This is a genomic window from Microbispora sp. NPDC046973, assembly GCF_040644495.1.
Classification (GTDB): domain Bacteria; phylum Actinomycetota; class Actinomycetes; order Streptosporangiales; family Streptosporangiaceae; genus Microbispora.
On sequence record NZ_JBEYWQ010000001.1, the window covers coordinates 201,020 to 256,129 of the forward strand.

Consider the following 55,110-nt stretch of genomic DNA (forward strand, 5'->3'; position numbering starts at 1 on the left):
CAACAGCAACTACGGCGGCAGCGTCTACCAGGACTTCGCGCCCGGCGCCAAGGGCAACCTCAAACCCGGCCTCAAGAACCAGAACGCCTCCCACCAGTTCGGCCCGTCGTCATCGGCGCGCGTCAACATGTCGTACGCGCTGTACAACACGGGCGGCGGCTACGTCAGCTGCGGCTTCGACGGTTACGTCCACACCTCCGGCCGGCATGAGGGTATCGACATCAAGCGCAGCGTGGGTTCGGCTGTCCATGCCCTGGTCAGTGGTCAGATCATCAACGTCGTACACGGACGTAACGGCGGCTCCGGGCTCTCCACGATCGCCGTCTACAACGCCTCGCTGAACAAGACGATCATCTACCTGCACTCCGCTCCGCTGTCCTCGCTGCGTGTGGGCCAGCAGATCGCGCGCGGCCAGATCATCGCGAACGAGGCGTGGCACGGAGTGTCGTCCAGCGGTGCCGCGCACACCCACGTCGAGATGCGCCCCGGACGGCAGAAGCTCGCCGCCAAGAGTGTCGGCGACCCGCATCTGAGCAACCCGAACCCGAACTCGTTCTGGATCTCCCAGGGCTACAACGTCCGCTAGCGCAGCGCGGCCCCTGACGAAGAGGAAGGCACCTGTGTCTCCACGAACTGCACGGCTGATCTCGCCCCTGGCCGCGGCGGTGCTCGGCGGGGCGGTGCTCGCCACCGCCTCGCCCGCCTCGGCGGCCACCCGCAACGGCGTGTGCGAGACCGGCGAGTTCTGTTACTACTTCAACAGCGACAACCAGGGATCGGTCTCCGACTTCACCGGATCGGTCGGCGACTACGGCACCCGGCAGCCCTCCTGCTTCGACTTCAAGGGGCCCGGCGCCGGCAAGGGCAAGTGCGTCAAGAACGCCGCCGCCTCGGTCTGGAACCGCAGCGCCAAGACCGTCCGCGTCTACTACAACAGCAACTACGGCGGCAGCGTCTACCAGGACTTCGCGCCCGGCGCCAAGGGCAACCTCAAACCCGGCCTCAAGAACCAGAACGCCTCCCACCGGTTCCTGAGCTCCGCACCGCCGACCGGCTGCAAGACCGACGGCACGCACAGCAAGCTGCCCACGACGATCCTCGTCTACCGGGAGTCCCTCAATCGCGTGGACCGGGTGGAGTTCAAGACCTACGTGAAGAACGTCCTGCCCAACGAGTGGCGGTCGCACTGGCCGAGGGAATCCCTCAAGGCCGGGGCGATCGCGGTCAAGAACTTCGGCTGGTACTGGGCGCTGAGGTCGGCGAGCAAGACGCCGAGCGGCCAGTGCTACGACGTCACCGACCACACGTCCAGCCAGATGTACAAGCCCGGCTCCGCGACTGCGGCGACGAACGCCGCGGTGGATGCGACGTGGGGCATCCGGATGACGCGCAGCGGGAAGATCTTCAAGGCCCAGTACTGTTCAACGACGACGGCGTGCCGCCACTGGGTCACCGGCGACTGGATGTCGCAGAACGGTTCTCGCGACAAGGCCGAGGCGGGCTGGAGCTACTCCAGGATCCTCAAGTACTACTACAAGGGGATCGCTCTCACATCCTGAACCCGCTGAGACCGTCCGCTCCTGGTTCCCCGCCGTGCCGTGCACGGCGGGGAACAGGCGTCAGCCGATGATGATCTGAAAGTTGAGCGGCCGGCCTCCGGGGAATGCGACCCGTCCCGAACCCTCCATCATCTTGAACCGCACGTAGCACAAGCCCGGCTTGCTCGGCGTGGTGATGTCGGTCCTGATGTCGACCATCTCTCCCGGTCGCGTGTCCTTGATCGGTACGTCGGGGACGGTCTGGCACTGGTCGGGCTGCTGCGGGAGGTCGAGGCGATGCAGCGAATATCCCTTCCACGGCACGGTCCCGGCGTTCTTGAGCCGCCATACCTTGGTCACGGTCTGGCGGGGGCCGACGCGCGTGCAGTCGGGGAGCGTGATGTCCCCGATGAACTTCGCCGAATCACCCTCGTGGGCGGGCGGGCTCCACGGCGGGTTGGTGGGGCGCACCGGGCAGTCGGCCGCCGACAGCCCGGTCTGCGATGGGCTCTCGGACGGGTTCACGCTGTGCCCGTCGGTCCCGGAGCCGCGATTGACGGCGACCGCGATGACGACCACTGTCGCCACACCGACGGCCGCCACTGCGAGCGCGGCCGCAGCCGGACGGGCCGGCCGGAGTCGCCCCCGGCCCCCCGGCGCAGCGGGGACCGGCCGGACGCCACCCGCGATCTCGTCGGGCGGTGGCGGCGTGAGCAGAGATGCCGGGGTCTCACCAGCCGGCCGCGAGGCGTGCGAACCGGTGGCGCCGTGCACGGTAGGACCTTCCGCGACGTCCGCGACGTCCGCGACGGAGGCGTCGAGTCCATCGGGCGGACGGGCCGCCAAGGTGCCCGCGCGGTTCGAAGGATCTGCGGCGCTCGCCGATCTGACCGCCAGGTTCGCTCTCTCCCAGCGTTCGCGGTACGCGGCCGGGTCCGCGCCGCACGCCTTGACGAACTCGACGGTGGTCTCCCAACTGGGGAGCCGGTTACCCTTCGTGGCCTCGTGCAACGTGGTGTGGGAAATCGCCCCCGACCGGCCAGACATTTCTCGAAAAGGTGGGTTGCCGACCGATTTGCGAAGTTCTCGCAGTGCCGCCGCGAAGTGCTCGATGGCCTCCGCCCGTGCACGCATGTCGTCCACCCGGGTGAAGCTAACAGCGCCCACGGTGTCCGCTCAAGCTTACGGAACATCTCGCATACGTCCTCCTGCGCCTCGCCATGTGCCCCGAGCCGACGTGGACGTGGTCGACGGGGCACGCCTCGATCCGCTTCCCGCGCCGGCCGCGGACGGAAGGAGCCGGGGTCCCATAGGAATTCCCTATGACCCCTGCTGACATTTCTTCTTTGATTCTCGTTGTTTTCCGGCCGTACGGTGAAACAGCTCGACGGGGCGCCCGCCGCGATTTTCGGAATGTGCGCGTCGTCGGCTTGTTTTCGACAACTGTTCACGAGCACAGGAGGACGCGATGCCGCTCACCCTCGACACCTACCGGCTGCTGGGCCGCTCCGGGCTGCGGGTCTCGCCGCTGGCGCTGGGTGCGGCGACCTTCGGCACCGAGTGGGGCTGGGGCGCCGAGCAGGACGAGGCGCGGAAGCTGTTCGACCTCTACGTGGAGCGAGGCGGCAACTTCATCGACACCGCCAACACCTACACGAATGGCAGCTCCGAGCGCCTGCTGGGGGAATTCACCCGCGACAACCGCGAAAGCCTGGTGCTGGCGACGAAATACTCGACGCTGCGCCGGCCCGGTGATCCCAATTCCGGAGGCAGTCACCGCAAAAGCCTGTTCGCGTCGGTGGAAGCCAGTCTGCGGCAGCTGAACACGGACTACATCGATCTGCTCTACCTGCACGTGTGGGATTTCACGACGCCGGTCGAGGAAATCCTGCGCGGCATGGACGATCTGGTCCGGCAGGGCAAGGTCCTATACGTGGCGATCTCCAACGCACCGGCCTGGCAGGTGTCGCGCATGCAGGCGATCGCCGACCTGCGCGGCTGGTCACCGCTGGTCGCGCTGCAGATCGAATACAACCTGATCGACCGTGCCGGGGAACGTGACCTGATCCCCATGGCACGCGAGATGGGGCTGGGCGTGATCCCCTATTCGCCGCTGGCCGGCGGGGTGCTCACCGGCAAGTACAGCCGCGACGACCTGATCGCGGCGAACGTCGCGTCCGGCGACGGGACCCGCAAGGACTTCAACGTCGCCCTGGGTTCGGTCACCGGACGCAACCTCGCCATCGCCGATGTCGTGAAGGAGGTCGCCGCGGAGATGGGCCGCACACCCGCCCAGGTCGGGCTGGCCTGGGTCCTGCGGAACCCGGGCGTGACGGCACCGATCATCGGCGCACGCACTTCCGCACAGCTGGAGGAGAATCTGGGCGCCCTTGAGGTCGACTTCACCGCCTCCCAGCTGGCCCGCCTCGACGAGGCCGGCGCGATCGAACTCGGTGCTCCGCACGACATGCTCGCCAGTGACCACATCCGTACGGTGACCATGGGCGACCTGAAGATCGAAACCCGCCGCTGACACCCCGCTCGGCCGTCAGGACACCGGTGAGAAGGAACTGGATTCGTACCAGGTCTCTTGACGCAGAAGTTCGAGCAGGGCCGTCTCCGCCGGGCCCGCGCCGGGCCGGACCGCGGCGACCACGGGCTGGGACACGACCGGGAACACCGGGCGCGCGAGGTGCTCGTAGCCGTGGGGCACCGCCGAGGCCGGGACGAGCGTGACCCCCAGCCCGTGGGCGGCCCAGTGCACGGCCGTCGCCGTCTGGGATACGCGGGCCACCGTGGTCGGGGTCAGCTCGTTGTCTCTCAGCACGTCCCGCAGCACGCCGTCGAGCGCGCTGTTGTGGTCGAACCTCACCCACGGCTCCCGCTCCAGGTCGCGCAGCTCCACCCGGTCGGCGGCGAGCTGCCGGTGCCCGGCGCCCAGCACCACGACGAACTCCTCGTCACCGAGGTGGTGGCCCTCGTACAGCTCTTCCCCGCAGGGCCCGGCCACCAGGGCGAGGTCCAGCACGCCCCGGCGCGCCAGCCGCTCCAGCTCGGCGAGGTTCGGCTCCTCGAAGACGGTGACCTCCAGCCGCGGGAAGCGGCGGCGCAGCGCGCCCAGCGCGCCCGGCAGCTGCCGCGTGCCCAGGCCCATCTGCGCCGCGACCACCAGCTCGCCCACCAGCTCGTCGGCGCCGGCCCGCGCCGTCGCCCTCGCCCGCCGCGCCGCGCTCACCGCCGCCTCCGCCTCTCGCAGGAACGCACGGCCGACCACGGTGGGCACCAGCCCGGTCGGCGTACGGGCGAACAGTTGCACGCCGAGTTCCCGCTCCAGGCCGCGGATCTGCTGGGACACCGACGGCTGAGCGACGTGCAGCACCTCCGCCGCCGCCGTCACCGAGCCCTCCTGGGCGACGGCCAGGGCGTACTCGAACTGACGAAGGCTCATCGGCTCTCGTCCCTTCCCTGCTGTGGACCGCCGTCCATCCCGATGTTTCTCTGTAATCACAGTAATCGCTGTAACAGGGGATGAATATCAACCACCGTATTCGCTCTACGCTTGTTGACCCAGCCGCCTCCTTCGATCTACGTTTGTCGAGCCGAAATCCGCGCCGATCGAGGAGGCGGGATGCCCGCGACTCCACGCGACCTGCTCGACCGCTTCCACCAGGCGATGCTGGACTTCTCACCGGATGCGCTTGCCGATCTGTTCGCCGCTGAGGCGATCTACGAGTTCGTGTTCTGGACGCCGCATCGCGGTCCGTCGCAGCGGTACGACGGGCGCGAGGAGATCCGCGCGGGCTTCAGAGCGGCATGGGGGACAGTGTCCAAGCCGCCGCTGACCGGATTACGCGAGGTGTGCGTTCACGAGACGGCCGACGCCGAAGTGATCATCTGTGAGGGTGAGATGGACGCTGTCAACCACGCGACCGGGCGGCCGTTCACTTCCCGATTCGTGCTCGTTCTGCGCGCCCGCGACGGCCGCATCGTCCACGTGCGCGACTACTCTGACGTGTTGCGGACCGCGGCGGGGCTCGGGCGTCTGACGCAGCTCTTCGATCAGGTGCACGCCGAGTCGGCGCCTTGAAGGGCTCCGGGCCAGACCGTTCGCCATCGTCTGCCGGTGGGGCCGGCAGCGAGGATGCTCGATCCGTGGCCGGCTCTTCGCGAGCAACTTCCCTAGCCGCCGACCTGGTGGCCTTCGCCGGCACCCGCGCCGGCGTACGCCGCGGCCGGTGGGGCCACGGCGTACGCCGGATGTTCGTCAGCTGGTGCCGCCGGTCACCGTGGTGCCGGACTTGGTGATGTAGTACGTGACCTGCGCTCCGCTCCAGAAGTGGAAGGTGAGGGTGACGCGGCCGTCGTTGACCTCAGCGAAGAAGTCGGGTTTGAGAATGATCGTGTTGGCGCTGTAGTCGGGCTGGAAGTGGTCCCAGAAACCCTTGTAGGGGGTCCAGTTGGCCGGTCCGGCGGGGCTGCCGTCGGCGTACTTGGCCTCCATGGTGGCGAGCTGGTCGCCGCGGAACTGGGTGGGGATGGCGAATGAGGAGGTCGTGCCGGTGGCGGCGGCCTGGGTCGGCGGGTCGGAGGTGATGATGCTGATCTGCCACGGCGCGCCCTGGGAGAAGCGGGCCTCGATGGTGGCGTTCACGCCGTAGGCCCGGTTTCCGGCCAGCCGGGTGAGGGCCGCCGCGGTGAGGGTCAGGGTGTTGCCGGACACGGTGTAGTCGGCGCCCTCGGCGAGGGTGGCACCGCCCTGCCGCAGGCCCTGGAACGCGGTGCCGTTGAGGTTGAGTGTGAGCGTCTTGCTGGTGATCGCGCCGCTGCGGGGCACGTACACCTGGTCGGACGAGGCCGTGCCGGAGCGCGTGGTCCAGCCGGCCTTCATCAGGTCGTATATGCCCTGGTCGCGCCATCGCAGCTCGTTGCGGTTCAGGAACTGGCCCGCGTCCCAGAGCATGGTGGTGAGCTTCCGGATGCGGGCGTGGTAGCCGACGGCCTCGATGAACTTCAGGAATTCGCCGCGTTCGATGATCCCCGGCCGGGTGTGGTCGTAGTTGAGCAGCGCCCATTCTCCGACGATCACGGGGATCCCGTGGGACACGAACGTGTTGTACACCCGGTCGAAGGTGCCGACGAGGTCCTGCTCGACGTTGCTGTCGTACCGGGTGCCGCCGGCGATGTTGACGCTGAACGGCCACCACCCGTAGAAGTGCACCGTCGCGGCGAGGTTGGGGTCGTGGAGCTGGTTGAAGGTGGCCGTCAACGCGTCCAGCCGGGCCTGTTCGGCGTTGGTGTTCAGGGTGGGCAGCACGAGCAGCCGGGTGGCGTTGCCGCCCCCGGACCCGCGCACCAGGTGGACGAACGCGGTGTTGAGCTCGTTCAGCACCTGATCGCTCTCGCTGTCGCCCGAGGTGCCGGTGAACTGCGGCTCGTTGATGCTCTCGAACACCAGCTTGGGCGAATAGTCGCGGAACGCGCCGGCGATCTGCCTCCACAGCGCGGTGTACCTGTTCATCACGGTCGTACGGTCGCCGGGGTAGGTGTTGATCCACTGCCAGGAGTCGTGATGCAGGTTGATCATCACGTAGAAGCCCTCGGCCAGGGACCAGTCGACGACCTGGCGGATGCGGTTCAGCCAGGCGGCGTCGATGGTGTAGTCAGGCGCGGGGCCGTGGTGGTTGCTCCAGGTCACCGGGATCCGGATGCTGTTGAACCCCTGGGACCGCACGTGGTGGAGCAGAGCCTGGGTCGTCGGCGGATTGCCCCACGCCGTCTCGTCGGGGATCGCGTCGAAGGTGTTGCCCAGGTTCCAGCCGGGTTGCATCGCGGCGACCATGGCCATCGCGTCGCCCGGCTGCGGCGACGGCGAGGGCGACGCGGACGGCGACGGGCTGGGCGACGGCGAGGGGGACGAAGACGGGCTGGCGGACGGTGATGGTGACGGCGACCGCGACGGGCCGGCGGAGGGTGACGGGCTGGGCGACGGCGAGGCGCCGGTGTCTCCGGTGCAGGTGACGCCGTTGAGCGTGAACGCGGCCGGCGCGGTGTTGCTGCCCGACCACGACCCGTTGAAGCCGAAGGAGACCGTCCCGTTGGTCGCGACGGCCGCGTTGTAGCTCGCGTTGACGGCGGTGACCTGGGCGCCCGACGAGGTGACCGTCGCGTTCCACGCCTGGGTGACCTGCTGCCCCGAGGGGAACGTCCAGGCCAGTTTCCACCCGTCGACCGGGTCGCCGAGGTTGGTGACGCTCACGTCGGCGGTGAAACCGCCCGGCCACTGCGCCGAGACCGCGTACGCCACGCGGCAGCCCGCGGCCGCTTGGGCGTTGACGGCCGTCACCGTCCCCACCGCGAGCAGCGTGATCAAGGCCCCGATGACCGCGCTGACGCGCAGACGGGCTCTTCGTACGTCGAACAGATCCACGGTCACTCTCCCTTGTGCGCGCCAGCCTTGGACGGCACCGATCGGCACCTGAGAAACTTTCTCAAAAAATCGCTGGAAACATAGCAGTGGGATCTATCCAGGACCACAGTCCGTCGCCGTGGACGCGAATGGACGTAGGGGAATGCCGACAGCGCAGGTGCCCGCAATCGCTTGAGTCCGTCTTCGGCGAGGTCACCGACATGATCGCTTTCTCTCGTTCGTCGCCCAGAAACTCGCTTTAGAAAGTTTCTCGGCATCGATTCTGAAAATTTCAGGTACACGCGGCGTCGCCGGAGCGGCTAGCGGAATGTGCGCCGCCGATTCGACCGTTCGGCGACACGAGCAGCGCGACGTTCATGCGAGGCCCGACGGGTTATCCTTGCGCCGTGAAACGGCCCGCGGCGGCTGACCGGGTGGGGGACGGCACGGCGCGATCCCGGCGCCGGGCCGGCGAGGAAGGGGGCCAGTTGTCGTACGCCGAGCCGCACGGACCGGCTGCCGACCACGAGCGCCCGAAAGGCGACCCGGCCCGACCCGTGACGATTTCCTACATCGCGGAGACCGCCGGGGTGTCGGTCCCCACGGTGTCCAAGGTGATCAACGGCCGGGCCGGCGTGTCCCCGGATACCCGCGCCCGCGTCGAAGCGCTGATCAGCGAGTACGGATACCGCAAGATCAACCGCAGGAACATGATGGAACTCGTCTTCGGCGAGCTCGAGGACATGTGGGGAATCGAGATCATCCGCGGGGTCGAGCGGGTGGCCCGCGAGCACCGCGTGGGGGTCGTCCTGACGGAGTTCGGCCCGCGACGCGACACGGGGGAACATCCGATCGACGAGACGCTGGCCCGTCGCCCTGCCTGCGTCGTCACGGTGGCCCAGCTGTCGGAGGAGCAGCGCGACCAGCTGCGCGCCAAGGACATTCCGTTCGTGGTCTTCGATCCCACCACCGAACTGCCGGACGGCGTCCCCTTCGTCGGCGCGACGAACTGGGCGGGTGGCCGGTCGGCCACTCGCCACCTGATCGAGCTCGGACACCGCCGGATCGCGATGATCGCCGGGCCGGACCGGGTTCTGTGCTGCCGGGCCAGGCTGGACGGGTATCGCTCCGCACTGGAGGCCGCCGGCCTTTCCGTCGACCCCGGCCTCGTCGTCCGCGCCGACCTCACCAAGGAGGACGGGCGGACGGCTGCGATCGGTCTGCTGAGCCGCGCGGAACGCCCCACGGCGATCTTCGCCTGCAACGATCTCCAGGCGCTCGGCGTCTACCAGGCGGCCCGCGAGCTGGGAGTGCGGATTCCGGTGGACCTGAGCGTGGTCGGCTTCGACGACCTGCCCATCACCGCCCTCGTCGATCCGCCGTTGACCACCGTCCACCAGCCGCTCATCGAGATGGCCGCGGCCGCCACCGAGCTGGCACTCGCCCTGGGGCGGGGAGAGGAGACACCGCAGGTGGGTCTCGAGCTGGCCACCACCCTCACGGTTCGGGAGAGCACCTCCCCGCCGGCCCGTTCGTCTGAGTGACGTTCCGTCTGGGCGGTGGAAGATCGGCCGGCGCTACCGGCCGGCCAGGGACGACGCGAGCTTGAGCCAGCTGTCGAGGGTGCCGGCGGCGGCACCGCTGTCGACGGCGCGGCGCGCGTCCTCGAGGCAGGCCGCGAAGGCGTCGCGCAGACTCCCGCCGAAGCCGCGGTGAGCGGCGAGGGCCCCGGCCGCGTTGGCGAGGACGGCGTCGCGTGCGGCACCCGCTTCACCGGCCAGGACCCGGTGGACGACCGAGGCGTTGTAGGCCGCGTCACCGCCCCGGAGCGCGTCCTGCGCGCTGCGCGCCAGCCCGAAGTCGGCCGCGTCCAGCGTCTCCTGCCGGACGTCGCCGTTCTCGGTGATCCAGACGCTCGTGGGCGCGGCGGTGGTGATCTCGTCGAGGCCGTCCTGCCCGCACACGACCAGGGCGCTCGCGCCCCGTTCCGCGAGGACGTTCGCCAGGGCCGGGGCGAGGGCGGGGTTGGAGCAGCCGACGAGGGCGGCACGGGGACTGGCGGGGTTGGTCAGCGGCGCCAGGTAGTTGACGGCGGTGGGGACGCCGAGCGCCTTGCGCACCGGACCGGCGTAACGCAGCCCCTGGTGGAAGCGCGGGGCGAAGGTGAAGCCGATGCCGACCTCGCGCACGCACCGGGCGATGTCGTCAGGCGCGAGATCGAGTGGCAGCCCCAGGGTTTCCAGGACGTCGGCGGCGCCGGCCTTGCTGGACGCCGATCGGCCGCCGTGCTTGACCACCGGGGAGCCGGCGGCGGCCACGACGATCGCCGCCATGGTGCTCACGTTCACCGTGTGGGCGCCGTCGCCGCCGGTGCCGACGATGTCGACGACCTGCGCGCCGTCGACGGGCAGGGGCACGACCCGTTCCATGAGGGCGTCGAGCATGCCCCTGAGCTCCGCGGCGCTCTCGCCCTTGGCCCGCAGGGCGACCAGGAACCCGGCGAGCTGGGCGGGATCGGCCGCGTCGTCCATGACCTGCCGCATGGCCCATCGCGTGTCGTCCGCGTCGAGGTCCTGCCCCCGCAGGAGCGTCGCGAGCAGGCGGGGCCAGGATCGGGACGGCTGGGTCATGAAGGTCCTCTCGACGTGGGCACGGCGGTCGGGCGGCGCGCGCTCCCAGCGTAGCGACCGGCATCGTGATTCATCGGCATGAAGCCGCCTGACCTGGCCGAACTCCACGAATTCGCGCGAGCGGCGGCCCTTTCCGGGTAGCGGTGACACGAACGGGAGAAATGGAAGGCTGTCATGCGAGCGACCTTGATTTACGGCGCCGGCGACGTGCGCGTGGAGAACGTGCCCGACCCGGTGATCGAGCAGCCCACGGACGCCGTGGTGCGGGTGCTGCGCGCCTGTGTCTGCGGCAGCGACCTGTGGCCCTATGGGTCGCGGGCCGCCACGCAGCACGGCGACCGCATCGGACACGAGTTCCTCGGGGTGGTCGAGGAGACCGGCGCCGAGGTGCGCGGGCTGAAACGGGGCGACGTGGTGGTCGCGCCGTTCGTCTGGTCCGACAACACCTGCGACTTCTGCTCCGAGGGCCTGCAGACGTCGTGCCGGCACGGCGGGATGTGGGCCAGGGACGGCGTCGACGGCGGCCAGGGCGAGGCCGTGCGCGTGCCGCAGGCACAGGGCACGCTGGTGAGACTGCCGGTGGCCGAGGACTCGGTTCTCCTGCCGTCGCTGCTCACCCTGTCGGACGTGTTCCCCACCGGCTACCACTGCGCGGTCAGAGCCGGCGTGAACGCGCGTACGACGGTGACCGTGATCGGTGACGGCGCGGTCGGCCTGTCGGCGGTGCTGTCGGCCAGGCGGCTGGGCGCCGAGCGGATCATCCTGATGGGGCGGCACGAGGACCGCACCGACCTCGGCCGCGAGTTCGGCGCCACCGACGTGGTCGCCGAACGCGGCGAGGAGGGCGTCGAGAGGGTCAGGGAACTGACCGGCGGCGACGGCACCCACGCCGTGCTGGAGTGCGTCGGGCTGGAAGAGGCCGTGGAGACCGCCTTCGGCGTGGTCCGCGACGGCGGCGTGGTCAGCCGGGTCGGCGTCCCCCAGTACGAGAAGGTGCCGATGGGGTCCCGGGAGTTCATGAGGAACATCACCCTGACCGGCGGTGTCGCACCGGCCCGCGCCTACATCGAGGAACTCCTGCCCGACGTGCTCGACGGCACGATCGAGCCGGGCCGCGTGTTCGACCGCACCGTGAGCCTCGGCGAGGTGCCCGACGGCTACCGCGCCATGGCCGCCCGTCAGGCGCTGAAGGTGCTCATCACGCCCTGACCCGTCCGGCTCCGCGGGCGGCGGTTCCGGCGGGGTAGCCTGGCTCGAAGATCGAGACGAGGGGGAGCGGGCCGGTGCTGCCGATCGCCGAGATGCTACGGGTGCTGAACGCGCTGGACGAGGCCGGATGCGAGGTCTGGGTCGCCGGCGGATGGGGGATCGACGTCCTGGTCGGACGCGTCACCCGGGAGCACCACGACCTCGACCTGCTCCACCGCGCCGAACAGGAGCGGCTGGTGGTCGGTGCGCTGGAGTCGCTCGGGTACGCCGAGCGGCCCGGTGCGGTGCCCGGGCGGCCGGCCAGGTTCGTCATGACCGACGGTGAAGGGCATGAGCTCGATCTCCATCCGCTGCACGTCGCGGAGGACGGCTCGGCCGTGCAGCACCTCGACGACCGCGGCGCGGCGCTCCACTATCCGGCCGCGGTCTTCGTCACGGGCACGATCGAGGGCGTGCGGGTGCGCTGCCTGTCCGTCGGTCAGCAGGTCGCCTTCCACCAGGGTTACGAGCCCCGCGACCGCGACCTGCACGACATGGCGAGCCTGCGTTCGGTGTTCGGCGTCACGACGCACTTCTGACCGGCCCACGGGATGAGCCGGGGGGCGAGCGGTCAGGTCGCGTACAGGAGCGACAGCGGCTGCGACGGCTTCCGATCGCCCAACTGCGTGGCGGTCCTCCCGATGTAACGGCTCAGGGAGCGTGCCAGGTGCGGCTGGTCGAAGTATCCGAGCCGGTGGATCACGTCGTGGACCGGCACGCCCTCCTGGATCAGGACCGCCGCCCGCCTGGCGCGATCGATCTGCCGGACGGCGCCGCGGGTGAGCCCGGTCGCCGCCAGGAAGCGCCGCTGCACGGTGCGTTCTGACACGTCCGGCGGCGCGCCGCGGAGCACCGCGGCGACGAGCGGGTCGCGCTCCACGACGCCCTCACGCACCAGCCGGTTCACGAACGACTCGGCGTTGTCGTAGTCGGGCAGGTGCCAGGCGGAACCCTTCAGCCAGAAGGACCTGCGCGTCGTGTCGGGGATCTCGGCGGACCCGTCGACGAGCCGGTCGAGGGGAAGATGGGGCATCGCGGTGCCGAGGGAGAAGCTGATCCCGAAGAACGTGGCGTCCTCGGGAACGGGGGCCTGGCTCGCCCTCGTCTCCGGCCCCTGGACGGAGGCGCTGACCTGGCCGCGGTGCTCCCAGAAGACAAGATCCCAGTGGGCTGTCGCGACCGCCGTCATCTGCTCCACGTCACGGCTGCTGCTGCGCCACACCCGCTCGATGTACGGCGAGTCGGACGATCGACTCTCGATGTCCAGGCCCATCCGGGCAACTCCTCCTGACGCGCGGAAAATGGTCATGCGGGCCGGTCCAGGCCGTTCTCCCGACAATGGTAGGTCCCCGATCCGACGCCGGCCCGGTGTCGGAAGGCAGGGCCGATTCCGCCCTCACATGGGGCTGATCCGGGTGTTGCGGATGTGCTCGTAGACGATCGACGTGCGGACGTCGGCGACTTCGGGCCGTTCGGTGAGCCTGTCGATCACGAACGCGTACAGGCTGGCGTTGTCCGGCACCGCCACGTGCACGATGAAGTCCTCCGTGCCGGTCGTCACGTAGACGCCCAGGGTGTCGGGGAGCGCGCTGACCCAGTTGCGGAAGCCCTCGATGTTGCGCCGCGAGGGGGGACGCACGCGGATGGCGATGAGGGCCTGGACCGGGCGCCCGATCTCCGCCAGATCGACGTCGAGGATCGCTCCCCTGATGACGCCACGCTGACGGAGCGCCCGCGTGCGGTCGAGTGCCGTGGTCGGCGAGACCCCGACCGCGGCGGCGACGTCACGGTTGGTCTTCCGTGCATCCGACTGCAGTTCCGCAAGGATCGCCTTATCAAGTTCGTCCATGCCCGCCCGCACACCCCTGATTCCGATACAAATACGGATTCCTTGCAGCTCAATCGTACGGGTGCCTAGCATCAACGGCATACGTCCGAATGCATGGATAGGAGGCCGGGATGACGGCCGACGAACAGACGATCCCGGGTGTCGGGTTCGCCCCCGAGGAGATCGACCCGGCCCTCCCGACCCGGGCGGCCCGCCTGAAGTGGGTGATCGTGGTCGACCGCGACCTTCCCGCGGGCCGTGCCGTGAACGCCGCCGTCTGCGTGGCCGCGGCGACCTCGGCGGCGGTGACCGGGCTCCTCGGCGACGACGCGGTGGACGCCGGCGGCGGCACCCACCCCGGCCTGCCGTGGGCGGGCTGCTCGGTGCTGGCCGCGGACGCCGCGACGCTGCGTGCCGTCCGTGCCAAGGCCGCGGCGAACGCCGGGTGCTTCGTGGCGGACATGCCCGCCGCGGCCCAGCAGACGCGGGTCTACGCCGACTACCTCGCCACGATGAAGGAGACCGCTGCCGACGACGTCGAGTACTACGCGGTCAGCGTGGTCGGGCCGCGTAACCGGGTGGACAAGATCGTGGGGAAGCTGCCCCTGATGCCGTGACCCGGCATCCCGGGGTCAGGAGCCGGGCGCGCGCAGGTGGCGGGTGTCCACACGGTGTCCCGCCTCCTCCAGGACGGTGATCGCCTCCTCGATCCTCGGCTCGGGCACGAGGACCAGGTCGGCGTGGAACGTCGAGACGACGAACACCGAGATGGCCGCCTCGGCCAAGGGATCCACGATCGCCGCGAGCATGCCCGGGACGTCCAGTTCGTGTCCCGTGCCCCCGCCGTACAGGCCGATCCAGCGGTCGCCGGACCCCGTCGGCCAGGTCTCGCGGACCACGGTGAGGCCCTCCGGGGCGCGGACGAGCGCGATCCAGTCGTCGTCTTCGGGGAACGTCGCCTGCGGCAGATGCTGGACGGCGAACACGGACGGCACGATGCCGAGCTGCTGGGCGGCGGGTGAGGTCATGAAACGTGTGTAGCAGAGCCCTCCGACAAGACAGCGGCACGACGCCTAGACCTGGGACCACTCGATGATCGAGGCGACCAGCAGCGGCCCGTCGAAGGAGTCGGGGGTGAGGGTCACCCCGGTGATCCTGGCGGCGAGCGCGAACGCCTTCGGGAGCGCGTCGTCCCACCGCGTGTCCCAGGCCGCCTTGCCTGTCGTGGCGGTCAAGGGCAGCCCGACCCTGCGCATCGGCTCCTTCAGCCGATCGGGGTCGCTGCCCCGGCGGTTGACCGACGCGTGCGGCGTGAAGGCGGTGACGATCTCGCCGTCCACGGCGTACAGGAAGCTGTGCTCGGCGTAGTCGTGGCGTCCGACGGCCACCGCCTCGCATCCCTGCGAGAGGCGCGCCAGGTTCTCGCCCAGCGTCGTGTGCCAGCCGCACGGTTCGACCGCCACGCTCCACTCGCCGATCCGGGTGATGCCGACGTATCCGCCGCCGTCGCCGCCGTCGGTCTCCTCGATGAACTCGGCGACCTCGTCGTCGAGTTCGTCCAGGCTCATCGAGCGGACCGCCGCTCCGGCGGGTTCGAAACGGGCCGCGACATCGGCGGGCTCCATCCCATGGAAGAACGACACGCTGAAGATGTCGCCCAGCGGGTTGCGCACGTTGTCCGTCGCCGGGGCCGTCAGCCACCGAAAGGGGGCAAGACGATCGGGCACCTGGGCTCCCTTGGTCGTTTCGCGACATCGTGGCAGCCGCCGCCGACAAAACCGGGGGCCGAGGCCGTTCGCCGCGTTGCTGTCCTCCGGCGGCGGAACGCCGCCGATGTCAGGAGGATCGCGACGTGCTCCTGGAACCGGCTTGGATCTTGCTGCAACCAGGCCGTCACCGCGCGGGCACGACGGCCTTCGAGACGAGCCGGTCGCGGGCGAAGCACAGGCGGTAGGCGCGGGCGGAATCGGCCTTCACGGTGTAGTAGACGCAGTCCTGGGCCGGAGGGGGAGCCGGAGCGCCGTCCGGCGGGCCGTCCCTGGTGAACGCGGGAAGCCGGGACCGCAGGTCGTCGCGCGGCTCGCCCGCCTTCAGCCCCTCGTACGTCGCCGGGTCGAGGACGGACAGCGACGAGCTGACGAAGCCGAGGGGGATCAGGAGCGCGAAGATCCCGGTCAGCACGGCCACGGGAATCCCGACCGCCTGCGCCAGCCGCCGCCGCACCCGCCGCCGGGCGAGGTCCAGCTCCCGGGCCGCCGTGGTCTCGGGCGTGCCGGGGCCGGCTGTGGTCCGCGCGTGCTCGTGATCCGCCGGGCCGGCGACGGGCAGTTCGGCGGCGACCTCGAAACCCCCGCCGGGAAGCGGACCGGCCCGCAGGACGCCGCCCGCAAGCCGCACGCGTTCCGCCAGCCCGACGAGCCCGGACCCGCCCGAGGCCAGGCCCGGTGAGGCCGCCGCCGGGGCGCGGTCGTTGACCACCTCGAGAGTGACGACGTCGTCGTCGGACGCGAGCCGGACGCGCACCGTCGCGCCGGGAGCGTGTTTGGCGGCGTTCGTCAGGGCCTCCTGGAGCACGCGGCGCACGGCGAGCGCGGTCATCGGAGGCAGGCCGTCGGTGTCGCCCAGGTGGCCGCCCGGGTGGTCGCTCAGCCGGTCGTCCGGGTGGCCGCTCACGTGCTCGACGACGATCGGCACGCCGGAGTCGCGGGCGCGCTCGACGAGCGTCTCGACGCTCTCCTCACGCGGGGGTGCGGCGGCGTCCTCGTCGTCCGCGCGCAACACGCCGATGATCTCGCGGAGCCGCTCGGTCGCGGCCCCGGCGGCCTCACGCAGCTCGCGTACGGCCGCCTGCTGCCGCGGGTCCAGGCCGGGATCGAGTTCCAGGGCCCCGGCGCGCACCGCGAGGAGCGTCAGGTCGTGGCCGAGCGAGTCGTGCATGTCGCCCGCGATGCGCGCCCTCTCCCGCAGGCGGGCGCGGTCGGCGACGGCCCGCTGCTCGCGCTCCAGCCGCTCGGCGAGCAGCCAGCCCGTGCGGACCAGTTCGGCGTGCTGGCGGCGCCAGCGGCCGAGCAGCCAGGGCACCACCACCGCGAGCAGCAGCGTGATGAGCTGCGTGGGCCAGCCCCACAGGTCGCGCAGGACGAGCGCGGACAGCGGCAGCCCGGCGAGGGCGACGGCCGCGAAGAACCACAGCGCCGGCCGGGCGCTCGCCATCCGGTGCCCGGTCAGGTAGCCGAAGACCACCAGCGCCGCCCACGTCCACGACAGGGGCCCGAACATCTGCACGTCCAGGGCCAGGCTCACCGCGACCGGTACGGCGAGCGCCGCCAGTGGCCACCTCCGGCTCATCGCCGTGGCGGCCCCGAACAGCGGCACGGCCACGGCCGCCGTCGCGACCCCTCGGGCGTCGCCGTCGTCGAGGGCCAGTGCGACGGGCGGTGCACAGATCACCAGCCACAGCCCGAGGTCGAGCAGACGGGACGGCCGCACCACCTCACGCCCTCCGGTCGAGCGGAACCTCGGGCACGAGCCCCGCCTCGTACGCCAGGATCGCGGCCTGGACGCGGTTGCGGAGGCCGAGGCGGGTGAGGATCTGGCTGACGTACCCCTTGACCGTGCCCTCGACAAGATGCAGGCGCCGGGCGATCTCGGCGTTGGACAGGGCGGCCCCGACCAGCGCGAGGACCTCGCGTTCGCGGTCGCCGAGCTCGTCCACGAGGGCGCGGGCGGCGGCCTCCGAGCCGAGCGGGCGTGCCCGGAGGCGGGTGATGACCCGCCGCGTGACGGCGGGGGACAGATAGGCGCCGCCGGCGGCGACGGCGCGGACCCCCGCGATCAGCTCGCGTGGATCGCCCGACTTGAGGAGGAAACCGGACGCGCCGGAGCCGAGCGCACTGGTCACGTAGTCGTCCTCGTTGAACGTCGTGAGCATCACGACGGCGACCTCGGGGAGGACCCGGCGCAGCTCGGCGGCGGCCTTGAGCCCGTCGAGCCGCGGCATCCTGATGTCGAGCAGGCAGATGGCGGGACGGTGCCGCAGCGCGAGGTCGACGGCCTCGTGCCCGTCGGCCGCCTCCGCGACGACCTCGATGTCGCCGGCCGTGGCCAGGATGCTCGAGATGCCGGCGCGGATCAGCGCCTCGTCGTCCACCAGCAGGACACGGATCATCGCATCTTGCACGGAATCCGGCCTATAACTCATGCGGGGACGTTACCAACGGCCCGTCGCCGGAGGCGTACGGCGTGGACGAGACGGGCGGCCACGACGGCGACGGCGGCCAGCGCCCCGGTGGCGGCCCAGACGTACAGCGCGAGCCAGACGTAGGTGAGCTGGTCCAGCGTGCCCACCCGGTTCAGCAGCACCCCGGCCAGCTCCGCCAGCCCCAGGTAGAACGCGACCGGCAGCGCGTACGGGACCAGGCGAGCGATCATCCGCCAGGCGGGCCGGTGCGCGCGACGCCGGGCCCAGCGGCGGGAGCGCAGCACCCCGGCCACGCCGAGGCCCAGGGTGAGCAGCGACAGGCCGCCCAGCCAGGGGTCCGCCTCCGTGGTGAAGGGCACGGCGCCCGCGTCGGGCCGTCCCTCGATCATGTCGACCAGGCCGTCGCTGATGATCAGCGCATCGTCGCCGGAGATCATCCCGGTGTTGGTCACGACCGCGATGCCGTACCCGCTGGCGGGTAGCAGGGTCTGCGCGGAGTTGTGCGTGAGCAGCCAGCCGGTGTGCCGCAGCATCGGCGACCCTCCGGCGGTGCGCTCGGCCGACCATCCCATGCCGTACGTGCTGCCGCCCACGCCGGACGGCGTCTGGGTGGCTTTGACGAGGTCTCCGGGGAGGGCGTCGCCGTGGCCGTTCTGTGTGATCAGCCATTCGGCCAGGTCGTGGGCGGTGCTGACGACCCCGTAGGAGCCGTTGACGAACCACTTCGGGTGCGCGCGCTCGATCACTTGGCCGTACGCGCGGATGTATCCGGCGCCCGCGCCGGGCAGTTCCTCCGTGGTGTCCACCGTCCGGGTGGACGTCATGCCGAGCGGCGTGAACACCGTGGCGGCCATGAGGTCGGCGAACGGCGTCCCCGACACCACCTCGGCCAGCCGCGCCGCGATCGCGTAGTTGGGGTTGTGATACATCATCCTGGTGCCCGGCGCCGCGGCGAGCGGCGCGGTCCTGAGCATCGCGACGGCGCCCTTGAGGTCGTCCGGCGCGGGGAGCGTCAGCTCGGGGAAGGTCCTGTCGCTCATGCCCGAGGTCTGCTGGAGAAGCTGCCGCACGGTGATCTTCCCGGCCCGGGGATCGGCCATGGTGAACTCCGGCAGGTAACGCCGGACCGGCGCGTCGAGGTCGATCCTGCCCTCGTCGGCCAGGCGCAGCACCGCCAGGGCCGTGAACGACTTCGACAGCGAGGCGAGCGGCACGGGGGTGTCCGCGGTGATCGCCTCGCCGCCGGCCGTGTGACCATGCCCGGCGGCGTAGACGACCCGGTCGTCCTTGACGACCGTCACCACGGCGCCGGGCAGGTCGGTGCGCCGGATGTAGTCGCGGACGTAGCGGTCGACGGACTGCGCGGTCAGGCCGGGCCGTCCGTCCGGGGGCGCCGCCCGCGTCGCGGCGTCCACCGCCGCCGTTCCCATCGTGAGCAGCAACACACCGGCCAGACCGGCGGTCGCGGCGATTCTGCGCATGCGCACCGTGTTTTCCCTCCGAGCTCTTTCCGTTCGCAGGTCACGTACGGTATGAGCGGCCGGAGGGCCGGCACAGCGGGCGATCGGAAGGTCCTCACCTGACTTTCGTCAGGTCGCGGGCCGGGCGGGTCAGCGGCGGCCGAACCACCGGAGGAAGGAGCGCTTCGGGCGCTTCCGGTCTTTCCGGTCTTTCGGGTTTTCCGGGTCTTCCGGAGGGGCGGGCTTCTTCTCCGCGACCGGATGAAGGGCGCGCCACTCGGCGGCGACCTCGTCCACGTCGATGAGCGGCTGCACGACGGGCGGACCCGACAGGGGCCTGCGGTAGCTGTCGCGGATCTTGTCGTTCATCTCCTCGACGATCCTGCGCGCCTCGGGCTCGGTGCGCGCGCCCAGCGCCTCCGCTCTCGCCTCCTCGGCCTCCTTGCGCAGCGCCAGCGTCCCCGGCAGCGGGAACGACAGGTTCTCCGCGCGCATCTTCTGCTTGATCCACCACATCTCGTCGTACGGCTTGCCCTGGCCGGGGATGGGCTTGCCGGCGCCCGGCAGGTCGTCGAACTCGCCACGCTCGGCGGCCTCGCGGATCTGCCGGTCGATCCACGACTCGAAGCTCACTCCGAGAGGCTTGCGTTCGGTCACGGCCTCACCTCGCAACGACGCGGTCGGCATCCTCCAGCGAGGATAACTTTCCGGCGCCGGCGCCCCAGGGCGGGGGACGGGTCAGGGCGCTCGCAGGAGGTCGACCACTCCGGTGGTGCCCTCGTCGGCGTGGCCGTCCGCGAGCCGCCGCTCCATCAGAGTCGTGAACGGCGTGAGCAGCTCCGGGCTGACCTTCTGCTCCTCGGCCGTACGCAGCAGGGTCGCGTTGCCCCGGACCATCATCGCGAGGTTGGACGTGACGTTCTTCGTGTAGTCGCCGCTGTCCAGATGCTCGGCGATCCCGTACGCGTACGGGGACATCGCCCTCAGCCAGCCCACGACGAGATCGGCGAAGCCCTTCAGCGGGATCTCCTCCCGCACGAGCGCGAAGGCGTGCGCCACCCCCGCGAACATGCCCGTCATCGCGCTCAGCAGCGCCACGTCGTGGAGGGCGGCGAGCCCGGGGTCCTCGCCGGTGTAGACGGTGTCGGCGGGTGCGGCCAGCGTGTCCGCGTGGGCCTCGAACACCGCCCGGGAGCCGCTGTAGAAGACGTACGCCCCGGAGCCCGGCACCCCGATCATGGGCGGGACCGCCATGACGCCGCCGTCGAGGAACCGGGCGCCGCGCTCCTCGGCCCACCGGGCACGGGCGCGGGCCTCCTCCGGGGTGCCGGTGGTGAGGTCGACCAGGTCCTTGCCGGCCAGGTCGGCGCCGGCGAGGGCGTCGTCCACCGAGGCGTGGTCCAGCAGGCAGACGACCACCAGGTCGCTCGCGGCCACGGCCTCGGCGGCGGTCGCGGCCACGCGCGCGCCCTCGCGGGCCAGGGCCTCGGCCCGGCCGGCGGTGCGGTTCCATACGGTCAGCGGGTGTCCGGCGGCGAGCCAGGCGCGGGCGAGGGCGCCGCCCATCGCGCCCAGCCCGAGCAGGGACAGCGGAGACTTCTCAGCGTTGTCGGTCATGCCGATTAGGCTGGTCACGAGCCCCGATCCGATCAAGTACGCACTTCGAAGTGGGTGCTTACCCGGGGGTGAGCGAGCAGCCAGGAGGGGTGGACCATGCGGACCGCGCGGCGTCCGGGAGCGGCCGAATGCGGGATCGACGCGGCGATGGAGGTGATCGGCGGCAAGTGGAAGAGCTCGATCCTCTGGGCGCTGAACGAACGCCCATGCCGTTTCGGCGAGCTGCGCAGGATGCTTCCCGGCGTGACCGAGAAGGTGCTCGCCTCGCACCTGCGCGAGATGGAGGCCGACGGCATCGTGCACCGCGAGGTGTACGACGAGGTGCCGCCGCACGTCGAATACTCGCTGACCCCGCTCGGCGTCACGCTGAACGAGGCGCTGGCGCCGCTCGGCGTGTGGGGGCGGGAACACCTCCTCGGCGGACGCGACGATCATTGACCGGTGGCATGTCCACGGGTCTTGGCCGGGTCGGTCGCCGTGCCGGAAGGAACCTCTCCGATCCTCGCGAAGCCCCGCTCCGCCGCTCCCTTCCGCTCCGCTCCACCCGCGGAGCACCTCGCGAGCTCGGAACTTCCCAGGGGCCCGATCCGGGCCTTCGCTCCGCTCCCGCGCCGCTGGTGAACGCTCGAGGGACTGCTGGACGGGAATCCGGGTTTCAGGGGGTGGCCTCGTGGCCGGGCTGCCCAGGCGTGCGCCGCTGCTGCTTCAGTTCGGCCTCGTACAGGTGGCGGCGCCCTCCGGCCAGTTCGTTGCAGGCCTGGCGTTCCAGCTCCTGGAAGGTCGCGTAGTAGCCGTCGTCGTACTCCTCGACGATCTGGAAGGTCCAGCGGCCCTGGATGACGTTGCGGCCGATCAGCTCGCGTTCGATCCGGTCGGCCCACTTGTCGTGCCCGGCCTGCCGCAGCAGCCGTACGGCGTTGTCCAGCTCGAAGTCCGCCGTGCCGGTGAGCTGGTGGAAGGCGTACAGGTGGCCTCTGACCCTGTGGATGGTCTCCAGCGCCTTGCTGAGCCTGCCCAGCGCGTCGACCGTGACGTCGTCCAGCCCCTCGGGGCGGCGGTGGTCGGGATCGGGCAGGCCGGCCGGTTCCTCGCGTTCGGTCATGTCTCACCGCTACCCCTCGCGACGGCACCTCTATCCGTGTGAGCAGCGGTGAGGACGGTCAACCGGCGGGCGTCCCCGAGGCGGACGGTTCGGTGGACGTGTGGATGGCCGCCAGGGCGCGGTTCAGGTCCCGCGACGACAGCAGGAGCTTGTACATGATGAGGGCCTCGAAGAGGAGCAGCAGGGCGGCCGCGCCGATCGTGACCGGGATGACCGCGTCGAGCAGCGGGCCGACGATGAACACCGCCATCTGGAACTCGATGCCGCTGACCAGGTGCGTGCGGATCCGGTGCTCGCGCAGCCACTCGCGCATTCCCGGATACCAGGAGAAGCGGCTGCGGAACTCCTTCTGCAGGTCCACGGCCTCCGTCAGGCGGACCCTGATCTCGTCGGGGTCGGTCTCGAGGTCCTCGCCCAGCAGGGACGCCGGCAGCGCGGCAGAACCGCCGGACATCGACTGTTCGTAGGCGTGCCGCAGCGTGCGGCGCATCTGCCGCCGGACCTTCGCGATCTGCAGGGCGTCGACGTAGCGCAGCATGTCGAGGAACACCACGGCGATGCCGAGGAGCAGGTAGACGGTCTGCCCGGTCGCGTGGTACTGCCCCCACATGAGCGCGGCGGTGCAGGCCAGCACCCGGATCCGGTCGAAGACGTAGTCGAGCCAGCCGCCGAGGACCGTGCCCGTCCCCTTGAGCCGTGCGATCTTCCCGTCCATGCAGTCGAGGACGAAGCTCACGTGGTAGACGGCGGCCCCGGCGACCAGCCACGGCCACTCGGCCCGCAGGAAGCACCAGGCCGAGCCCAGGCCGAGCAGGAAGGCGCCCCAGGTGATCTGGTTCGGGGTGACGGACGTGCGGTTGGCGGTCGTCACCACCAGCCGGCCCGCCAGGGGATCCACCAGGAAAACGGTCCACCAGGCGTCGCGCGCCTTATATGTCCGAGAGCGTACGTCATGGAGCGTGAACGTCATTTGGGGGCTTTCTAGATTGTGGAGGGATTTCGGGGGAAACGTCAGAAGTCGCCGTCCAGATCTTCCGTTTCGTCCGCGTCGTCATCCTGGTCAAGGGCATGCGCGTCGTCGCCCAGGTGGAGCTCGTCGACGTCGAGCAGTGCCGCCATTTGCTGGAGAAGCATCTTAAGCATGTTTTTGCCCTTTGACCGGCGTTTGTTTCGCTACTGCTCATCAAAGCATCGCCGGGCATTACTCGTCGACGTTTTCCATAGGCCCTCTGGGCGTGTGAAATAACCCGAAAAACCGAATTCTGGCTTTTTGCGGATATCTGCGCTCCGTTCGCGGGACGGTCCGGGGCTCCTGCGGTGGATGCCGGGGTGGGACGGCTCAGGCGGCGGCGCGAGCGAGATCCGCGAGCCACCGCTCGTGGTTGGCCCGGAGCATGGGCTCGCGGTAGAAGAGCGGCAGCAGCGGACCGGCGAGCGACTCCTCGACGGTGATCCTCGTGCGCCCGTCCTCCAGCGGTTCCAGGAGGTGCCGGTCCACCGCCCGGTAGCGGCCGAGGAAGGTGCCCGTCCAGGTGAGTTCCCGCTGGGGATCGACCACGGCGAACCGTGACCGCAGGGGCACGCCGTTCAACCTCCACCGGAAGGACGCGCCGGGACGTACGTCGCCGAGTGCGAGGATCCGGATGCGGGAGGCCCATGACGGCCACGCCCGCAGGTCGGCCATGACCGACCAGACCCGGTCCACGGGCGCGTCCACGACCAGCCGGGACGAGGAGGTCAGCTGGGCGCCGGGGTCGATGCGTCCCCGTGCGGCGTACTCCTCGTGCAGGACGGCCAGGGACGGACCCGAATAAAGCAGTGACATGGGCTCCTCCGCGAGACTGATGCTCATTGACGAGAGCAATGCTCTCGTCTCGTGTGAGACGCGTCAAGAGCAGTGCTCTCTCTTGTCTTGTTTCGAACATGTGATCGAGAGTGAGGCATATCCGGGTTACGATCATGCGGTCGCCGGCCATTGGTGGCCGGCCGGCTCTCCGCGCTGACGGGGCGCGAAGACGCCCCACGAATGGAGGAGATCGACCGTGAGACGTGCACTGATCGCGTTGGGCATCGGCCTGGGCGTGTTCGGTTCCGTTGTCGTCACTGAACCGGCGCAGGCCGCGAACGTGCTGGTGGTCCCGCTGGCTCGCACGGTGACGGCGGCTCAGGAGGTGGCGAGGTTCTGGCTCGCCGACGGAGCCGCCAACCTGAAGAACGCCACGCCGTACGCCGTGCGGACCACGGTCGGCGGGGAGCGCCTGTCCACGGACATCGTTCCGGACGGTCCCCCGGCGCTCGTCGCGCCCGGGCAGGGGCCGGCCTCGCCGGAGGGAAGCATGCCCACGACCTCCGGCAAGGTGTTCTTCATCGGCAGCGACCTCCAGCCGCACTGGTGCACCGGCACTGCCGTGCAGTCGCCCTACCGGAACATCGTCGCGACGGCCGGTCACTGCCTGCTGGACATCGAGGCGCCGGCCGGGGCGCTCGCCAAGTGGGTCTTCGTCCCCGGCTACTCCGAAGGCGCGACCCCGTTCGGCCTGTACGTCGGCAAGCAGGCCGAAACCCACTACGACTTCGACGACATCCGGGACAACGACCGCGACTACGCCTTCGTCAACGTCTACAACGGAGTCGTCTTCTCCGCTCCGGACGTGCTGACCAACGTCGGGAGGATGGGCGACAACGTCGGCGGCCAGGGGCTCGCCATCAACCAGCCGCTCGCGCCCACGGCCGACGTCTTCGGTCACCCCGCCGGCCCCAACCCCGACGGCAGCGTGCCCTACACCGGCGAGACCCTCGAACGGTCGACCGGATCGACGTTCGCGAGGAAGGTCACGAGTCTCCGCATGGACCGTCCCGTCGGCGTGGACTCCCCGTTCACCGGCGCAGGCTCCCTCGGATCCTCGTGGCTGATCGACTACGCGGACGGCAGCCGCACCGGCTATCTCAACGGCATCACGATCAGTGTCGCCGACACCGACGGCGACGGCCGCTACGACACCGGCGTCTCGCCGTACTTCGACAGCGAGTTGTACGAGGTCTACCGGAATGCCGCCCACCAATGGACCGGCACCATCGCCTAGAGCCCCCTTGCTCGTGCGGGAAATGCCGTCGACACGGGTGTCGCCGGCTGCCTATGGTGGCGGGCCATGACGGACGGTTCCGGTGCGGGCCGGTGTGAGTGCGGCGCGACCGCCGGTCCGCTGGGCGAGTGCGTGGACTACTACCACGCGATCCTGGCCGAAGAGCAGGCCGATCCCGAGATGTACAGGTGGCACACGGTCGTGGTCTGCGCCTATCTCCTGCAGCACCCCGCCAAGGGTCACGAGAAGTACCTCGACGGTCAGTTCCGCCTGCTGCAGCTCTACCTGGACAAGGGCCTCGACGCGATGCTCCGGGTGGCCGCCCATCAGGTGGCGCGGAACAGGCGCGGGGCGCGGTCGGGCTACGACATGGCCCCGCTCGAGGAGTACGCGCCGCTCCCGCGGGGCGGATCCCCCGGGCCCTTCCGCGCCGGCTTCTGCGGGTTGCCGTCCAGGGACGGCAGCTTCGTCTCCGACGGGCACCCGGCGTACGGCCGCCGCATGGAGATCATCGCCGAGGCGACCGTGGAGTCCTGGAGGGCGCTCACGACCTGACGTCCGATTCACCGGCCGTCAGAAGGCGCCGGGAAGCTGTCAGGAGAGGCGCCGAAGCAGGCGGCGCTCCCGCCCGGGTCGTACGGACCCGGGGCGGGAGCGCCGTGCAGGCAGACGGCCTACTGTCCCTGCAGGGTGTCCTGGCCGACGGACGGGGAGGCCGAGGGCGAGGGCGAAGCCGAGGCCGACGCCGAGCCGGCGGGCAGCGCGCTGCCGCGCTTCCACTGGTTCCAGCTCAGCTGCCAGTAGCTCCAGCCGTTGCGCCAGTCGAGCTTGCGCTTGGTGCCGGTGACCTCGATGACGTCACCGCGCTGGCTGATGCCGTAGAACCACTTGGCCCCCGCGGGCGTGGCGCGCACGCACCCGTGGCTCTGGTTCGACTTGCCCAGGAACTGGTAGTCGCCCGCGCTCTGGTGGACGTACTCGCCGCTGTCGGAGATCCGGACCGCCCAGGGGATCTCCAGCTTGTAGTAGAGCGGATCCTTGGGGTCGGTGACGCCGAGCCAGGACGAGGTCATCGTCTCGACCCGCTTCTTGCCCATCGCGAGGTGCACGCCGGTGGTCGTGAGGTAGACGTCGACGCCGTTGCGCGGCAGGCCGCCGCGGCCCGCGCTGATCGGGATGGTCTTGGCGAGCTTCCCCTCGCGGCGCACCTTCATCACGTGCTTCCTGGTGTCGACCACCGAGATGTTGGCGGTGCCGACGGCGAAGCGGCGCGAGACGTCCTTGGCGGCCTCGTTGCCGGGGATCTGGCTCAGCCTGGCGGTGAACAGGACCTTCTGGTGCGGCTTCCAGTAGGTCTTGGTGCGATAGACGACCTTGCGGTCGGAGACCCAGCGCCAGGCGCCCTCGACGGGCTTTTCCGCCTGGACCTGCAGCGCCGCTTCCGCGGCCGCCCTGTTGCGTACCGCGCGGTCGAAGGTGACGATGATCGGGAACCCGACGCCGACCCGCTCGACCCTCTCGCCCATGGGCGTGATGTCGGCGATGCCGAGCTTCGGCTTTCCCGCCTTGCGTGCCGTCTGGGACGCCGCGCGCGGGGCGAGTGCCGCCGCCTTGACGTCCGGGGCCTGAGTGGCCGGAGCCTGAGCGGCCGTACCGGCCGCACCAGTGACTGATGCGGCGGGAGTGGTCGCGCCTCCCGCCGAGCAGGCCGTAGCGACGGCGATGGCGGCGACGGTCAGTGAGACGTGGGCCGCCCGCCGGAGGGTATTCACGGTCTACTCCTCATAGGGGGTGTTTCATAGCGGTTTGCACTGACTTGGAACGTGCGAAACCCCTGTTTTGTGCGGCCGATTCCGTAACGATCAAGTAACGCTGGCCTGGCGGTACTGTCGGCGCGTACGTCCCCATCGAGGCCGCGACCTGTCCGCGCTCCACCCCGCACACGGCCGAGGTCGCGGGCGCGATCATCGACATGCGGCAGGCCGTCACGATCGCCACCGCGCTCGGCCTCGACGTGCGATAGCGGTCCCGCCGGGCCCGCGGACCCCGTCGCACCGCCCTGCCGTACGATCGGCCGCGTGCTGCTGATGACGCTGGACGCCTATCCCGGTGGCCCCGGGCTGTCCGCCCGCGACGACGAGGAGGCGCTGCGGATCGCCGCCGCGGCCTTCCCCGGCACGGACCCCGTCGTGGCGGTGGACGAGGACGACCTGGGCGCATCCCTCCGCTTCCTGCGCCGGGACGTCACCGGGGCGTTCGTGGCGATCCAGGCGCGTCCCCCGGTCGCCGAGGCCCTCGGCCTGCTGCCGCATCCCGAGGGCGGGTGGTATCGCGAGACCTGGCGGGCGGCGGCCTCCGTCGAGCCTCCGGGGTACGGCGGCACGCGGGCGACGGCGACGGGCATCTACTTCCTGCTCGAGCCGGGAGAGGAGTCGGTCTGGCACGCCGTGCGGTCCGACGAGGTGTGGCTGTGGCATCGGGGCGGGCCGTTGACGCTCGTGCTCGGCGGCGCGGGCGAGCGGCCCGGCCGGGAGGACGTCGTCGTCCTGGGTCCTGATGTGGAGAACGGGCAGGTTCCGCAGGCGGTGGTGCCGGCGGGCACCTGGCAGGCGGCCCGTCCGGCGGGGGCCGAGGGCGTGCTGGTGAGCTGCGTCGTGTCACCCGGCTTCGACTTCGCCGACTTCACCGCCCTCTGAGCCGCCCGCGCGCACCGCTCTGCACCGCTTGCCAAGCCGCCCGCGCGTGCGCCGCTCTTCGAGCCGGCCGTGCGGCGACCGGCCCGCCACGCGCTCAGGCGGTCGCGGCGGGGAGGCCGACCCGGTCGGGGACCTGGCGGGGCAGGCCGCGTAGCCACCCCTCCACATCGGCGGGCCACCAGCGGCCCGCGGACAGCCCGCGCAGCGTCTCCTTGACGGCGCCGGCCGACGCCGGGCTCGGCACCACCCGGGTCGGCGCGGCCCCGGCGAGCACGCCGAGCCACCAGTGCCGCCGAGTGGGCGTCAGGCCGTCGGGGTCGAGGACGATGTAGTAGTCGGGCAGCACCAGCCGGTCGGCGCGCAGCGCGCCGGCCGCCGCCTCGATGGCGACCTCCAGGCCGCCCACCGGTGTCGTCCCGTCGAAGAAGCCGGCCCACGCCTCGCCGACCTCGGCCAGGGGGTCGGCGTCGTGCAGCACGTACGTCGCGCTCGCGCGCGTGACCACGTCGGTCATCTGGGCGGGAGTCCGCTCTCCCCGGGTGATCGCCCGCACGTTGTGCAGGCCGTCCAGCCCCGAGATGACCTCGGCGGCCCGCTCCCCGGCCACCACGACCACTGTGCTGCTCAGCCGTCGCATACGGGGAAGTCTAAGAAGCCGGGTGATAACCGTACGCGCCGGGGGGTAGAGCGAGCACGGGTAGAGCGAGCACGCGGGCAGAGCGAGCACGTCTGTGTGAGCAACGGGAGGAGAACCGGGGTGCGGGACAGGGATCGCTGGGTGCTGACCGACGGCGAGTGGACGGCGAGCGCGAGCGAGCGGGACCGTACGGTCGCCGACCCGGCGACCGGGGAGCCGGTGGGCGACTTCCCCGCCGGGTGCGCCGAGGACGTGGAGCGGGCGGTCGACTCGGCCCGCCGCGCCCAGCCCGGCTGGGCCCGTACGGCTCCCGCCGAGCGGGCCGCGTGCCTGCACCGGATGGCCGACCGGATCGAGGCCCGCGCGGACGAGCTGGCCGAGCTGGTCACCAGGGAGATGGGCAAGCCGATCGGCGACAGCCGCGGCGGCGTGGCGGCGGGGGCCGGCACGCTCCGGCAGTACGCCGAGCTGGGGCCGCTGCACCGGGGACGGAGCCTGCAGGGGGGCTGGGACGCCACCGACCTGATGGTCAACGAGCCGCGCGGCGTGGTCGCGGTGATCACGCCGTGGAACGACCCGGTGGCCATCGCCTGCGGGCTCGTCGGCGCGGCCGTGGTGACCGGCAACACGGTCGTGCACAAGCCGTCGGAGCGCACGCCGCACACCGGGGCGCTGCTCGCCGAACTGATGGCGGCGGAGCTGCCGCCGGGCGTGCTGACCATGGTGCCGGGCGACCGGCACCCGGGCGAGGCCCTGGCCGCGCACCCGGGCGTCGATCTCGTCGCGCACGTCGGCTCGACCGCCGCGGGCCGGGCCATCGCCGCCGTGGCCGCGCGCACCGGCGCCAAGACCCTGCTGGAGAACGGTGGCAAGGACCCGCTGATCGTGGACGCGGGCGTGGACGTGAAGTGGGCCGCGGGCCAGGCGGCGACCGGCTGCTTCGCCAACGCCGGGCAGATCTGCACCTCCGCCGAGCGCGTCTACGTCCACCGCGACGTCGCCGAGGAGTTCCTCGCCGCGCTCGTGCAGCGGGCCGAGGAGCTGCGCATGGGGCCCGGCCTGGAGGAGGAGACGACGCTCGGGCCGCTCGTCGACCGGGCCCAGCGCGACGTCGTCGACCGGCACGTACGCGGCGCGATCGAGGCGGGGGCGCGGCTGCTGACCGGCGGATACGTGCCCGAGGGGCCGGGAGCGTTCTACCCGCCGACCGTCCTGGCCGACTGCATGGAGAACATGGACGTCATGCGCGAGGAGACGTTCGGTCCTGTCGCGGCGGTGCGGGTGGTCGAGTCGTTCGACGAGGCGCTGGAGCTGGCCCGGGAGTCGCGGTACGGCCTGGCGGCCACCGTCCTCACCCCGTCGATGGCCAACGCCCAGCGGGCCTGGCGCGAGCTGCCGGTGGGCACGGTGAAGGTCAACGCCGTCTTCGGCGGGGCGCCAGGCGGCGCGGCCCAGCCGCTGCGCGCCAGCGGGCACGGTTTCGGGTACGGCCCCGAGCTGCTCGACGAGATGACCCACACCAAGGTCGTCCACCTGAGCCCGCTCCCCTGAGGTGAACGCCGGGGGCCGGCCGCGAAGAGATTCCGAGCTTTGACCCGACACTGAGCACGGGCCGCGCGATCGGCGGTGCCGCGCTGCCTACCGTCTTCCTCGTACGATCCGTGACCTCGGGGGAGACTAATGATCATCTGCTCGGCCGCCGCCGCCCTCGCCGCGACCCTGTTCGCAGGACCGGTCGCGTCCGCGGACCCCGCGCCGCCCGCGGGCCCTTCCGCGGGCGGCACGGCGCCGATCGCGGCGCCGCCCGACACGGCGGTCTACAACCCCTACTACGGCCCTTCCGGCCCTGACGACGGCCCGGTGGGATACGCGCCCGTCACCAGGCCCGTCGCCATGCCCGTCACCAGGCCCGTCACGATGCCCGCCGCCGCCGCCGCCGGCTCCGCTCCGCTCATGGGGCAGGCCGGCGAGCCGAAGCAGGCCGTCTATCACACGAAGAGCAAGGACGGCGTCCGGAAGGACGTGTTCATCGTCCCGATCTCGGACGACCCCTCCAAGCCGATCACGCTGCCCGACTTCGGCTTCCAGAAGTTCCAGGTGACGGACAAGCCGCGCACCCACACCCCGCGCGCGCACAAGTCCCACGACCGCACGGCGCGGCAGCACCGCGCCGTCCGGGGAGAGGGGAAGAAGCACCGCCACGGCGGCAAGGGCCTGCGCCGCCACCGCTGACGGTACGCGCCGGCGACGCAAGCAAAACCCGGGTGGCCGACCTCCGCGGAGTCCGGCCGCCGTCAGCCTGCAGGCGTCGGCATACCTCGACGACGAGAAAGCCGCCGGGTCATGACCATGCGGTCAGGCCGGGACGGGCAGGTGGGCCGCGGTTCTGCGGCGTTCGGCTTCGGCGCGGGTCGTCGCCTCCCTGACCGGGCGCTGCACGAGCATCCCCACCAGCGTGGCGGCGGCCGCGCTGCCCAGCCCGATCACCCAGCCCGCCGGGCCGAGCGGCCGGCATCCGAAGACGGCACTGACTCCCGGCACCGTGACGATGAGCCACAGGACGGCCAGCGACGACAGCGACGCGAGCACGACGATCCTGTCCCGCCCGCCGCCCGCGAGCGTCTGCAGGAGCTGTGCGGACACGAGCGCGACCAGGCCGATGGTGTCCGCGCGCCTGCGGGTGCCGGTCACGCGTCCCAGGATCCACGCGGCCGTGGCCGCCGCCGTCGTGACCGCCGCGCGCAGGTAGATGTCGCGGGTCAGCGACGCGCCCAGCGACGCCTCGGGGCCCTCGGCGAGCAGCTTGTCCGGATCGGTCGAGGCGGGCGGCCGTACGGCGACCGCCATGGCCGGCACCATGTCGGTGAGGAGGTTGACCAGCAGGAGCTGCCGGGCGTTGAGCGCGCTCCCGCCGGCCAGCAGGTTGGATCCCACGGTGAACGCGATCTCGCCGATGTTGCCGCCGAGGAGGATGCTCAGCGAGTCGCGCACCGAGGTCCACATCGCCCTGCCCTCGACGATGGCGTCCACGATCGTCTCGATGCGGTCGTCGGTGACGACGAGGTCGGCGGCGGCTCGCGCCGCGGGCGTCGCGCGGGACCCCAGGGCGATGCCGACGTCGGCGGTGCGGATGGCGGGCGCGTCGTTGGCGCCGTCGCCGGTGACGGCGACGACCTCCCCCGCCCGGCGCAGGCACGTGACGATCCTGGCCTTGTGGGCGGGCGTGGTGCGGGCGAAGACCGCCACGTCGGGCAGCACCTTGGTCAGCGTCTCGTCGTCGAGCTCGTCCAGCTCGGGGCCGGTCATGACGCGCTGGCCGTTCAGCGCGTTGAGTTCGACCGCGATGGCCTCGGCGGTGCTGGGGTGGTCGCCGGTGACCATGACGATCCGCACCCCGGCCCGCGTGAGGCGCCTGACGCTCTCCGCGGCCGTCGACCTGACCGGGTCGGCCAGGCCGAGGAAGCCGAGGAAGCACAGCTCCTCGATGCGCGACTCGTCGAGGTCGCGCCGGTCGGAGGCGGGCCGCTGCGCGACGGCGAGCACGCGGTAGCCCTGCCGGGCCAGCCGCTCCACCTCGTGCTCCAGCTCCATGCGCACGGTCTCGTCGCAGGCGACCGGGCCGGTGTCGCGGTGCACGGTGGTGCAGTGGGTGAGCACGATCTCGGGGGCGCCCTTCACGCTGAGCAGGTGCCCGTGCTCGGTGCGGCCGAGCACGGCGTGGTAGCCCCGGCCCGGCTCGAACGGCATCTCGTCCACACGCTCCCAGCTCTCGAACCCTTCCTGGGGCGTGACGTCCAGCCGGTGCGCGCCGTCCAGCACGGCGCGGTCGGTCGGGTGGGCGATCACCCGTCCCCCGCCTGACCGGGGACTGGCCCGGACGGCCGCGGCGAGGACGCGCCGCAGCCCGGTGTCCGCCTCCTCGATCGGACGGCCCGACCGGCCGTCCGACAGGTGCCGCAGGCTGATGCGGCCCTCGGTCAGTGTGCCCGTCTTGTCGAAGCACAGCACGTTGACCCGGCCCAGGGCCTCGATGGTGGACGGGTTGCGCACCAGGGCGGCGCGCCTGGACAGCCGCCGTGCGGCCGCCAGCTCCGCCACGGTGGCGACGAACGGGAGCCCCTCGGGCACGGCGGCGACCGTCAGGCTGACGGCGGGCGTGAGCGCCGCGGCCAGCGGCCGTCCGCGCAGGAGGTCGGTGAGGAGCAGCACCACACCCGAGGCGATCGACAGTGGCAGGATCCGGCTGCTCAGCTCCCGCAGGCGCAGCTCGACGCCGGTCGGCGGGCTCGGCTCGCCCGCGAGCCTGGCGCTGCGCCCCGACTCGGTCATGTCGCCTGTCGCGACGACCACCGCCCGGCCGCTGCCCGCCGCGATCGACGTTCCCTGGTAGACCATCGAGCTGCGGTCGGCGATGGCCGCCGCCACGGTCGGCGCGGCCGTCTTGGTGACGAGCTGGGACTCGCCGGTGAGCGTCGACTCGTCCACCTCCAGACCCACGGCCTTGATGACACGGGCGTCCGCGGGCACGGCGTCTCCGGCGCGCAGCTCGATGACGTCGCCGGGCGCCAGCTCCTCCTTCGTCGTCTCGACGACGCCCTCGGGGCGGCGCAGCCGTACGAGGACCTCGGTGGACTCGGTCAGGCGGTGCAGCGCCCGGTCGGCCTTGAACCGCTGCACGCCGCCGAGGAACGCGTTGATGACCATGACACCGCTGATCAGCACGGCGTCGAGGGCAGAGCCGACGAGGGCCGAGATGCCCGCGCCGGTGGCGAGGGCGGGCGTGAGCGGGTTGGCCAGCTCCTCCACCGTGGCCCGGGCCAGCGAGTGCGGCCCCTCCGCCTCCTCGGGCGCGGCCTCCGCGCGGCGCCTGACCGCCTCCTGCTCGCCGATGCCCTCGGAGGAGGACCGGAGCCGGGAGAGCACCTCCTGCGCGGACATGGCGTGCCACGGCGTGGTGTCGGCGCGGGGCGGGATGGCGATGCGACCGGCGCTCTGCCCGTCCCACTCGCCCAGCACGATGGCGCTCAGCGAGACGGCGGCGCTGGCGAACTGCGCCCGGCGCAGGGCGGTGCCGGCCGGGCCGGCGACGGCCAGCAGGGTGCCGACGCACGCGCCGGCCGCGCCGAGCCGTACGGCGTTCCCGCTGTTGCCGCGCGCTCTGGGCAGGCAGCGCAGGAACAGGTGGACGCCATGGAGCTCGCCGGCGATGTCGGCGTCCCACGGCACCATGCACCCGGGCTCGGCGGCCGTGGGATCGACCACCCCGAGGCCGATGTCGGCCTGGGCGAGCGACTTCCCGGCGCCCCTGGACACGACGACCACGCAGTGGCCCGCCGCCTGCAGGTCGTGCACATGCCCGGCGAGCTCGGGGCCCGCGGGCAGTGTCCGGCCGATCGCGAGGCGCTGCGCCAGGCCCTCGTAGCCGTCCTCGTCGCCGCCCGCGAGCAGGACCGTGCCGGCCGACTTGGCCGCGCCGACGACGGGTACGGCCAGGGCGTCGATCTCCGGGGCGAGACCGGCGACGGCGACCGGGGTGCCGTCCCTGGACACCTCCACCGCACGCAGCCCGCGTGACCGCCAGAGGGCGGCGTCCGAGAGCAGGGAATCGGGGTCCGGCAGCGGGCGGACCGACCAGCCCTCCACCGTCCGGCTGCGGCCCGGGTCGGAGAAGTCGATGAGGGAGTAGAGCCGGGAGTACAGCTCGTCGGTGTCCTCCCCCGCACGCAGCGGCTCGACGCGGTCGATCGTCCACAGGCCGGTCGTCAGCGCGTCGGCGTGCAGGACGACGGTGTCGACGCGGTCCATCTTGCGCAGGCAGTCGGCGTCGAAGACGACCGTGTCGTGCTTGCCGAGCGCCCGGCTGATCGCGCCCGCGAACGCCTCCCGGCTGAGGTCGGCGACTCTCGGCGTGGTGGAGATGAGGATGGACACGGCCCGTTCGCCCCGCGTGAGCACCCGCGTCAGCGCGTACGCGGCGGCGCTGACCGGGGCGACCACGTCGGCGTAGCGCTCGATCGGCCCGTGCGGCAGGTGGGTCGGCCGCCCCCGGGCCTCGGCCCTGATGTGGTGGTAGGCCCCCGGGCGCGTCGCCAGCCGCTCCTCCAGCCTCTCCCAGGCGTACCGGCTGGCCCTGGTCTCGACGTAGCGCCCCACGTTCGCGACGGCCTGCACGAACAGCGCGACGGGGCGGAGCGTGAGGGTCTGGGTGACGAGGTTGGCGGTGGTGAACAGGGCGTCCGTGGGGCCGCGTCCCAGCCTGTGGTCGAGCTGCTCGCGGATCGCGGGCGTGGCGTTGGCCAGTTGCAGCAGCGCGGGCACGACCGCCGGGAGCTGAGGGGCCCGGATCGCCTTGCCCAGGAAGATCAGTCCGATCCCGGTGACGCCGGCCGTCAGCCGCACGGTCGCCCGCAGGTGCTCCTCCACGAGGTGGACGGGGCTCTCGTGGGCGTGCTCCTCCTGCTCGTCGAGCTCCGTTGCGACGGCCAGCAGCTTGTCCTGGTCGACCCGGTCCGGATCGCAGGCCACGAAGACGGCCCCGATGCGGCCGTTGACCTCCGCCCGCTCGACACCGGGAACGGCCTCGAGCCGCTCCTCAAGCAGACCGGCCGCCGCCTCGGAGCCGGGCCGGCCGATCCCGCGCAGGCCGATGCGCAACCCGCCGGGGCAGACGCGCACCTCACGAGGGCTGGGAAGCAGGTCTCGGAACGGCTCGGGCAGCACGCCGCGCAGCAGGGCCGCGGACGTCGTGAGCACCTGGTTCAGGAACATTCGGCTCTCCAGCAGACGGGAGCCCGGACGCCGGGTCCGGGGCGGAACGGGCGGCCGCACCGGCGGGTCAGCCGGTCGGGCCAGGTCGCCTCGTCACCGCGGCGCGAGCGCGCTGCGGTGACGGCGCCACGTCGGCGGATGGCCGCCGACATCGGTGGCGGGCTGCCGGAGTGCCCGGAAATACCTCATCACCCCTCCTCGCGAGAGTCGGGGGGAACTCACGGATGGATCCCGCCTGAACCCGTACGAAGGCTCAGGCGCTGGTCATAACGGTCGTACGACCGTCCTCGGATACCTTTCCTCCATCCGGAGCGCGAGAAACGCAGGAGTGCGAGAAACGCGGAGTACGGGTGGGATTGTGAGAAACGCGCCGCCCGCGATCGTCGCCGCCCGCGATCGTGGCGGCCGCAGGCTCGCAGCGGGCCGCGGAGTCACCCGATGGTGAAGGCGGGCCAGTCGAGCATAGTGAGGAGCTTGTGCAGGCCGGGCTTGACGTTGTGCAGCCGGATAGGCCGGCCCAGGGGGATGTCGGACAGCAGGGCCAGGGCGCGCAGGCCGTAGAGGTCGATGAACTGGAGCTCGGCGACGTCCACGGTTCCCGTCCCCGGCCTCGTCCACTCCCTGTGCAGGGCGTCGGCGATGGCGTCGCCGTTGGTGAGGTCGATCTGTCCGATCAGTCGAACGGCGCCGTCCTCCGAGGCGCGTACGGCGAGCTGCTTGTCGAGGTAGAGCAAGGTCTTCTTGTTCAGAGCGGATTCGAACGACCCATTGACGGTCATCATGTCGGTGCCGCCTTCCTGTAGAGGGGCAGCCACCTCCGAGCATCACCGTCGCTGCTCGCCGATGTCAACCGAACTGCCGTCCGGGTGACCGTACGGCCGATCACCGCTCCGACGCCGAATGACCCGCTGCCTGCGACGACGCCCTTTCAGCCCTACGGATGCGCAGTGACCTAACTCACGTTTATCGCAGGAAACGCGTTTCAGGGTTTGTGCGCGACGCCGCCGACGAAGGTGTGGTAGGTGATGCCGCGCTCGACGAAGTCGTCGGGGTCCGGCCGCCACTCGGCGAGCGGCACCAGGCCGGGTTCGAGGAGCGGCATGTCGCCGAAGAAGGCGAGGATCTCCTCGCGCGTGCGCCACCGGCCCGTGCCCAGGTTCTCGTTGAACAGCTTCTCCGCCGAGGTCGCCTGCGCCGACACCTCGGGCATGCCCGGCCCCGGGTTGTGGAAGTGGGACAGCGCCAGATAGCTGCCGGAGGGCAGGGCGTCACGGAAGCGGGCGGCGATCCCCTGGGGGTCCTCGTGGTCGTTGACGTGATGCAGGATCGCGAACAGCAGCAGGGCCACCGGCTGATCGAAGTCGATGAGCGCGCGGATCGCGGGGTGCCCCAGGATCGCCTCCGGGTCGCGGATGTCGGCCTCGACGACCGTGGTGCTCCCGTTCGTGGCGAGCAGCGCCCGGCCGTGGACGAGCACGATGGGATCGTTGTCGACGTAGACGACGCGTGCCTCCGGGGCGACCGCCTGGGCCACCTCGTGCACGTTGCCCTGCGTCGGCAGGCCCGAGCCGATGTCGAGGAACTGCCGGATGCCCGCCTCGGCCGCCAGGTGGCGGACGACGCGCCGGAGGAAGGCGCGGTTCGCCCGGCCCGCCGCGGGGGCGTCCGGCGCGATCCGCAGCGTCGCCTCGCCCACCTGCCGGTCGATGGCGAAGTTGTCCTTGCCGCCGAGGAAGAAGTCGTAGACACGGGCGATGCTCGGCTTGCTCGTGTCGATCCTGGTGTTCTCCCGGTCGTGCTCGGCCGGGGCGCCACCCGCGTGCTGGTCGTTGTCGGCCATGACCCGTCCTGTCCCTCGCTGCACCGGTTCAGATCTTGATCATGGTAAGGCCGCCGGGCGCCGGGGGAAGGATGTTTGCGATAAATGGCACGAACAGATCGGTCAACGGAGAAGAGCGGCCGTGGTGGGCGGCCGCCGGAAGCGGCCGCCCGGGAGCATCAGACGCTGACGCCGACCCCGCCGCGCGTCTGCGCGCCGTAGCGCTCCATGTCCTTGGCGAGGTCGAGCGGCTTGATCTGGGCGCGTCCTTCCAGGATCTCGCCGGTGAGCAGGTCGGCCGGCACCAGCCAGGAGACCTCGAACTCCAGCCCGTCCGGATCCTTTGCGTACAGGGCCTTGGTGGTCGAGTGGTCGGACGCGCCGACCAGGGCGTTCATCTCCGTCAGCCTGGTCGCGATCCGGTGCAGCTCGGCGAGCGTGTCGACCTCCCAGGCGAGGTGGTAGAGGCCGACCGTCGCGCGTCCGGCGGACGACGGCCCCGCCTGCGTCCCGATCTGGAACAGCCCGAGGTCGTGGTCGTTCGAGGAGCCCTCGGCCTGCAGGAACGCCGCCCCCGGGAACGCCTGCACGACGCGGAACCCGAGGGCCTCCTGGTAGAAGGCCACGCTGCGGGAGACGTCCCGCACGTACAGCACGGCGTGGTTGAGTCGCTGGACCGGCATGACGTCCTCCAAAAACTTGAACTCTCAAGTAATTGTACCTCGGTGGGTTTCCCGGAAACTGTCGGTGGCAGGTCGTACCGTGGCCACGGGCAGCCGCCAGGGGGTGGCGCAGCCGCCCACCGGCGCACCGCGCGGCGCCGGAAGTGGGCGGTCCGGTAGCGGCGCCGGCGACGAGGCCGGTGGAGGGGGACGTCATGATCGTGGACAGGGCGACGCGGGAGCACGAGGACAACCTGGTCCTGTTCCGGGCGGTGCACGAGGTCGCGGTCCGTCATGCCGGCGCGCCGTTCCAACAGGTGATCTCGGCGCTGGCCGTAGCCCTGCCCGGCTCGCCCCGGCTGGCCGCCGACGAAATGCGGCGCATCGCCGAGGAGATCAGCCTCGGCCGCGACCCCTCGGGCCTGTGAGCCGCTGAGCACGGGGCGGCGGCCCTGCACAGCCGCCGCCGGCGCCGGCCCGGACCCGGCGACGGCCTGAGCGTGACCGTCCCAGCCTCCCGGGCGCACGGCGGAAGCGGAGCAGGTCCCTGCCGAGAGGATGGGGCGGACGGCGGAGGTGTCAGGACTTCCAGCGGATCGGCATGTTCTGTCCCAAGGCGCAGGTGGTGGGCTGCGATCCGCAGAAGGCGGCCTGCAGGTCGAGCGAGCGGGTCTTGGTGATCGGTTCCTGCGACTGTCCCATGACGAAGGTGGGGGCGACGGTCCCGTTGAGGCTCTGGTTGAACCTGCCCGCGCCGGACCTGCTCTGGACGCCGCTCGCCCGTCCTCCTCTGATCACCTGACCTCCGCCTCCACCCGGCCCGTGGACGCGGAAGGCCGCGAGCCCCTCTCGTGCGGGTGGCGGGGTGACATGCGCCGTCGCCGGCTGCGCGACGCAGATCCCCGTTGCCGGGATCATGAGCGCGGCCAGGGCCAGCCGCCGGGCCGTGAGGACCACGGTGTCGACGGGGGGCCGCGTCCAGTAGCGGGACATCTCGGTATACGCCTTCCTGCTGGACGGTGGGCGGTGAGCGCCGCCCGTCCGGTTCTGCGGAACGGCGGCCTCATACCCCGCCGGAGCAGGGCCGTGACCCGAGCTGGGCAAGATCGGCGCAGGTCCTTACGGGTTCTTGGCGCCCGGCCGGGCGCTCGCGTCGCGTTTTCGAAGGTCATGCCGACACCGCCGGTGCGTACGCGGAGCCGCTGGATCGGGACCCGGTGCGCCGGCCCCCGCGATGGCGCGGCCGGCATGCCGGCCGCGGCAGAGGGCCGATATCACCAGGTCTCGGTCGACATCAGGCCTTCGACATCGGCTGCTGGATCGCTGGGGCGGCGTCGGCCGGACCGGCGGCGATGACTGCGTCGAGAATGCCTTGTGACGCCTGCAGGTCTTTGATCGCCTGGGTGATGCGCTCGCGCTCTTTGCGCAGGTGCGCTACCAGGTCGGAGCACACGGGCGCGAGGTTCGGGCCGTCGTCGCGGACGCATGGCAGTACCTGGACGATGGTGGCGGTTGGTAGCCCGGCTGCGAGCAGGGTGCGGATGCGCCGGACCGTGTTCACATCCGCGTCGCTGTAGACCCGGTAGCCGCTCGGCAGTCTCATCGGGGCCAGTAGCCCCTGTTCTTCGTAGTAGCGCAGCAGTCGCTCGCTGACCCCGGTGCGGCGGACCATCTCCCCGATGCGCATGTGATCTGCACCTCACCACGTTGACTCTCACATCGATGTGAGACTTTAGCGTTCCGGTCATGACCACCAGCACAGCGGCCTCGGCAACCGCGCCCCCTTTCCCGTCTGGACTGCGCCGGGCAGCCGCCTTGGCGGTGCTCACCGCGTGTGTGTTCGTCGTAGGCACCGCCGAGTGGGTCATGGTCGGGCTGCTGCCGGAGCTGTCGGCTGATCTGCACCGTCCGCTGCCGATCACCGGTTCTCTGCTGACCTGGTACGCCCTCGTGGTCACCGTAGCCGGTCCGCTGGTGACGGTGGCGATGTCGCGCCTCGCCCGCCGCCGCGCGCTGCTGGTCTTACTGGGCGTGTTCGTCGCCGGCAACCTTGCCGCAGCTGTGGCGGGCAGCTTCGGAGCCCTGGTGGCAGCCCGGATGCTGACCGCGCTCACCCACAGCACGGCCTTCGCGGTGACGGTGGTGATCGCAGTGGCGATGACACCGGTGGCAGGCCGCGGCCGGGCCATCGCCGTCGTGACGGCCGGCTGGAACCTGGCCACCGTCCTCGGCGCGCCCTTGGGAACCTGGGTTGGCGGCCAGTTCGGCTGGCGAACCACCTTCTGGGCCATCGCCGCCCTCGCCGCTCTCGTCCTCTGCGCCGTGGCCGCACTCGTACGCCCACCCGCACCGCGGGAGGCCGCCCGTCCCACTGGCGAGGTGCGGGGCATGCTCCGGCCCAGGGTGGCCCTGGTGCTGGCGATCATCGTGTTGGCGCAGGCCGGCCTTTTCACCACCTACACCTACATCGCCCCGCTGCTGCGGCAGGTCAGCGGCTTCACCGACTCCGCGGTCACCACGCTGCTCGCCCTCTTCGGCCTGGGCGCGGTCGGGGGCAACATCCTCGGCGGCCGCCTGGCCGACCGCGCCCCGTGGGCAGGACTGTGCACCCTGTTGACCGCCCTGGCCGGCATGCTCGCTGTGTTCACGCTCACCAGCGAAGTCCGATGGACGGCGGCCGCCACCGTGCTCGCCCTCGGCGTGATCGCCGCGGCCCTCATCCCTGTGCTGCAGGACCGGGCCCTGGCCGCCGCACCCGAGGCGCCCACCCTGGTCACCGCGATCAGCGCCTCCGCCTTCAACCTCGGCATCGCCGGCGGCTCCCAACTCGGCGGCCAAGCCCTCACCACCGGCCTCACCCTGCACGACCTGCCCTGGGTCGGTGCCCCGGTGGCCGCGGGCGCCGTGCTCCTCGCGCTCGGGGCCGTCCGTCGATCACGTACCACCACGGTGACCGCGTAGTGGTCCCGCTGAGAGACAAAGGAGAGACACCTATGTCCACTGCCCTGCCTAGCTCCAGCCTCGGCCGCGTGGTGCGCGGCACCGGCCCTGGCCTGCTGCTCGCCCATGGTGCCGGCGGCGGTATAGACGCCAACTACGGCCCCATCCTGGACACCTTGGCCGCCCACCATACCGTCGTCGGGCCGGACTATCCCGGCACCGGACGCACCCCTCGGGCTGAAGCTCCGCTTTCCCTGGACGGCCTGGCCGATGAGCTGGTCGCCACCGCCGTGGAGGAGGGCGTGGAGACCTTTGCCATCGCGGGGTACTCGCTCGGCAGTGCGGTCGCCATCCGGGCTGCCACCCGTCACCCTGATCGCGTGACCGCGCTGGTCCTCACCGCGGGCTTCGCCCACCCCAACCCGCGGTTCCTGCTCGCGGCCCGGATGTGGCGCGACCTGCTCTGCGCGAACGATCTGGAGCGCCTGGCGCGTTTCGTGTCTCTCATCGGCCTCAGCGCCCCAGCCCTGGACGCCGTCAGCCAGGACGACCTCGACGCGGCCATCAAGACCACCGCGGCCACGATCCCGCCGGGCACGCTGGAGCACCTCGACCTGGCCATCAATCGCGTCGACGTACGGGCTGATCTCACCGCGCTCACGGTGCCGGCCCTCGTCATCTCCACCACGCTCGACCAGCTCGTCACCCCGCACCACCACCGGCAGCTCGGCAACGGCATCCCCGGGGCGCGCTACGCCGAGATCCCAACCGGGCATCTGCCATTCATCGAGCAGCCCGAGCAGTGGGCCGCCCTCATCCTCGACTTCCTCCGCGACAGCCGCACCTGACGGCAGCCCCGCACTCACACACTCCCTAGCTCTAGCCGTGCAGGAGAGCGGCCGGGTCGGCCATGACCTGCTCGATCACCTGGCCGGCCGCGCCGAGGGCGGCCGCCTCGGCGCCGAGCCGTGACACGACCACGGGCGGCACGGCGCCGCGCATCTGACCGAGACGGGCCTTCAGCGTGTCGGCGACCATGTGGCCGATCCAGGGGAAGAGCGGCGCGTAGATCCCGCCGAGGACGATCGCGTCGGGGTCCACGAGGTTGACCGCCGACGACAGGGCCACGCCGAGCGCCCAGGCCGCCCGCTCGCATGCGGCACGCGCGTTCTCGTCACCCTCCCGCAGCCGGGAGAGCACCCACGCCACGCCCTGCTGGGCGGGCAGGAGCATCTCCGGCGAGGGCGGCACCGATGTCACAGCCGATGCCAGGGCCGGTGCCGGGGCCGGGGCCGGAGTCAGCGCCTTCGCCGGGGGCGCGTGATCGAGGTGTGGAGGCATCCCGTCGCCGAGCGGCACGCCGGACGTCGCCTCCCCACTCGCGTGCGCAGCGCCGGCCGCTTCGTCCGGCCCCTTGCGTGCCGCTCCGGCCGCTCCGGCCGGTTCGTCCGCGTCCCTGTGCGGCGGGCCGGCTGGCACGTTCCCGGGTGCTCCGGCAGGGAGCGCTCCGGCCGGGGCCGCTCCGAGGGCGGGGCGGTCAGAGGCGGCGGCGCGGGCGGCGGTCAGGAGGGCGTCCTGGCCCGCGTACTGTTCGAGGCAGCCCCGCCCCCCGCAGCGGCACGGCGGGCCGTCGGGGGAGACGACGACGTGCCCGAGCTCCCCGGCGAAGCCGTGCGCGCCCCGGAAGAGCCGGCCGCGGACCACGAGACCCGCACCGATGCCGATCTCTCCCGACACGTGCAGGAAGTCGGGCAGCCCCGACCCGAACCACAGCTCGCCGAGCGCGGCCAGGTTGGCCTCGTTCTCCACCCGTACGGGGAAGGGGAACCGCAGGAGCGACGCCAGCGGCACGTCCCGCCAGCCGAGGTTCGGCGCGTTGTGGACGACCCCGCTGGTCATGTCCACAGGGCCGGGCACGGCCAGCACCCCGCCGACCACGCGCAGGCCCTTCTCCACAGCTTCGTCCACAACCGCGGAGGTCAGATCCCCTAGTCGCGCGATCACATCCACAGGGGGCGCGGCCCGGTTGTCCACAGCCTGTGTACGGCGCAGCCGTACCGTCCGGGCGAGGTCGACCACGCACACCGCGAGGTAGTCGACGTTGATCTCCAGTCCGAGGGCGGCGACGCGCTGCCCGCTGATCCGGATCTCGACCCCGGGCCTGCCGCGCTCGCCGTCCCGGACGGCGCCGGTCTCCACCACGAGCCCGCCCTCGATGAGGTCGCCGACGAGCTTGGACACGGTCGTCTTGGTCAGGCCGGTCATCTCGGCGAGGGCGGCCCGGGTCACCGATCCCCGGGCGCCGACCGCGCCGAGGACGAGCGCCAGGTTCCGGGCGCGCATCGCGTCGTGCCGCAGGGCCTGCGTCATCGCACCCTCCACGCCGCCTCGTACCGCCTGCGGCTCTCGCGCTCCCTCACGCGTGCGGTCCGCCTCACGCCGTTTCCGCCTGCGTCATCGAAGCCTCCACGCGACTTCCGCCTCACGCCCGAACGGGCTGCGTCATCACATCCTCCACTGCCTTGCGTTGAGAACGCGGACACACCCCCTTGACCGTGCGGCTCCTCACGTCGGATATTTAGTCCACAACATAGACTAATTCGGAGGCGATTCATGTACACCCCCACTCCCGAGGACCGTTTCACGTTCGGGCTGTGGACCGTCGGCTGGCAGGCGCGCGACCCGTTCGGCGACGCCACCCGGGCCCCGCTGGACCCGGTCGAGAGCGTCCACCGCCTGGCCGAGCTCGGCGCGTACGGTGTGACCTTCCACGACGACGACCTCCTCGCGGTGGAGCAGGACCGGGCCAAGGCCATCGAGAGCTTCAAGAAGGCTCTCAGCGAGACCGGCATGAAGGTGCCGATGGCCACGACCAACCTGTTCACCCACCCGATCTTCAAGGACGGCGGTTTCACCAGCAACGACCGCGACGTCCGGCGCTACGCGCTGCGCAAGGTCATGCGCAACATCGACCTCGCCGCCGAGCTCGGGGCCACGACGTACGTGTGCTGGGGCGGCCGTGAGGGCGCCGAGTCCGACGCCGCCAAGGACGTGCGGGTCGCGCTCGACCGCTACAAGGAGGGCTTCGACCTCCTGTGCCAGTACGTGATCGACAAGGGCTACGACATCCGGTTCGCCGTCGAGCCCAAGCCGAACGAGCCGCGCGGCGACATCCTGCTGCCGACGATCGGCCACGCCCTGGCCTTCATCAACTCGCTGGAGCACCCCGAGATGGTGGGCCTCAACCCCGAGGTCGGCCACGAGCAGATGGCCGGGATGAACTTCGTCCACGGCATCGCCCAGGCGCTGTGGCACGGCAAGCTGTTCCACCTCGACCTCAACGGCCAGCACGGCCCGAAGTACGACCAGGACCTCGTCTTCGGCCACGGCGACGTGAAGAGCGCGTTCTTCCTCGTCGACCTGCTGGAGAACGGCGGCTACGACGGCCCGCGCCACTTCGACTACAAGCCGCTGCGCACCGAGGACAAGGAAGACGTCTGGGACTCGGCGGCCGCGAACATGCGGACCTACCTCATCCTCAAGGAGAAGTCGAAGGCCTTCCGCGCCGACCCCGAGGTGCAGGAGGCGCTGGCCGCCAGCAAGCTCACCGAGCTGGCCCAGCCGACCCTGGCCGAGGGCGAGACCTACGACGACGTCCTCGCGGAGTCGATCGACGTGGACGAGGTGGCCGCCCGCGGCTTCCACTTCACCCGGCTCAACCAGCTCGCGCTGGAGCACCTCCTCGGCGTGCGCGGCTGACCGGCCCGTCGAGAGAGTGACGACGAGAGCGGAGGGACGACTGTGACGCTGGTCGCGGGGGTCGACTCGTCGACCCAGAGCTGCAAGGTCGTCATCCGGGACGCGGAGAGCGGGGCCCTCGTGCGCGAGGGCCGCGCCTCCCACCCCGACGGCACCGAGGTCCATCCCGAGCACTGGTGGACCGCGCTGCAGAGCGCGATCGAGCAGGCGGGAGGGCTGGCGGACGTCGCCGCGGTGAGCGTGGCGGCTCAGCAGCACGGCATGGTCTGCCTCGACGAGGACGGCGAGGTGGTCAGGCCCGCCCTGCTGTGGAACGACACCCGTTCGGCCGGGGCGGCGGCCGACCTGGTCGCCGAGCTGGGCGGCCCGAAGGCGTGGGCCGAGGCCGTCGGCAGCGTCCCGGTGGCCTCCTTCACGGTGACCAAGCTCCGCTGGCTCGCCCGCAACGAGCCGGACAACGCCCGCCGTACGCGGTCGGTGTGCCTGCCGCACGACTGGCTCACCTGGCGGCTCGCCGGGCGGCCGGGTGTGATCACGACCGACCGGGGCGACGCCTCCGGCACCGGTTACTGGTCGCCCGTCACCGGCGACTACCGGACGGACCTGCTCGAACTGGCCATGGGAAGGGTGCCGGAGCTGCCCCGTGTCCTCGGCCCCGCCGAGCAGGCGGGAACGGCCGAGCAGGGCGGCGCGCTGCTCGCCCCCGGCACCGGGGACAACATGGGGGCGTCGCTCGGCGTCGGCATGCGGCCCGGTGACGTGGTGGTGTCCATCGGCACCTCGGGTACGGCGTTCGCCGTCTCCGACGCGCCGTCCGCCGACCCGTCCGGGGGGGTCGCCGGGTTCGCCGACGCCACCGGCCGCTACCTGCCGCTGGTCGCCACGCTCAACGCGGCACGGGTGCTGGACGCCGCCGCCCGGATGCTCGGGGTGAGCCCCCAGGGGCTGAGCGACCTCGCCCTGCGGGCGCCCGCGGGTGCGGACGGGCTGGTGCTCGTGCCCTACCTGGAGGGGGAGCGCACCCCGAACCGTCCCGACGCCACGGGGTCGCTGCACGGGCTCAGGCTGGCCACGTCCACGCCCGAGCACCTGGCCAGGGCCGCGGTCGAGGGCATGCTCTGCGGCCTCGCCGACGCGCTGGACGCCCTCGGGGTGGAGCCGCAGCGGGTGCTGCTCATCGGCGGCGGCGCGCGCTCTGAGGCGGTGCGCCGCATCGCGCCGACCGTCTTCGGGCGCCCGGTGCTCGTGCCCACCCCTGGGGAGTACGTCGCGGACGGCGCGGCCAAGCAGGCCGCCTGGCTGCTGTCGGGGGAGCCGGAACCGCCGCTGTGGGACTCGGGCTCCGCCGAGCGCTACGAGGCCGATCCCACCCCTGGCCTGCGCGAGCGCTACCACGAGGCCGCGCGGGAGTAGACGTCCTGGGTGGGGCCCGGGGCCGCGTCCCCGAAGGGCCGCGTCCCTGAAGTCTGGGCCCCACCCTGAGACGACCCTGACCCCTTCTCGGGGGGATCTACGCGTTGTCCCGGATGTTAGGAACGGGCTGTACGCGGGATCCTCACCATATGGTCAAGAGGTTCTATCCCCTGCTCGCCGGCGGCGGCATCCTGCTCGCGGTCGTCACCGTGGTGACGGCGCAGGTGAGCGGGGATTCCTCCCTGGACCCCGTCTCCATGACGATCAGCGAGTACGCCGCCCGCGACGGGGGCGGCGCCATCGAGACGGCCATGGCCGTTCTCGGCCTGGCCTCGCTCGCGCTGCTGGCCGGGATGCGCGCGCTCGACGCGCCGGTGCACGGCTGGCCGGCCCGCCTCATCGGCCTGTGGAGCGTCGCGCTCATCGGCGCGGCCGTGGTTCCTTCGGGCACGGTCTGGCAGGGGGACATCCACGGCGCCCTGTCGGTGGCGGCCTTCGTGAGCGTGCCCGCCGCCGCCATCCAGCTGGTGGGCCGCCTGGCACAGGACGAGCGGTGGAAGGCCGTCGCCCGGCCGCTGGAGTGGCTGACGCTCGCCTCCGGTCTCGGCCTCGCGGCCATCACGTACGTCGCGCTGCCCGGCCACGGCGTCATGATCGGCCTGGTGGAACGGCTGCTGCTGACCGCAGAGGTGGCCGTCCTCGGAGTGCTCGCCGTACGGCTCGCGCAGCTTACGTGGGGGCCGACGCTCAGGGAGCGGATCGGCGGCCGGCGCGCCGTGCGCGACTTCCTGGTCCACCGCTGAGCCACGTTCACCGCTGAGCGGCGTTCACGGCTGAGCGGTGTTCACGGCTGAGCGATGTTCACCGCCGGCCGGACGGGGCGGCACGCCGGATCGTGCGGGCGCGGGGGCGCCGCACGGCCCGGGTGCTGCCTCGTCCGGCCGCCGGGGTCAGGGTTCGCCGAGCAGGTCGCGCAGGCGCTCGGCGTACGGCCGCCAGTCGAGGCCCCTTGCGGCCGCCCAGGCGTCGTCGTGGCAGGTCGCGAGATGGCGCTCGCCCGCGTCGCCGATCACGCCGACGACCTCTCCGTGCTCGCCCCGGTCGCGCATCCGGGTGATCAGTTCGAGGGCGGCCCACAGGTTCGTCCCCGTGGCGGCGCCGACCGCGAGCCCGGTCACCTGCCGTACGCGCCGGGCGGCGGCCACGCTCGCGGCGTCGGGCACGGGGACGACCAGGTCGACGACCGCGGAGTCGAAGGCGGGCTCCATCCGCGGCCGGCCGACGCCCTCGATGCGGCTCGGCATGCCCGTGGCGTAGTCGGGGGCGCCGGTGGCCCAGCCGGGGAAGTAGGCGGAGTTCTCCGGGTCGGCCACGGCGAGCCTTCCCCGCAGCCCGTGGGCCCGCAGGCGCCGGCCGATCGCGGCCGACGTCGCGCCGGTGCCCGCCCCGGCCACGATCCAGCGGGGACACTCGCCGACCTGCCCGAACAGCTCGTCGGCAAGGCTCGCGCCACGCCAGTCGACCTCGGCCGCCGAGCGGTAGTGGTCGAGATAGTGGCCGCCGATCTCTTCGGACAGGCGGGCGGCCTCCTCGTAGACGGCGAGCGGCGGATCGACGTACCGGCAGGTCCCGCCCAGTCGCTCGACACCGGCCCCGGAGGACTTCTTCGGCATCACCGCGATGTACGGCAGGCCGAGCAGCCGGGCGAAATAGGCCTCGGCGACGGCCATGGGACCGCCGGTGGCGTCGACCACGGTCGTCCCCTCGGTGATCCGGCCGGAGGCGACGGCCTGGGCGAACAGGGCACGGGCGAGGCGGTGCTTGAGACCACCGGTGGGCTGCGCCGACTCGTCCTTCAGCCACAGCCGGACACCCCATGCCCCGGGCAGCGGAAACGCGCGAAGCGGCGTCGTGCCCGCCTCTTCGCGCTCCCGATCCAGGCGCGCGAGGGCCTCGGCCGCCCATCCGCCGATCATGTCTGCCCTCCGGCCGTCGCGGTTCCGCGGCCCATACCCGCCCGCGTATGCCTGCTGTGCTCCCGTGCGGCACACTGACGCTCGCGTCGCTCGACCACCGACAAGAACGGACAGGACATCGTATGACCGAAGCCGTGAAGGGCCCCGCCAGCTACTTTCCCTCGATCGAGAAGAAGTACGGCCGGCCGATCGCCGAGTGGAAGGAGCTCATCCGCCGCTCGCCGCTGACCAAACACATGGAACTCGTCTCCTGGCTCAAGGCCGAGTACGGGCTGGGACACGGTCACGCGAACGCCCTCGTCGCGCACACCCTGGCCGAGGACGGCGCCGAGTAGCGGGCGTGTCCGGCGTGGCCGGGGCCGAGCCGGGCCCCGGTCCACGTCATGCCGGTCGGCGCCGGGTTGATCAGCGCTGTGCCGATCAGCGCTGGGCGGCCGTCAGCATCTTGAGCGCGTGCTCCACGAGCGTGACGAGCACGACCTTGGCCGAGGCGCGGCGCCGTACGTCGCAGAGCAGGACGGGGACGTCCGGGTCGAGGTCGAGGGCGATCCGCACGTCCTCGGGCTCGTGCCGGTCGGCTCCCTCGAAGCAGTTGACCGCGACGATGAACGGCGTGCCGCGCTGCTCGAAGTAGTCGATCGACGGAAAGCAGTCGGTCAGCCTGCGGGTGTCGGCCAGCACGACGGCCCCGAGCGCGCCGTAGGACAGCTCGTCCCACATGAACCAGAAGCGCTCCTGTCCGGGGGTGCCGAACAGGTAGACCACGAGCCCTTCCCTGATGGTGATGCGGCCGAAGTCCATGGCCACCGTCGTGGTCGTCTTGCCTTCCACGCCGTCGATGTCGTCGACGCCGACGCCGCGATCGGACAGCACCTCCTCGGTGCGCAGGGGGCGAATCTCGCTGATCGCGCCGACCAGCGTGGTCTTGCCGACGCCGAAGCCGCCGGCCACCAATATCTTGAGGGCGACCGGCTCCTCAGAGGGCGCGAAGGCCATTGATCACTTCCTTGAGAATGCGCTCGCTTGGCAGCGGCGCCACCTTGCCCGGAGCCCGTACGTCGACGAGCCCGAGGTCGTGCAGATCCCCGATCAGGACGCGGACCACGCCCAGCGGCAGGTCGATGTCGGATGCGATGTCCGCCACCGACGCGCCTCTGCGCGCGATCTCGAGGATCCGCCGCTGCTCGGGGCCAATGCCGGGGACGTCCCTCGGTGAGCCCGAGGTCGTCACCATGGTGATCAGGTCGAGCCTGGCCCCGGAGTGCCGTGCCCGGCCCCCCGTCAGCGCGTAGGGCCGGACCAACGGCCCGGCCTCCTCGTCCATCCACTGGGGTCCCGTCATGTGGCCGCCCATCTCATGGGGAGATCCGCCGCGGGTTGGTGGAGATGTGCTGGCCCACCCGCTTGACCAGCATCGCCATCTCGTACGCGATGTGCCCGACGTCGGCGTCCGAGGCGGCCAGGACGGCGAGGCAGGTGCCCTGGCCGGCGGCCGTGACGAACAGGAACGCGGCCTCCATCTCCACGATGGTCTGCCTGACCTCGCCGCCGCCGAAGTGCCGCCCCGCGCCCCGCGCCAGGCTCTGGAACCCGGCCGCGACCGCGGACAGGTGCTCCGCGTCCTCCCGGCTCAGCCCCTGGGAGGCGCCTACGACGAGACCGTCGGTGGAGAGGATCACCGCCTGGCGGACGGCGGCGACCCTGCTGATGAGATCGTCGAGCAGCCAGTTCAGTTCGCCGGTCGACGTCGCTTTGCCGGTCATTCGTCACCCTTCTCGCCGTGCGTGTTGTGTACGTGGTCGCCGGGTGCGGCCCCACCCGGCTGATCGGAGTCCTCCCTGCCCCGCAGCGCGCCGCGCTGGAAGGCGCTGAACATCGCCCTGGCCTCCTCCGGCGACCGCTCCTCCACGGGCGGGGCGGACAGCGGCGGTGTCTGCGGCCCCGTCTCCTGGGCGCGAAGCTGCGGGGCGATGTTGGCCTGGCGGACCCTGCGCGGCAGGCCGGCGTGGGTCCCGTTGGAGACGGGGCCCCTGGCCCGCTGCTTGCTCGTCCGCTGTGCCAGGCCGTTCGCGGCCACCCCCGCGGCGGCGGTCGCCGGCTCAGAGGACGGCGGGGCAGAGGGCGCCGGGGAGGGCGAAGCGGAGGGTGCGGCGGCCGGGCGCGGGTTCTCCAAGCCGGAGCCGAGGGACCGCGAGGAGAGGTCGTCGCGCGTGGCGGAGGGCACGGCCTCGGTCCGCTGGGCGGCCGGTGTGAAGAACGGGGACGGCTCTGACGCGCCCGTACGCTCCTCCAGGCCCTCCGTCTCCCAGGGGAACTCTCCGGGAACGCCGTCCGAGACGCCCGGCACGCTGCCCGGTGCGCCGCCGGGTGCGTCGCCCGCGAGCTCTCCGGCGAGCGTGCGGACCTCCCGGGGCTCACCGGCGGGGGCGGGGCCGCCCAGTCCGAGGTCGGCCTGGAGCGTGTCGCTGAGCGAGATGTCGGTGTCGTTGCCGCCGGCGGCCAGCGCGGGCTTCGCGTGGGCGCCGCGGGGGGCCGGGCCCGCCAGCGCCGCGGGCGAGCCCTCCTCCGTCATCAGGGCCCGGGGGATGAGCACGATCGCGGTCGTCCCGCCGTACGGCGAGCCCCGCAGGACCACCCCGATCTCGTGCCGGGCGGCGAGCTGGCCGACGACGAAGAGCCCGAGCCGGTCGCTGTCCGCCAGGTCGAACTCCGGCGGGTCGGCCAGCCGCGCGTTGATCTCGTCGTACTCCTCGGGCGTCAGGCCGAGACCGCGGTCCTCGATCTCCACCGCGAGCCCGTTGGCGACGACCTCCCCGCGCACCGCCACCTTCGTCTGCGGAGGCGAGAAGATCGTGGCGTTCTCCACCAGCTCGGCGATCAGGTGCACCACGTCGGCCACGGTCGCGCCGGCGATGGCGGCGTTGGGCATCGGCGCCATCGAGACGCGGGTGTAGTCCTCGACCTCGGAGATCGCCGCGCGGACCACGTCGATGAGCGGCACCGGCTTGCGCCACGACCGTCCGGGCGCGGAGCCGGACAGGATGATCAGGCTCTCCGCGTGGCGGCGCATGCGGGTGGTCAGGTGGTCGAGCCGGAACAGGTCCTCGAGGCTCTCCGGGTCCTCGGCGCGGCGCTGCATCGTGTCGAGCAGCGTGAGCTGGCGGTGCAGCAGGGTCTGCTTGCGGCGGGCCAGGTTGAGGAAGACCTGGCTGACGCCGCGGCGGAGGGCGGCCTGGCCGACGGCGGCCTCCACGGCCGTGCGCTGCACGGAACTGAACGCGTGCGCGACGTCCTCGACCTCGTTGGAGCCCGTCGCCTTGATCGGGGGCGCCTCGGCCTCGACGTCCACGTCCTCGCCCCGCCGCAGCTTCTCGACGACCTGCGGCAGCCGTACGTCGGCGAGTTCGCGCGCGGCGTCGCGCAGGCCGGCGAGGTCGCGGGCGAGACGGCGGCCGAACCGGACGGAGAAGACGATCGTGGCGATGATCACCACGAGGCCGAGCCCGCCGGCGATCAGGATGCGGAGCATGATCCCGGTGGCGACCGAGGTGGCGGAGACGCTGAGCGCGTCCGAGGCCTTCACCCGGGCCGAGTCGAGACGGAGGATCAGCTGGTCGATGGTCGGCGACCACTTCTCGGCGTCCGCGGGGAGCGGGCCGCCGGAGCGCACCTGGTTGACGATCTGGTTCTCCAGGGCGGTGAACCGGTCGAACAGCGGCGAGGTGAGCACCTGCTCGTACGGCGCCCGCATCTCACCGCTGAGGACGGGCCGGTTCTTGCCGTAGAGGAACCGCCGGGTGGCGACCCACTCGCTGAAGGCGTTCTGCTCGTCGGACGTCATCGTGCCGCTGGCGAGCGCGCCGCGCACGAGGGCGTCCTCACGAGTGATCATCTCGTGCGCGTTGCCCATTCCCTGCATGGCGCTGGCCTGCTGGAAGGTGGCCAGGTCGGGCACCGAGACGAGCCGCTCGTAGAGCGCGAACAGGTCGTCCATGATCGCGTTGTACGCGGTGATCGCGGTCAGCCTGTCGGACCTGCCGAGTGAGACGCCCTCCCGGATCGTGGGCAGGCGTTCGAGGGAGGACAGCAGGGACTCCAGGGGCGCCATGAGTTCGTCGCTCATGGCGTCGCGGGTCGCCTCGTCGTCGGCGGACTTCTTGAACCGGTCCGCGGCGGCGGTGGTCTTGGCCTGCTGGGCGGTGAGCGCGGCGGACGTCGTCTGGCCGCTGCTGAGGACGCCGGCGGTCAGGGCGCGTTCGGCCTGGATCTGGGTGCCCAGGTCGGTGGAGCTCACGCCGATGGTGTCGTACAGCGCCTTGGAACGCAGGAGGACGAGGCCGTCCCCGACCGTGAGTTTTAGGGCAAATCCCCACATAGCGCTCAACATGAGCAGTGGTAGGAGCAGCAACAAGAAGATCTTGAACCGAATCGACCGGTTTCTCGAACCCATAGCCCACTCCTGCATTGCTGGAGGCTCGCGCCGCATTTGGGGGGAAATGCACCTCCGGAAGATCGCACAGAAGGCTAGCACCGATACAGTTCTGGCGCAGTGGGAGGAACTGATGATTACAGTGATCACTGGGGCTGGTGCCGGAATTGGTGCAGCTTCTGCCCTTGATCTCGCCCGGCGAGGTCACCAAATCGTGCTCGTCGGACGGACCCCGGAGAAGCTGCGCGCGGTCGCGGACCGCGCGGAGCAGGCCGCTGGCAGCCGTCCGGACACGCTCCTCGCGGACTTCTCCTCCCTCGATCAGGTGCGCCGGCTGGCGGCGGATCTGCTCGCGCGGTACGAGCGCATCGACGTGCTGATCAACAACGCCGGCGTGATGACGTCCGACCGCCGGACCACCGTGGACGGCAACGAGTGGATGATGCAGGTCAACCACCTGGCGCCGTTCCTGCTGACGAACCTGCTCCTCGACCGGCTCACGGCGTCGTCCGCCCGGGTCGTCACCACCTCGTCCCGGGCCGCGAAGACCGGCCGCCTCGACCCCGCCGACCTGTCGAGGGAGCGGCGGCGCTGGAACGGCTGGCTGCAGTACGGCGACTCCAAGCAGGCCAACGCGCTGTTCACCGTGTCGCTCGCCGAGCGCGGCCTGGCCGCCACGTCCCTCCATCCCGGGGTGCTCAAGACCTCGTTCGCCGAGGGCACGTTCTTCATGAAGCTGGTGTGGCTCCTGCCCGGCATGGGCGAGCCGCCGGAGGCCGGGGCCGCGCGCCTCGTCCACCTCGCCACCCACCGCGACGGCGTCGATCACCCGGGCCGGTATTTCGTCAAGAACGCTCCCGTACGGGTGCCGGAGAAGATGTCCGACCCGGCTCTCGCCGCCGCCCTGTGGGACGCGAGCCTCGCCGCCACCGGTCTGTCCGCCTGAAGGAGCGCCGGCCTGGTATCGCCGGTCCCAGGAAGACGGGTCATCTGGCTGCTCACCCGGTCGCTTCCGCACCCTTGGTCACGGACGCGGAACGCGACCCGGCTCCATGAGAGCCGCACCGGGCCATCACACCCGGCCGTTCGCGGCCGGTCGAGGAAAGGAAGCAGCAGCCATGAGCACGCTCGCACTCGTCACGGGCGCCACCTCCGGAATTGGCAGGGCCTTCGCCGAGCGCCTGGCCGCCGGCGGCCACGACCTGGTGATCGTGGGCCGGCGGAAGGATCGCCTGGAGGAGTTCGCCGCCTCGCACCCCGAGGTCGGGGTGCGGACCGTGGCCGCCGATCTGTCGACCGACGAGGGCATCGACACGGTCGCCGAGATCTGCGCGGCCGAGCCGCTGACCATGCTCGTGAACAACGCGGGCGTAGCCCACTACATGCCGCTCGCCGAACTTTCCGCCGGCAAGGCCGCGGAGCTCGTGCACGTCAAGGTCGTCGCCCCGACGATGCTCACCCGTGCCGCCGTCGCGGGCATGCGGGAGCGCGGCGCGGGCACGATCGTCAACGTGGCCGGGATGATCGCCTTCAGCGGTCCCGCGCCGCACTCCCAGATGCCCCGCAGGGCCGTCTACGCCGGAACCCTGGCCCACCTCGTCGCGATGTCCCAGACCCTGAGCGCGGAGCTCGAGGGCACGGGAGTCACCGTGCAGGTGCTGTGCCCCGGCGTCGTGGCCACCGAGTTCCACGAGCGTCAGGGCCTCGACCTGAGCGCCGTGCCCCGCATGAGCGCCGAGGACGTCGTCACGGCCAGCCTGCGGGGCCTGGAGCTGGGCGAGACCGTCTGCGCCCCGGGCGTCGAAGACGCCGGACTCCTGGACGCGGTCTTCCAGGCCGAACTCGCCGCCTTCGGAGCCCAGAGCCCCAGGCTCGCCACGCGCTACCGGGCTGTCTGACTCGTCCCCGGAGGAGGGCGGGAAGAGTTCGGGCACTGTTCGCCCGCGGTTGCGCCGGTGCTCACGGACGGGTGGCTAAGGTCCGGCCGCATGACCGTGACCGCTCCCGTCCGCCCGTCCGGCAAGGCCGCCTCCCGCGACCCGCTGCTGGACAACGCCAAGTTCCTGGCCATCGTGCTCGTCGTTTCCGGGCATCTCGTCGAGGACCTGCGGGACGTCCCCGCGGCACACGCGCTCTACTTCTTCGTCTACCTCTTCCACATGCCGCTCTTCATCGTCGTCAGCGGCTATTTGTCCCGTAATTTCACGTTTTCTCCGGGTAAGGCGCGCAAGCTCATCAGTGGTCTCGCGGTGCCGTACGTCATCTTCGAGGTGGCCTATTCGCTGCCCCGCTTCTTCCTGTACGGCAAGCTCGAAATCAGCCTGCTCGACCCGTACTACCTGACCTGGTTCCTGATGTCGCTGTTCCTGTGGCGGCTGTCCACGCCGGTCTGGCAGCAGCTGCGCCATCCCCTGGTGATCGCGGTCGGGCTGTGCCTGCTGTCGGGCACCAGCGCCTTGCCCGACGAGTTGTCGATGAACCGCACGTTCGGCCTGCTGCCGTTCTACGTGCTCGGCCTCATGCTCACGCCCGAGCACCTCGACCTCCTGCGGCGGCGCCGGGCGAGGTTCGCGGGCGGGGCCGTCCTGGCGGCGGCGCTCGCCGCGGCGTTCGCCGTGCACACGCTCGTGCCGACGGAGTGGATCCGCTGGCGCCACTCCAACCACCAGATCGGCGTGGACGACCTGACCGGCACGCTGATCCGGCTTTCCATGCTGGTTGCCGGGGCCCTGCTGGTGGCGGCCTTCCTCGCGGTCACCCCGAGCCGCCGCACCTGGTTCACCGGACTGGGCGCCGCCACGATGTACGCCTACCTGCTGCACGGGTTCGCCGTGAAGGTCGCCGAGCGCTTCCACGACGTCCTCGTCAACCCGCTGGGCGTGACCGCCATGGCGGTCC

Annotated in this window: 55 protein-coding genes (1 of these 55 running past the window's edge); 24 read left to right on the forward strand and 31 right to left on the reverse strand. The window is 71.5% G+C overall.

The genetic code is table 11. The annotated features are described in order from the left end of the window. Both ABZ860_RS01045 and ABZ860_RS01050 read left to right on the forward strand, forming a co-directional pair. Positions 1–586 (forward strand): M23 family metallopeptidase (locus tag ABZ860_RS01045; RefSeq protein WP_357213237.1); only part of this gene is annotated, 586 nt, incomplete at its 5' end. 34 nt (positions 587–620) lie between these two features. After that, a complete protein-coding gene (locus tag ABZ860_RS01050) occupies positions 621–1,559 on the forward strand; it encodes a SpoIID/LytB domain-containing protein (protein WP_357213239.1) in 939 nt (312 codons plus the stop codon). Positions 1,560–1,619: 60 nt separating this feature from the next. On the opposite strand, the gene ABZ860_RS01055 is transcribed toward ABZ860_RS01050, so the two are convergent. Next, a complete protein-coding gene (locus tag ABZ860_RS01055; protein ID WP_357214702.1) occupies positions 1,620–2,672 on the reverse strand; it encodes an NBR1-Ig-like domain-containing protein in 1,053 nt (350 codons plus the stop codon). A gap of 334 nt (positions 2,673–3,006) precedes the next feature. Between ABZ860_RS01055 and ABZ860_RS01060 the strand changes: the two genes are divergently transcribed. Further along, the gene (locus ABZ860_RS01060) at positions 3,007–4,071 is read left to right on the forward strand and encodes an aldo/keto reductase (protein ID WP_357213242.1); all 1,065 of its coding nucleotides are present in this window, start codon (positions 3,007–3,009) and stop codon (positions 4,069–4,071) included. A 15-nt stretch (positions 4,072–4,086) separates the two neighbouring features. Here ABZ860_RS01060 and ABZ860_RS01065 read toward each other — a convergent pair whose 3' ends face one another. After that, on the reverse strand, positions 4,087–4,986 hold the full coding sequence (locus ABZ860_RS01065) for a LysR family transcriptional regulator (protein ID WP_357213245.1): 900 nt from the start codon (positions 4,984–4,986) through the stop codon (positions 4,087–4,089). 111 nt (positions 4,987–5,097) lie between these two features. Here ABZ860_RS01065 and ABZ860_RS01070 point away from each other — a divergent pair, with 111 nt between their 5' ends. Next, on the forward strand, positions 5,098–5,625 hold the full coding sequence (locus ABZ860_RS01070; RefSeq protein WP_357213248.1) for a nuclear transport factor 2 family protein: 528 nt from the start codon (positions 5,098–5,100) through the stop codon (positions 5,623–5,625). A gap of 177 nt (positions 5,626–5,802) precedes the next feature. Here ABZ860_RS01070 and ABZ860_RS01075 read toward each other — a convergent pair whose 3' ends face one another. After that, positions 5,803–7,965 (reverse strand): cellulase family glycosylhydrolase, encoded by a 2,163-nt coding sequence (locus ABZ860_RS01075; protein ID WP_357213250.1) that lies wholly within the window; start codon positions 7,963–7,965, stop codon positions 5,803–5,805. Between the two features lie 386 nt (positions 7,966–8,351). Here ABZ860_RS01075 and ABZ860_RS01080 point away from each other — a divergent pair, with 386 nt between their 5' ends. Continuing rightward, on the forward strand, positions 8,352–9,488 hold the full coding sequence (locus tag ABZ860_RS01080; protein ID WP_357213253.1) for a LacI family DNA-binding transcriptional regulator: 1,137 nt from the start codon (positions 8,352–8,354) through the stop codon (positions 9,486–9,488). A gap of 33 nt (positions 9,489–9,521) precedes the next feature. On the opposite strand, the gene trpD is transcribed toward ABZ860_RS01080, so the two are convergent. Continuing rightward, positions 9,522–10,574, reverse strand: coding sequence for an anthranilate phosphoribosyltransferase (trpD, locus tag ABZ860_RS01085; RefSeq protein ID WP_357213255.1), 1,053 nt, complete (start codon positions 10,572–10,574; stop codon positions 9,522–9,524). Positions 10,575–10,748: 174 nt separating this feature from the next. On the opposite strand from trpD, the gene ABZ860_RS01090 reads away from it, so the two are divergent. After that, the gene (locus tag ABZ860_RS01090; protein WP_357213258.1) at positions 10,749–11,783 is read left to right on the forward strand and encodes a zinc-dependent alcohol dehydrogenase family protein; all 1,035 of its coding nucleotides are present in this window, start codon (positions 10,749–10,751) and stop codon (positions 11,781–11,783) included. Positions 11,784–11,857: 74 nt separating this feature from the next. After that, complete coding sequence (locus ABZ860_RS01095; protein ID WP_357213261.1) at positions 11,858–12,361, forward strand: hypothetical protein; 504 nt, start codon at positions 11,858–11,860, stop codon at positions 12,359–12,361. A 32-nt stretch (positions 12,362–12,393) separates the two neighbouring features. Here ABZ860_RS01095 and ABZ860_RS01100 read toward each other — a convergent pair whose 3' ends face one another. Further along, entirely contained in the window at positions 12,394–13,095 is a 702-nt protein-coding gene (locus ABZ860_RS01100; protein WP_357213264.1) for a helix-turn-helix domain-containing protein, read from the reverse strand. A gap of 123 nt (positions 13,096–13,218) precedes the next feature. Continuing rightward, the gene (locus ABZ860_RS01105) at positions 13,219–13,671 is read right to left on the reverse strand and encodes an Lrp/AsnC family transcriptional regulator (RefSeq protein WP_357213267.1); all 453 of its coding nucleotides are present in this window, start codon (positions 13,669–13,671) and stop codon (positions 13,219–13,221) included. A 110-nt stretch (positions 13,672–13,781) separates the two neighbouring features. Here ABZ860_RS01105 and ABZ860_RS01110 point away from each other — a divergent pair, with 110 nt between their 5' ends. Continuing rightward, complete coding sequence (locus ABZ860_RS01110; RefSeq protein ID WP_357213269.1) at positions 13,782–14,267, forward strand: DUF2000 domain-containing protein; 486 nt, start codon at positions 13,782–13,784, stop codon at positions 14,265–14,267. A gap of 15 nt (positions 14,268–14,282) precedes the next feature. Here the strand turns inward: ABZ860_RS01110 and ABZ860_RS01115 are convergent, their stop codons facing one another. From ABZ860_RS01115 to ABZ860_RS01145, 7 genes are all read right to left on the reverse strand, one after another. Beyond that, entirely contained in the window at positions 14,283–14,678 is a 396-nt protein-coding gene (locus ABZ860_RS01115) for an ACT domain-containing protein (RefSeq protein WP_357213271.1), read from the reverse strand. Positions 14,679–14,723: 45 nt separating this feature from the next. Next, entirely contained in the window at positions 14,724–15,377 is a 654-nt protein-coding gene (locus ABZ860_RS01120; protein WP_357213273.1) for a DUF6461 domain-containing protein, read from the reverse strand. A gap of 166 nt (positions 15,378–15,543) precedes the next feature. Then, positions 15,544–17,139, reverse strand: coding sequence for a histidine kinase (locus ABZ860_RS01125; protein WP_357213275.1), 1,596 nt, complete (start codon positions 17,137–17,139; stop codon positions 15,544–15,546). Between the two features lie 4 nt (positions 17,140–17,143). Beyond that, complete coding sequence (locus tag ABZ860_RS01130; RefSeq protein WP_357213278.1) at positions 17,144–17,818, reverse strand: response regulator transcription factor; 675 nt, start codon at positions 17,816–17,818, stop codon at positions 17,144–17,146. 29 nt (positions 17,819–17,847) lie between these two features. Beyond that, positions 17,848–19,332, reverse strand: a complete 1,485-nt coding sequence (locus ABZ860_RS01135; protein WP_357214705.1) for a serine hydrolase domain-containing protein — start codon at positions 19,330–19,332, stop codon at positions 17,848–17,850. A 129-nt stretch (positions 19,333–19,461) separates the two neighbouring features. Then, a complete protein-coding gene (locus ABZ860_RS01140) occupies positions 19,462–19,968 on the reverse strand; it encodes a DUF1992 domain-containing protein (RefSeq protein WP_357213281.1) in 507 nt (168 codons plus the stop codon). Between the two features lie 81 nt (positions 19,969–20,049). Continuing rightward, positions 20,050–20,928 carry an NAD(P)-binding domain-containing protein gene (locus ABZ860_RS01145; RefSeq protein ID WP_357213284.1) on the reverse strand — a complete coding sequence of 293 codons (879 nt, stop codon included), beginning with the start codon at positions 20,926–20,928 and terminating at the stop codon, positions 20,050–20,052. A gap of 96 nt (positions 20,929–21,024) precedes the next feature. On the opposite strand from ABZ860_RS01145, the gene ABZ860_RS01150 reads away from it, so the two are divergent. Further along, a complete protein-coding gene (locus ABZ860_RS01150; RefSeq protein ID WP_357213287.1) occupies positions 21,025–21,366 on the forward strand; it encodes a helix-turn-helix domain-containing protein in 342 nt (113 codons plus the stop codon). A gap of 217 nt (positions 21,367–21,583) precedes the next feature. On the opposite strand, the gene ABZ860_RS01155 is transcribed toward ABZ860_RS01150, so the two are convergent. The 4 genes from ABZ860_RS01155 to ABZ860_RS01170 all read right to left on the reverse strand — a co-directional run bounded on the left by ABZ860_RS01155 (position 21,584) and on the right by ABZ860_RS01170 (position 23,855). After that, entirely contained in the window at positions 21,584–22,030 is a 447-nt protein-coding gene (locus ABZ860_RS01155; RefSeq protein ID WP_357213290.1) for a hypothetical protein, read from the reverse strand. Between the two features lie 58 nt (positions 22,031–22,088). Next, positions 22,089–22,928, reverse strand: coding sequence for a CDP-alcohol phosphatidyltransferase family protein (locus ABZ860_RS01160; RefSeq protein WP_357213292.1), 840 nt, complete (start codon positions 22,926–22,928; stop codon positions 22,089–22,091). A 113-nt stretch (positions 22,929–23,041) separates the two neighbouring features. Next, positions 23,042–23,164 (reverse strand): hypothetical protein, encoded by a 123-nt coding sequence (locus ABZ860_RS01165; protein WP_357213295.1) that lies wholly within the window; start codon positions 23,162–23,164, stop codon positions 23,042–23,044. A 205-nt stretch (positions 23,165–23,369) separates the two neighbouring features. Further along, a complete protein-coding gene (locus ABZ860_RS01170) occupies positions 23,370–23,855 on the reverse strand; it encodes an SRPBCC domain-containing protein (protein WP_357213298.1) in 486 nt (161 codons plus the stop codon). A gap of 217 nt (positions 23,856–24,072) precedes the next feature. Between ABZ860_RS01170 and ABZ860_RS01175 the strand changes: the two genes are divergently transcribed. Both ABZ860_RS01175 and ABZ860_RS01180 read left to right on the forward strand, forming a co-directional pair. After that, positions 24,073–25,113, forward strand: a complete 1,041-nt coding sequence (locus ABZ860_RS01175) for a hypothetical protein (protein WP_357213301.1) — start codon at positions 24,073–24,075, stop codon at positions 25,111–25,113. Positions 25,114–25,179: 66 nt separating this feature from the next. Then, positions 25,180–25,668 (forward strand): DUF5946 family protein, encoded by a 489-nt coding sequence (locus tag ABZ860_RS01180; protein WP_357213304.1) that lies wholly within the window; start codon positions 25,180–25,182, stop codon positions 25,666–25,668. Positions 25,669–25,787: 119 nt separating this feature from the next. Here ABZ860_RS01180 and ABZ860_RS01185 read toward each other — a convergent pair whose 3' ends face one another. Next, positions 25,788–26,885 (reverse strand): L,D-transpeptidase, encoded by a 1,098-nt coding sequence (locus ABZ860_RS01185; RefSeq protein WP_357213306.1) that lies wholly within the window; start codon positions 26,883–26,885, stop codon positions 25,788–25,790. Between the two features lie 315 nt (positions 26,886–27,200). On the opposite strand from ABZ860_RS01185, the gene ABZ860_RS01190 reads away from it, so the two are divergent. Continuing rightward, positions 27,201–27,809: a cupin domain-containing protein gene (locus tag ABZ860_RS01190; RefSeq protein ID WP_357214708.1), complete on the forward strand. Its 609-nt coding sequence runs from the start codon at positions 27,201–27,203 to the stop codon at positions 27,807–27,809. A 94-nt stretch (positions 27,810–27,903) separates the two neighbouring features. Here ABZ860_RS01190 and ABZ860_RS01195 read toward each other — a convergent pair whose 3' ends face one another. Next, complete coding sequence (locus tag ABZ860_RS01195) at positions 27,904–28,446, reverse strand: hypothetical protein (protein WP_357213308.1); 543 nt, start codon at positions 28,444–28,446, stop codon at positions 27,904–27,906. Between the two features lie 120 nt (positions 28,447–28,566). Here ABZ860_RS01195 and ABZ860_RS01200 point away from each other — a divergent pair, with 120 nt between their 5' ends. Further along, complete coding sequence (locus tag ABZ860_RS01200) at positions 28,567–29,997, forward strand: aldehyde dehydrogenase family protein (protein ID WP_357213311.1); 1,431 nt, start codon at positions 28,567–28,569, stop codon at positions 29,995–29,997. 129 nt (positions 29,998–30,126) lie between these two features. Further along, a complete protein-coding gene (locus ABZ860_RS01205) occupies positions 30,127–30,678 on the forward strand; it encodes a hypothetical protein (protein WP_357213314.1) in 552 nt (183 codons plus the stop codon). A 123-nt stretch (positions 30,679–30,801) separates the two neighbouring features. Here the strand turns inward: ABZ860_RS01205 and ABZ860_RS01210 are convergent, their stop codons facing one another. From ABZ860_RS01210 to ABZ860_RS01225, 4 genes are all read right to left on the reverse strand, one after another. Continuing rightward, positions 30,802–35,214 (reverse strand): HAD-IC family P-type ATPase, encoded by a 4,413-nt coding sequence (locus ABZ860_RS01210; protein ID WP_357213317.1) that lies wholly within the window; start codon positions 35,212–35,214, stop codon positions 30,802–30,804. A 431-nt stretch (positions 35,215–35,645) separates the two neighbouring features. Further along, positions 35,646–35,996: an STAS domain-containing protein gene (locus tag ABZ860_RS01215; protein ID WP_357213320.1), complete on the reverse strand. Its 351-nt coding sequence runs from the start codon at positions 35,994–35,996 to the stop codon at positions 35,646–35,648. Between the two features lie 200 nt (positions 35,997–36,196). Continuing rightward, positions 36,197–37,054 carry an SAM-dependent methyltransferase gene (locus tag ABZ860_RS01220; RefSeq protein ID WP_357213323.1) on the reverse strand — a complete coding sequence of 286 codons (858 nt, stop codon included), beginning with the start codon at positions 37,052–37,054 and terminating at the stop codon, positions 36,197–36,199. A 158-nt stretch (positions 37,055–37,212) separates the two neighbouring features. Then, a complete protein-coding gene (locus tag ABZ860_RS01225) occupies positions 37,213–37,716 on the reverse strand; it encodes a VOC family protein (RefSeq protein ID WP_357213326.1) in 504 nt (167 codons plus the stop codon). Between the two features lie 194 nt (positions 37,717–37,910). On the opposite strand from ABZ860_RS01225, the gene ABZ860_RS01230 reads away from it, so the two are divergent. Beyond that, the gene (locus tag ABZ860_RS01230) at positions 37,911–38,123 is read left to right on the forward strand and encodes a hypothetical protein (RefSeq protein ID WP_357213329.1); all 213 of its coding nucleotides are present in this window, start codon (positions 37,911–37,913) and stop codon (positions 38,121–38,123) included. A 151-nt stretch (positions 38,124–38,274) separates the two neighbouring features. On the opposite strand, the gene ABZ860_RS01235 is transcribed toward ABZ860_RS01230, so the two are convergent. Both ABZ860_RS01235 and ABZ860_RS01240 read right to left on the reverse strand, forming a co-directional pair. Then, a complete protein-coding gene (locus tag ABZ860_RS01235; RefSeq protein WP_357213331.1) occupies positions 38,275–38,688 on the reverse strand; it encodes a hypothetical protein in 414 nt (137 codons plus the stop codon). 301 nt (positions 38,689–38,989) lie between these two features. Next, positions 38,990–39,382: a MerR family transcriptional regulator gene (locus tag ABZ860_RS01240; RefSeq protein ID WP_357213333.1), complete on the reverse strand. Its 393-nt coding sequence runs from the start codon at positions 39,380–39,382 to the stop codon at positions 38,990–38,992. A 59-nt stretch (positions 39,383–39,441) separates the two neighbouring features. Between ABZ860_RS01240 and ABZ860_RS01245 the strand changes: the two genes are divergently transcribed. After that, positions 39,442–40,656 carry an MFS transporter gene (locus ABZ860_RS01245; protein WP_357213336.1) on the forward strand — a complete coding sequence of 405 codons (1,215 nt, stop codon included), beginning with the start codon at positions 39,442–39,444 and terminating at the stop codon, positions 40,654–40,656. Between the two features lie 32 nt (positions 40,657–40,688). Further along, the gene (locus ABZ860_RS01250; protein WP_357213339.1) at positions 40,689–41,483 is read left to right on the forward strand and encodes an alpha/beta fold hydrolase; all 795 of its coding nucleotides are present in this window, start codon (positions 40,689–40,691) and stop codon (positions 41,481–41,483) included. A gap of 31 nt (positions 41,484–41,514) precedes the next feature. On the opposite strand, the gene ABZ860_RS01255 is transcribed toward ABZ860_RS01250, so the two are convergent. Then, a complete protein-coding gene (locus ABZ860_RS01255) occupies positions 41,515–43,005 on the reverse strand; it encodes an ROK family transcriptional regulator (protein ID WP_357213341.1) in 1,491 nt (496 codons plus the stop codon). A gap of 243 nt (positions 43,006–43,248) precedes the next feature. Here ABZ860_RS01255 and xylA point away from each other — a divergent pair, with 243 nt between their 5' ends. From xylA to ABZ860_RS01270, 3 genes are all read left to right on the forward strand, one after another. Beyond that, positions 43,249–44,394, forward strand: coding sequence for a xylose isomerase (xylA, locus tag ABZ860_RS01260; protein ID WP_357213344.1), 1,146 nt, complete (start codon positions 43,249–43,251; stop codon positions 44,392–44,394). A gap of 42 nt (positions 44,395–44,436) precedes the next feature. Beyond that, positions 44,437–45,807, forward strand: coding sequence for a xylulokinase (gene xylB / locus ABZ860_RS01265; protein ID WP_357213347.1), 1,371 nt, complete (start codon positions 44,437–44,439; stop codon positions 45,805–45,807). 149 nt (positions 45,808–45,956) lie between these two features. Continuing rightward, entirely contained in the window at positions 45,957–46,610 is a 654-nt protein-coding gene (locus tag ABZ860_RS01270; RefSeq protein WP_357213349.1) for a DUF998 domain-containing protein, read from the forward strand. A 147-nt stretch (positions 46,611–46,757) separates the two neighbouring features. Here the strand turns inward: ABZ860_RS01270 and ABZ860_RS01275 are convergent, their stop codons facing one another. Continuing rightward, complete coding sequence (locus tag ABZ860_RS01275) at positions 46,758–47,783, reverse strand: pyridoxal-phosphate dependent enzyme (RefSeq protein WP_357213351.1); 1,026 nt, start codon at positions 47,781–47,783, stop codon at positions 46,758–46,760. Between the two features lie 122 nt (positions 47,784–47,905). Here ABZ860_RS01275 and ABZ860_RS01280 point away from each other — a divergent pair, with 122 nt between their 5' ends. Continuing rightward, complete coding sequence (locus ABZ860_RS01280; RefSeq protein ID WP_357213353.1) at positions 47,906–48,118, forward strand: DUF4287 domain-containing protein; 213 nt, start codon at positions 47,906–47,908, stop codon at positions 48,116–48,118. Between the two features lie 85 nt (positions 48,119–48,203). On the opposite strand, the gene ABZ860_RS01285 is transcribed toward ABZ860_RS01280, so the two are convergent. The 4 genes from ABZ860_RS01285 to ABZ860_RS01300 are packed head-to-tail and all read right to left on the reverse strand — an operon-like array spanning position 48,204 to position 52,158. After that, positions 48,204–48,779: an ATP/GTP-binding protein gene (locus tag ABZ860_RS01285; protein WP_357213355.1), complete on the reverse strand. Its 576-nt coding sequence runs from the start codon at positions 48,777–48,779 to the stop codon at positions 48,204–48,206. After that, positions 48,760–49,125, reverse strand: a complete 366-nt coding sequence (locus tag ABZ860_RS01290) for a DUF742 domain-containing protein (RefSeq protein WP_357213357.1) — start codon at positions 49,123–49,125, stop codon at positions 48,760–48,762. Before ABZ860_RS01290 ends, ABZ860_RS01285 begins: the two co-directional genes overlap by 20 nt. A 13-nt stretch (positions 49,126–49,138) precedes the next feature. Further along, positions 49,139–49,546, reverse strand: a complete 408-nt coding sequence (locus ABZ860_RS01295; RefSeq protein ID WP_030507694.1) for a roadblock/LC7 domain-containing protein — start codon at positions 49,544–49,546, stop codon at positions 49,139–49,141. Further along, entirely contained in the window at positions 49,543–52,158 is a 2,616-nt protein-coding gene (locus tag ABZ860_RS01300; RefSeq protein ID WP_357213359.1) for a nitrate- and nitrite sensing domain-containing protein, read from the reverse strand. Before ABZ860_RS01300 ends, ABZ860_RS01295 begins: the two co-directional genes overlap by 4 nt. A gap of 187 nt (positions 52,159–52,345) precedes the next feature. Between ABZ860_RS01300 and ABZ860_RS01305 the strand changes: the two genes are divergently transcribed. From ABZ860_RS01305 to ABZ860_RS01315, 3 genes are all read left to right on the forward strand, one after another. Then, a complete protein-coding gene (locus tag ABZ860_RS01305; RefSeq protein WP_357213362.1) occupies positions 52,346–53,158 on the forward strand; it encodes an SDR family NAD(P)-dependent oxidoreductase in 813 nt (270 codons plus the stop codon). Positions 53,159–53,330: 172 nt separating this feature from the next. After that, complete coding sequence (locus ABZ860_RS01310; protein ID WP_357213365.1) at positions 53,331–54,110, forward strand: SDR family NAD(P)-dependent oxidoreductase; 780 nt, start codon at positions 53,331–53,333, stop codon at positions 54,108–54,110. Between the two features lie 90 nt (positions 54,111–54,200). Continuing rightward, a protein-coding gene (locus tag ABZ860_RS01315) for an acyltransferase family protein (protein WP_357213368.1) crosses the window boundary here: on the forward strand, positions 54,201–55,110 show its 5' portion. Its footprint extends 140 nt past the window's final position; the window shows 910 of its 1,050 coding nt (coding positions 1–910); its start codon is at positions 54,201–54,203; the stop codon falls past the right edge of the window.

What these genes read in the sequence shown, in the direction of transcription:
- ABZ860_RS01055 (WP_357214702.1), bottom strand. Translation starts at nt 2,672, where the DNA reads ATGCGTGCACGGGCGGAGGCCATCGAGCACTTCGCGGCGGCACTGCGA.
- ABZ860_RS01060 (WP_357213242.1), top strand. Translation starts at nt 3,007, where the DNA reads ATGCCGCTCACCCTCGACACCTACCGGCTGCTGGGCCGCTCCGGGCTG.
- ABZ860_RS01065 (WP_357213245.1), bottom strand. Translation starts at nt 4,986, where the DNA reads ATGAGCCTTCGTCAGTTCGAGTACGCCCTGGCCGTCGCCCAGGAGGGC.
- trpD (WP_357213255.1), bottom strand. Translation starts at nt 10,574, where the DNA reads ATGACCCAGCCGTCCCGATCCTGGCCCCGCCTGCTCGCGACGCTCCTG.
- ABZ860_RS01090 (WP_357213258.1), top strand. Translation starts at nt 10,749, where the DNA reads ATGCGAGCGACCTTGATTTACGGCGCCGGCGACGTGCGCGTGGAGAAC.
- ABZ860_RS01100 (WP_357213264.1), bottom strand. Translation starts at nt 13,095, where the DNA reads ATGGGCCTGGACATCGAGAGTCGATCGTCCGACTCGCCGTACATCGAG.
- ABZ860_RS01105 (WP_357213267.1), bottom strand. Translation starts at nt 13,671, where the DNA reads ATGGACGAACTTGATAAGGCGATCCTTGCGGAACTGCAGTCGGATGCA.
- ABZ860_RS01110 (WP_357213269.1), top strand. Translation starts at nt 13,782, where the DNA reads ATGACGGCCGACGAACAGACGATCCCGGGTGTCGGGTTCGCCCCCGAG.
- ABZ860_RS01115 (WP_357213271.1), bottom strand. Translation starts at nt 14,678, where the DNA reads ATGACCTCACCCGCCGCCCAGCAGCTCGGCATCGTGCCGTCCGTGTTC.
- ABZ860_RS01130 (WP_357213278.1), bottom strand. Translation starts at nt 17,818, where the DNA reads ATGATCCGTGTCCTGCTGGTGGACGACGAGGCGCTGATCCGCGCCGGC.
- ABZ860_RS01135 (WP_357214705.1), bottom strand. Translation starts at nt 19,332, where the DNA reads ATGCGCAGAATCGCCGCGACCGCCGGTCTGGCCGGTGTGTTGCTGCTC.
- ABZ860_RS01145 (WP_357213284.1), bottom strand. Translation starts at nt 20,928, where the DNA reads ATGACCGACAACGCTGAGAAGTCTCCGCTGTCCCTGCTCGGGCTGGGC.
- ABZ860_RS01150 (WP_357213287.1), top strand. Translation starts at nt 21,025, where the DNA reads ATGCGGACCGCGCGGCGTCCGGGAGCGGCCGAATGCGGGATCGACGCG.
- ABZ860_RS01155 (WP_357213290.1), bottom strand. Translation starts at nt 22,030, where the DNA reads ATGACCGAACGCGAGGAACCGGCCGGCCTGCCCGATCCCGACCACCGC.
- ABZ860_RS01165 (WP_357213295.1), bottom strand. Translation starts at nt 23,164, where the DNA reads ATGCTTCTCCAGCAAATGGCGGCACTGCTCGACGTCGACGAGCTCCAC.
- ABZ860_RS01170 (WP_357213298.1), bottom strand. Translation starts at nt 23,855, where the DNA reads ATGTCACTGCTTTATTCGGGTCCGTCCCTGGCCGTCCTGCACGAGGAG.
- ABZ860_RS01180 (WP_357213304.1), top strand. Translation starts at nt 25,180, where the DNA reads ATGACGGACGGTTCCGGTGCGGGCCGGTGTGAGTGCGGCGCGACCGCC.
- ABZ860_RS01190 (WP_357214708.1), top strand. Translation starts at nt 27,201, where the DNA reads ATGACGCTGGACGCCTATCCCGGTGGCCCCGGGCTGTCCGCCCGCGAC.
- ABZ860_RS01195 (WP_357213308.1), bottom strand. Translation starts at nt 28,446, where the DNA reads ATGCGACGGCTGAGCAGCACAGTGGTCGTGGTGGCCGGGGAGCGGGCC.
- ABZ860_RS01205 (WP_357213314.1), top strand. Translation starts at nt 30,127, where the DNA reads ATGATCATCTGCTCGGCCGCCGCCGCCCTCGCCGCGACCCTGTTCGCA.
- ABZ860_RS01210 (WP_357213317.1), bottom strand. Translation starts at nt 35,214, where the DNA reads ATGTTCCTGAACCAGGTGCTCACGACGTCCGCGGCCCTGCTGCGCGGC.
- ABZ860_RS01215 (WP_357213320.1), bottom strand. Translation starts at nt 35,996, where the DNA reads ATGATGACCGTCAATGGGTCGTTCGAATCCGCTCTGAACAAGAAGACC.
- ABZ860_RS01220 (WP_357213323.1), bottom strand. Translation starts at nt 37,054, where the DNA reads ATGGCCGACAACGACCAGCACGCGGGTGGCGCCCCGGCCGAGCACGAC.
- ABZ860_RS01225 (WP_357213326.1), bottom strand. Translation starts at nt 37,716, where the DNA reads ATGCCGGTCCAGCGACTCAACCACGCCGTGCTGTACGTGCGGGACGTC.
- ABZ860_RS01230 (WP_357213329.1), top strand. Translation starts at nt 37,911, where the DNA reads ATGATCGTGGACAGGGCGACGCGGGAGCACGAGGACAACCTGGTCCTG.
- ABZ860_RS01235 (WP_357213331.1), bottom strand. Translation starts at nt 38,688, where the DNA reads ATGTCCCGCTACTGGACGCGGCCCCCCGTCGACACCGTGGTCCTCACG.
- ABZ860_RS01240 (WP_357213333.1), bottom strand. Translation starts at nt 39,382, where the DNA reads ATGCGCATCGGGGAGATGGTCCGCCGCACCGGGGTCAGCGAGCGACTG.
- ABZ860_RS01245 (WP_357213336.1), top strand. Translation starts at nt 39,442, where the DNA reads ATGACCACCAGCACAGCGGCCTCGGCAACCGCGCCCCCTTTCCCGTCT.
- ABZ860_RS01250 (WP_357213339.1), top strand. Translation starts at nt 40,689, where the DNA reads ATGTCCACTGCCCTGCCTAGCTCCAGCCTCGGCCGCGTGGTGCGCGGC.
- ABZ860_RS01255 (WP_357213341.1), bottom strand. Translation starts at nt 43,005, where the DNA reads ATGACGCAGGCCCTGCGGCACGACGCGATGCGCGCCCGGAACCTGGCG.
- xylA (WP_357213344.1), top strand. Translation starts at nt 43,249, where the DNA reads ATGTACACCCCCACTCCCGAGGACCGTTTCACGTTCGGGCTGTGGACC.
- ABZ860_RS01270 (WP_357213349.1), top strand. Translation starts at nt 45,957, where the DNA reads ATGGTCAAGAGGTTCTATCCCCTGCTCGCCGGCGGCGGCATCCTGCTC.
- ABZ860_RS01275 (WP_357213351.1), bottom strand. Translation starts at nt 47,783, where the DNA reads ATGATCGGCGGATGGGCGGCCGAGGCCCTCGCGCGCCTGGATCGGGAG.
- ABZ860_RS01280 (WP_357213353.1), top strand. Translation starts at nt 47,906, where the DNA reads ATGACCGAAGCCGTGAAGGGCCCCGCCAGCTACTTTCCCTCGATCGAG.
- ABZ860_RS01285 (WP_357213355.1), bottom strand. Translation starts at nt 48,779, where the DNA reads ATGGCCTTCGCGCCCTCTGAGGAGCCGGTCGCCCTCAAGATATTGGTG.
- ABZ860_RS01290 (WP_357213357.1), bottom strand. Translation starts at nt 49,125, where the DNA reads ATGACGGGACCCCAGTGGATGGACGAGGAGGCCGGGCCGTTGGTCCGG.
- ABZ860_RS01295 (WP_030507694.1), bottom strand. Translation starts at nt 49,546, where the DNA reads ATGACCGGCAAAGCGACGTCGACCGGCGAACTGAACTGGCTGCTCGAC.
- ABZ860_RS01300 (WP_357213359.1), bottom strand. Translation starts at nt 52,158, where the DNA reads ATGTGGGGATTTGCCCTAAAACTCACGGTCGGGGACGGCCTCGTCCTC.
- ABZ860_RS01305 (WP_357213362.1), top strand. Translation starts at nt 52,346, where the DNA reads ATGATTACAGTGATCACTGGGGCTGGTGCCGGAATTGGTGCAGCTTCT.
- ABZ860_RS01310 (WP_357213365.1), top strand. Translation starts at nt 53,331, where the DNA reads ATGAGCACGCTCGCACTCGTCACGGGCGCCACCTCCGGAATTGGCAGG.